Below are 57,671 nucleotides of genomic sequence, written 5' to 3'. Positions count from 1 at the left end.
GACTCGTCGATCTCGACGTGGTCGGACTGCTCGACGACCGGGAGCACCTCGACACCGGCGAAGGAGGTCTGGCGGCGGCCCTGGTTGTCGAACGGGGAGATGCGCACCAGGCGGTGCGTGCCCTGCTCCACGGAGAGGGTGCCGTAGGCGTACGGCGCCTTGACGACGAAGGTGGTCGACTTGATGCCGGCCTCTTCCGCGTACGACGTCTCGTAGACCTCCGTCGAGTACCCGTGGCGCTCGGCCCAGCGCAGGTACATGCGCTGCAGGCGCTCGGCGAAGTCGGAGGCGTCGACGCCGCCGGCCTCGGCGCGGATGTTGACCAGGGCCTCGCGCTCGTCGTACTCGCCGGACAGGAGGGTACGGACCTCCATCTCGTCGAGCGCCTTGCGGACGGAGACCAGCTCCGCCTCGGCCTCGGCGAGGGTGTCCGAGTCGTCCATCTCCTCGGCGAGCTCGAACAGGACGGCGAGGTCGTCGATGCGACCGCGCAGTGCCTCGGCCTTGCGCACCTCGGCCTGGAGGTGCGAAAGCTTGCTCGTGATCTTCTGCGCCGCCTCCGGGTCGTCCCACAGGGACGGGGCCGCGGCCTGCTCCTCGAGCACGGCGATGTCTGCCCTCAGCTTGTCGAGGTCCAGGACGGCCTCGATCGACCCCATGGTCGAGGAGAGGGACTTCAGCTCTTCGGATACATCGACGACTGCCACGACACCAGCGTAACGGCTGGCCGTGACATCCCCGCCCGGCAGGAGGCCCCGCCGTGCACGGGCGGAAGCCCCCACGGCCGCTCTACGGCTCCGAGGGGGCCGACTGCCGGGAGTCGCGGGGCGGCGCGGGATCGTCGTCTCCGCTGGTCACCGCGTATCCGCCGACGCCCGCGGCGGCCACCAGCGCGGCGGCGGCGATACCGAGGGTGAGGCGCCGCTTGCGGATGGCGTCCGCTTTGTGGCGGGCGGAGCCGGGGCGGCGCCCGCCGGCGGGGCGGGGGGCGCGGGCGGTGCCCAGCGGCCCGCCGGAGAGCTCGTCGGGCGCCGGGACGCGCATGGAGGTGTGGGTGTCCCGGTTGGAGTCCGGTGACGAGCCGGGGACCAGCGGGACGGCGGCCCTGCGCGGCGCGTTCGGGACGGTGGGGTACGGGTCGTCGTCGTACGGCTCCGAGGACGGCTCGGTGTCCGGCTCGTCGACGTCCAGGGGCGGCATGCCCGCGATGAGGGGGAGGACGTCGTGGAGGCGGGCGGCCAGCTCCGAGGCGCGCAGCCGGGAGGCGGGGGCCTTGGCCAGGCACTGGACGATCAGCTTCCACAGCTCGTCCGGGATCCCGGGGAGCGGGACGACCGTCTCGGTGACGTGGCGGCGCAGTACGGCGCCGGGGTGGCCGCCGCCGAAGGGCGTGAAACCGGCGAGGAGCTCGTACAGGACGGTGGCGAGGGCGTAGATGTCGACGGCCGCGCGGGGCGGCAGGCCCTCGACGATCTCCGGGGCCACGTAGTCGGGCGTGCCGATGACGCGGGTGGACTTGGTGCGGCCGGGCGTGTCGATGAGCTTGGCGACGCCGAAGTCGGTGAGGAGGGCGGGGTGGGCACCGCCGGGGCCGAGCGGGCCCTCCATGTCGAGCAGGATGTTCTCCGGCTTGACGTCGCGGTGGACGACGCCCGCGGCGTGCGCGGCGGCCAGCCCCTCGGCGACGTCCGCGACGATCGAGACGGCCGCCTCGGGCGCGAGGCGGCGCTCGCGGTCGAGGCGGGTGCGCAGGTCGGTGCCGCGCACGAGGTCCATGACGAGCGCGAGGTCGTTGCCGTCGACCACCAGGTCGCGGACGGCCACCACGCGTGCGTGCTCCAGCCCGAGCAGGGCGGTGCGCTCCTGGACGAAGCGGCCGACGAGCTCCTGGTCGGATGCCAGGTCCTCGCGCAACAGCTTGATCGCGACGGGGCCCTCAGGGCCCTCGCCGAGCCACACCGTGCCGGCGCTTCCCCGCCCCAGGATCTGGTGGGCCGTGTACCGGCTGCCGATTTTCCGTGCCAAGACTGCTCCCTCAGCGGCTGGCGTTCCCGACCAAGTTACGCGGGTGCGGGCACCCTTATTCACCTCCGGGGGGAAATCAGCCCCCGGAGGTCGACAAATCGACAGAGCCGGCTACTGCCCGGGCGGGGTGGGCGTGGTGGAGTCGCCGAGCTGGGAGATCCAGTCGGAGACCGTGGAGACGGCGTCGCCGATGGCCTGCCAGTAGCTCTTGCCCTGGGCGACCCAGTCCTGGAGCGGGGTCAGCTCCCAGATGAGCCAGCCCGCCACGACGAACAGCACGATCGTGAACAGGCACCCCTTCAGGCACCCCAGGCCCGGGATCCGCATCGGGTTGGCGCTGCGCTGCCGGGGCTGACGCGGCTCGCGCGGCGGGCGCGGGGCCGGCTGCGGAGGCTGCTGACGCTGCGGCTGGTGGTGCTGCGGGGGCTGGGGGGCGTACTGCTGCGGCGGGGGCGGCGGCGCGTACCGCTGCGGCTGGGGGCGCTGCGGCGGCCGCTGCTGGGGCTGGTGCTGCGGCGGGTGCTGCGGGGCGTACTGCTGGTGCTGCGGGGGCTGCTGCGGCTGGGGGCGACGCGGCGGGCGGCGGCGCAGGGGGTCCTGGCTCGGGTCCAGGTGCTGGATCTGCGTCTGCTCGTTGCGGTCGCGGGCCGCGCGCAGCTGCGTCTGCCAGGGGTGCGGCTCCTCCGGCTGCGGCGGGCCGTCCGGGCGCGGCGGCACCGGCGGCATGACCGCCGTCGGGTCGGCGTCACCGGCGCCGGGGCCGCTGGTGGGCATGACGCTGGTCGCGGCGTTGGGGTCGTACTGGCCGGCGTCGTACCGTCCGGCGTCGTGCTGCCCCGCGCCGTACTGCCCGGCGGTGCTGGGCAGCACCTGGGTCGGGTCGGCGGCGCCGGGGGTTTCCGGGACGGGAGCGGGCGAGGGGTCGGGCGCGAGCAGCGCGCCGACGCCCTCGGCGGCCTCGATCTGGGCGGGCGCGGCGTGCACGCCGATGCCGGCGGCGACGACGCGCAGGCCGCGGGCGAGGTTCTCCGCGCTCGGGCGGCGGTCCGGGTCCTTGCTGAGGCAGCGCTCGATCACGGTCCACAGGGGGCCGGGGACCGTGGAGGGGCGGCGCGGCTCCTCGCTGAGGTGGCGGTGCAGGACCTCCAGCGCGGTGCCGCCGGAGAACGGCGGGCGGCCGGTGACGAGCTCGTACAGCAGGATTCCGGCGCCGTAGATGTCCACGGCGGAGGTCTGCGGGCGGCCCTCGGCGGACTCGGGCGCGACGTACGCGGGCGTGCCGACGAATTCGTGCGTACGGGTCAGGCCGGGGCTGTCGGCGAGGCGCGCGATGCCGAAGTCGGTCAGCATCGGGTGCATCCGGCCGTCGCGCTCGGCGACCAGGACGTTGGCGGGCTTCAGGTCGCGGTGGACGACGCCGTCGGCGTGGCTGGCGGCGAGCGCGTCGGCGATCTGCGCGGTGAGGAGGGCGGCGGCGACCGGGGTGAGCGGGCCGTTCTCGCGGATGTAGCGGTGCAGGTCCGGGCCCTCGACCAGGTCCATGACCAGGGCGAGCAGGTCGCCCTCGACGACGAGGTCGCGGGTGCGGACGATGTTGGGGTGGGTGAGGCGGAGGAGGACGGAGCGCTCCCGCAGGAAGCGCATCACCACGTCCGCGTCGTTCGCGAGCTCCTCCTTGAGGACCTTGATCGCGACGGTCTCGCCGGGCTGGCCCGGTACGGCCGCCTCGGCGCCCGCGGTCTCCCTCTGACGAGCCCGCCAGACGGTGCCCGTGGCGCCGCGTCCGAGCGGCTGCTCGAGCAGGTACTTACTGCCTACCGGCCGCACGTCATGCGCTCCCTGCGATCGTGGTCCTTGCCCGGCCCGCGCGCCCGCTCGGGGCCGCCCGGGTGTCCGCCCCACTGTAGTGCCGACGGGCACGACACCGGTTGGTCGTCTTCCGGTCTCGTACGGAGCCGAAGACGCAGCCTTCGGGTCCATGGTTGCCACACATGATCCCAAGATGGCCACAACCTGGCATTTCCGCGATCGGGGCCGAGCATCCAAGATCATTTGATGCCGGGTCCCGGGCGTGTTGTCGGTCGCAGGTGCGAGGATGCCCTCAGCACTGAACCGGACGACGCGTCCGCGGTGGTGGGGGGAATCGCAGGGCCTCGCGGGCCCTTCCCCCGGGCCTGCCGGGCGCGCCGCGCAGAAGGGACCGCTGACGGCGATGCAGATCCGGCTGACCGTCCTCGCGCCGACCGCCGGGCAGGGCGGGGGACGCGCCTGTGACGTGCTGGTCACCGCCCCGGCGGGGACCGCGCTGGCCGCCGTGGCCTCCGGCCTCGCCACCGCCGTCGCCGGGCCCGACGTCTCGGGCACGGTCGTGCTGTACGCGGGCGGCGAGCGGCTCGACCCGCAGCGCCGCGTGCTGGGCGAGCCGCCGCTGGTGGACGGCGCGGTGCTCACCCTCCAGGTCCCGGGCGCGGACCACGCGCCCCTCGACGGCGCGGCGGCGCGCCTCCATGTGATCGCCGGGCCCGACGCGGGCGGCGTGCACCTGCTGCACGGCGGCCAGATCCGCATCGGCCGCTCCGCCGACGCCGACGTCCCGCTGGACGACCCCGACGTCTCCCGCCTGCACTGCGCGGTGACGGTCGCCGACGACGGGCGCGTCACGGTCGCGGACCTCGGCTCCACGAACGGCACGACCCTCGACGGCGAGGAGGTCGGCCCCCGTCCGGTGCCACTGCCGCCGGGCGCCCTGCTGCGGCTGGGCGAGTCGACCCTCCGCCTGAGCCGGGGCGTCCCGGAAGCGGCGGCCGGTTTCCCGGCGCAGACGACCCCGGACGGCGAGGGCCACCTGCGCGTGCGGGTGGGCGCGGGGCCCGGGCCCGCCCCGTACGCCACGCCCTCGATCCCGGCCCAGGCCCGGTACGCGCCCGGTATGGGCGTCCCCGGAGCGACATCCGGTCCGGCACCCGGCGCCCCCGGCGGCGAGGCCGCCACCCACGGCCAGGGCATCCGCCCCGCCGACGCCCCCGCCCCCGCTCCCGCTCCCGCCGAAGAGCCCCCCGCCCCCCGGGGCGCCGCCCGGAGGCGCGGCATAGGCGCCTGGGCGCGGCGGCTCGCGGGCGGGCGCGGTGACGAAGGCGCGGGCCCGGCGGCGTACGGAGCGCCCGAGGTGCCGGGCCCGGCCGGCGTCGGCGGCGAGGCGTGGCCGGACCCGGCCGCCGTGCTGCTCACGGCGCTCGGGCCGGGGCCCCGGCTCTGGGAGCGCGGTCCGGCCCACCCCGAGGCCCTCGTCGTACGGCTCGGCACGACCGACCGGGCGAACCTGCCCGCCGTGCCGGTCACGGTCGGGCTGCGCGAGGCGGGGTCCCTCGCGCTCGCGGGGCCGCGCCCGCGCCTGATGGGCCTGGCCCGGTCCGTGGTGGCGCAGCTCGCCGCGCTGCACGCGCCCGCCGGCCCCGTCGGCGGCCTGGAGCTCGTGCTGATCGCCGGAGCCGCCCGCGGCAAGCGCGAGTGGGGCTGGCTCGGCTGGCTGCCGCACGTGCGGCCCGCCCACGGCCAGGACTGCCGCCTGCTCCTCGCGTACGACCGGGACCAGGCGGCCGCCCGCGCCGCCGAGCTCACCCGGCGGCTGGACGACGGGCCGCTGGGCCCGGGCTGGGCCGCCGCCGACCGCAAGGCCGTCGCGGAGGCGGCCGCGCGGTACGACGGGCCGCGCACGGTCGTGGTCGTCGACGGCGACCCCGGCTCGGCGGAGCTGCGGGAGACGATGGCGCGGCTCGCGGGAGCGGGCCCCTCGGCGGGCATCCACCTGATCTGCCTGGCCGAGGCTCCGGCGGCCTCGCCGCTCTCGCCGGTCGCGGCGACGTACGAGACGGCGTGCGCCGCGTCGCTCGCGTTCCGCGAGTGCGGCGCCGTCGCGCTGCTGTCGGGCGACGTGGCGACCGCGCTGCGCCTGATGCGTACGGCGGGCGGACAGCCCGCGGGGCACGGCACGGTCGGCACGGTCGACGCCGTCTCACCCGCGTGGGCGGAGCGCTTCGCCCGCGCCCTGGCGCCGCTGCGCCCCGGCTGCGACGGGACCGCGAGCGCGGACGGCGCGGCCGGGCTCCACGGGGCCGGTGCCGGGCCGGGCGGCCGGGCGGCCGCCCTGGCGCCGCTGCCCCCGTCCTCGCGCCTCCTCGACGAGCTGGGCCTGGCCCGCGCCACGCCCGCGTCCCTGATGGCCCGCTGGGCCTCGGCCCCCGACGGCTCGGCCGTGCTGGGCACCGGCCCGCGCGGCCCGCTCGCCGTCGACCTCACCACCGAGGGGCCGCATCTGCTGATCGAGGGCCCGGCGGGCAGCGGCCGTACGGAGCTGCTGCGCGCGGTCGCGGCGTCGCTGGCCGCCGCGTCCCGCCCCGACCGGCTGGCGCTGCTGCTGGTCGACGGCGCGGGCGGCGGGCGCGGCGAGGGCCTCGCGCCCTGTACGGAGCTGCCGCACGCCACGGAGCACCTGGTCGCCTCGGACCCGGTGCGGATGCGGGCGTTCGCCCAGGCCCTCGGGGCGGAGCTGAAGCGTCGGGCCGAGCTGCTGGGCCGCCAGGAGTACGCGGAGTGGCAGACGCAGCGGGAGGTGTCGGACCGCCTGATCGGCCCGCGCCGCCCGGCGGACGGCGAGCAGCCGCACCGCGGTGACCTCGACACCCCGCCCAGCAGCACCCTCCGCCTGCGCCCGGCGGCCCACCGCGCCGCCGCGGGCGCGGGCACCGGAACCGGCACCGGCACGGGCACCGGCGCCTCGGGGGGCGACGCCCCGCCCGCGCTCCCCCGCCTGGTCGTCCTCGTCGACGACTACGACGCGCTGGTGGCGCCCGCGCTCGGCAGCCCGGGCCGCCCCGCCGCCGGATCGGTCGTGCGCGCGCTGGAGGCCGTGGCCCGCGAAGGCCACCGGCTCGGCGTGCACCTGGTGGCGACGTCCGCGCGCCCGGACCGCACGGCCGACACGGAGCTCGCCCACGCCGCGCGCCTGCGCGTCGTGCTGGACGCGCCGCCCGCCTCGCCGGGCCCGGACGACCCGGCGCCCGGGCGCGGCCGGCTCGGGCATCCGGACGGCCGGGTCACGCCGTTCCAGACCGGCCGGGTCACCGGGCGCATCCCGCGCACGGCGACCCAGCGGCCGACCGTCGTCCAGCTGGAGTGGGAGCGGATGGGCGACCCGCCGACCCGCCGTCCGGTCCGCGAGCTGGGCAACGGCCCGACCGACCTGGCGCTGCTGGCCAGCGCGCTGGAGCGGGCGGCCCGCTCGGTCGACGCGGCCCCGGTCCCGCCGCTGACGACTCCCAGCCATCACTGACGTCACGTCACGAGCCCATCACGATCGCCCACTTGACAGGGAAGGCGGTATTGCGACCCCCGTGCACCCGGCGTAGACCTGAGCGCACGGGAGAACGCGAGAGACGGGGCAGTGATGCGCACAACTCTTCGCACGAGCACACGCACGGCACGCACGGCGGTCCTGGCGCTGGCAGCGGTCGGCGCCCTCACCCTCGCCGGCTGCGGCGGCGGTGACGGCGGCAAGGACGGCGCCGCCGGGCCGACCAAGGAAGCCGACCGGCCAACCGTCCAACTCCCCAAGTTGACCGGCCAGAAGCTCCAGGTCGTGGCCGTCTGGACCGGACCGGAGCAGCAGGCCTTCACCAAGGTCCTCGACGAGTTCGAGAAGCGCACCGGCGCCGAGGTCGCGTACGTCCCGACGCAGGACGCGATGCTCAACTACATCGGTACGAAGATCGCGGGCGGTTCCCCGCCGGACGTGGCGATGCTCCAGCAGGTCGGCGCGCTCCACCAGGCCGTCGAGCGCACATGGGCCAAGCCCCTGGCTCCGGAGGCCAAGGCCCAGCTCACCAAGAACTACTCGCCGGGCTGGCAGGAGCTCGGCGCGGTCGACGGCACCCAGTACGGCGTGTACTTCAAGGCCGCCAACAAGTCGCTGATCTGGTACAACTCCGCCGTCTTCGACAACGCGGGCGTGTCCGAGCCGAAGACGTGGAAGGAGTTCCTGTCCACGGCCGAGACGATCTCCGCGTCCGGCGTCACGCCCGTCTCGATCGGCGGGGCGGACGGCTGGACGCTCACGGACTGGTTCGAGAACATCTACCTCTCCCAGGCGGGGCCGGAGAAGTACGACCAGCTCGCCCGGCACGAGATCAAGTGGACCGACCCGTCCGTCACGCAGGCGCTCACCACCCTCGCCGAGCTCTTCGGCAAGCCGAACCTGATCGCGGGCGGCGCGCAGGGGGCGCTGCAGACCGAGTTCCCGGCCTCCGTCACGCAGACGTTCACCGGGGGCGACCAGCCGAAGGCCGGGATGGTCTTCGAGGGCGACTTCGTATCGATCAACATCGGTCAGACCGAGGCCAAGATCGGTACGGACGCGAAGGTGTTCCCGTTCCCGGCGGTCGGCGCCGAGCCTCCGGTGGTCACCGGCGGCGATGTGGCGGTGGCGCTGACCGAGAAGCCCGCCACCCAGGCCCTGATGACGTTCCTCGCCTCGCCCGACGCGGCGCGGATCTGGGCGGGCGAGGGCGGGTTCATCTCGCCCAACAAGTCCATGGACGTGGCGGCGTACCCGAACGACGTCCAGCGCGACATCGCCAAGGCCCTCATCTCCGCAGGCGACGACTTCCGCTTCGACATGTCGGACCAGATGCCGCAGTCGTTCGGCGGTACGCCCGGCAAGGGCGAGTGGAAGGCGCTCCAGGACTTCCTGAAGAACCCGAAGGACGTCGCCGGCATCCAGGCCCGCCTGGAGGCCGACGCGGCCAAGGCGTTCAAGAGCTGACGCCATGGCCGCCCCCGCCGCCACCCCCGCCCTCTCCCCCGCTCCCCCGTCCCCGAACCGGCGCGTGACCGGCACGCGCAAGCTGATGGCCGCGGCCTTCCTGCTGCCCGCGCTCGTGCTGCTCGGCGCGCTCGTGGTGTATCCGATCGGGTACTCGGTCTACCGGTCCTTCTTCGACCAGTCCGGCGACACCTTCGCCGGGCTGGCCAACTACACCGAGATCTTCACCGACGACACCATCCTCACCGCTGTCCAGAACAACGCCGTGTGGGTGGTGGTGGCACCGACCGTCGCCACCGCCCTCGGCCTGATGTTCGCGGTGCTCACCGAGCGGGTCCGCTGGGGCACGGCGTTCAAGCTGGTCGTCTTCATGCCGATGGCGATCTCGATGCTCGCCGCGGGCATCATCTTCCGGCTGGTGTACGAGCAGGACCCCGACCGCGGTGTCGCCAACGCCGTCTGGGTGGGCGTGCACGACACGTTCGCCGAGTCGGCCGGCTATCCCAAGGCCCGCCCCCTCCCGGTCCACCCGCTCAAGGCGGCGGGCGGCGGCGCGTTCGTCACCAAGGAGCCGGTACGGGCGGGCACGCCGGCGAAGCTGCCGCTGATCGGCGTGGCCCCGGCCGACATGCCCGGCGACGCCGCGCCCGCGAAGGCACCCGCCCCGGCGGGCGACCGGATCACCGGCACCGCCTGGCTGGACTTCACCCGGGGCGGCGGCGGCGCGCCCAACACCGTCGATGCCAAGGAGCTCGGCCTCAAGGGCCTGAAGGTCGAGGCGGTCAAGGACGGCAGGGTCGTCGCCACCGCGACGGCGGCGGCCGACGGCACCTTCAGTCTCCCCGCCGCGGCCGACGGCGCGCACCTGCGCCTGCCCGAGTCGAACTTCCGCGCGCGCTACAACGGCGTCGACTGGCTCGGCCCGTCCTTCGTCACGCCCGCCATCATCGGCAGTTACGTGTGGATGTGGGCGGGTTTCGCGATGGTGCTGATCGCGGCCGGGCTGGCGGGCCTGCCCCGCGAGCTGCTCGAAGCGGCCCGCGTGGACGGCGCCAACGAATGGCAGGTCTTCCGCCGCGTGACGGTCCCGCTCCTCGCGCCGGTCCTGGCGGTCGTCCTCGTCACCCTGATGATCAACGTACTGAAGATCTTCGACCTGGTCTTCATCATCGCGCCCGGCTCGGTCCAGGACGACGCCAACGTCCTGGCGCTCCAGCTCTACCGCTCCTCCTTCGGCACGGACGCCCACCTCGGCGTCGGCAGTGCCATCTCGGTCCTGCTCCTGCTGCTGGTGATCCCGGTGATGCTGTTCAACATCCGGCGCATACGGAAGGAGACGCGGCGATGAGCGGCGCACCCGGTACGACAAAGCTCGGCGCCCGCCTCGCCGCCCGCGCCGGGGGCGGCGCCCTGCGCGTCTTCCTCGTCCTCGTGGCGCTCTTCTGGCTGATGCCCACCATCGGCCTGCTGCTGTCCTCGCTGCGCGACCCCACCGACATCAACGCCTCCGGCTGGTGGACGGTGTTCACCGCCCCCGCCGAGCTCACCACCGCCAACTACGCGAGCATCCTCGACAACGACACCCTCACCCGCTCCCTCCTCTCCACCGTCCTCATCACCGTCCCGGCGACGGTCCTCGTCATCGTCATCGGCTCGCTCGCCGGCTACGCCTTCGCCTGGATGGACTTCCCCGGCCGCGACTGGTGGTTCCTGGTGGTCGTCGGCCTGCTCGTCGTCCCCGTCCAGGTGGCGCTCGTGCCCGTGTCGAAGCTCTTCGGCGCGGTCGGCGTCTTCGAGACGACACTCGGCGTCGTGCTCTTCCACGTCGCCTTCGGCCTGCCCTTCGCGATCTTCCTCCTGCGCAACTTCTTCGCGGAGATCCCGCGCGAGCTGCTGGAGGCGGCCCGTCTCGACGGGGCGGGCGAGATACGGCTGTTCACGCGCGTGGTCATGCCGCTCGGCGGGCCGGCCATCGCCTCGCTCGGCATCTTCCAGTTCCTCTGGGTCTGGAACGACATGCTGGTCGCGCTGATCTTCGCGGACTCCGAGTCCCCGCCGATCACGGTCGCGCTCCAGCAGCAGGTCCGGCAGTTCGGCAACAACATCGACGTGCTCGCGCCCGGCGCGTTCGTCTCGATGGTGATCCCGCTCGCCGTCTTCTTCGCCTTCCAGCGGCAGTTCGTCTCGGGGGTGATGGCCGGGGCGGTCAAATGACGTACAGGTCAGCGGACGTACACCCGCGGGTCCCCCGTATGCCACGGGGCGCGTAACCCGGTCGGTCCATCGGAAGTTCCCGGGCCATGCCCCGGTTCAGCGTCATCGTCCCCGCGTACAACGTCCGGCCCTATCTGCACGCGTGCCTGGAGTCGGTGCTCTCCCAGTCCTGCGACGACCTGGAACTGATCGCCGTGGACGACTGCTCGCCCGACGGCTGCGGTGCGATCGTCGACGAGTTCGCCGCCCGCGACCGCCGGGTCGTCGCCGTGCACCTGCCCGAGAACTCCGGCCTTGGCCGGGCCCGCAACGCCGGGCTCGCCCACGCCACCGGGGACTACCTCGTCTTCCTCGACGGCGACGACACGCTCGTACCGGGCGCCCTCCAGGCCGTCGCCGACCGCCTCAAGGAGACCGGCGACCCGGACGTCCTGGTCTACGACTACGCCCGGACGTACGCCACCGGGGAGACCGTCCGCAACGAGTTCCACGCCCACCTCGGCCAGGAGGGCCCCGCGCCCTTCACCCTCGCCGACCGGCCGGGGCTGCTGAAGGTGCTGATGGTGGTGTGGAACAAGGCGTACAAGCGGGAGTTCGTCCGGCGCGAGGGCTTCGCCTTCCCGCCCGGGTTCTACGAGGACACGCCGTGGACCTATCCGGCGCTGCTGGCCGCCGGGTCGATCGCCACGCTCGACCGGGTGTGCGTGCACTACCGCCAGCGCCGCTCCGGCTCCATCCTGAGCACCACGAGCCTGCGCCACTTCGATCTGTTCGACCAGTACGAGCGGCTGTTCGCGTTCCTCGACGGCCGCCCCGAGCTGGCGCACTGGCGGCCGGTGCTGTGCCGCCGCATGGCGGACCACTTCACCTCCGTGTTCATGGCGCCGGGGCGCCTGCCGCGCGGCACGCGCGCCCGCTTCTTCCGGCGCGCCCGCGCGCACTACCGCCGCTACCGCGCGCCGGGCGCCGCCCCCACGTTCGCCGCTCCGAAGGCCACCACGCGCCTGCGCCACGCCCTGGTGCGGTGCGGCAGCCACCGCACGTACCGCACGCTCATGGCCGCCCGTACGGCGAGGAAGCGCCTCGCCGCGAGCGCCCGCCGGATCCTGGGCTCGGTGCGCGGCGTGCTGCTCCAGCTGCACTACCGACTCCAGCGCTGCCTGCCGGTCCGCGACGACCGCGCGGTCTTCGGCGCGTACTGGGGCCGGGGATACGCGTGCAGCCCGGCCGCCATCGAGGAGCGGGTGCGGGAGCTGGCGCCGCACATCCGCACCGCGTGGATCTGCGCGCCGGCGTACGCCCACACCGTGCCGCCGGGCACGCGCCGGGTGCGTCCGGGCTCGGCGGCGTACTGGACGGCCCTGGCCCGCTCCAAGTACCTCGTCAACAACGTGAACTTCGACCGCCGGCTGGTCAAGCGGCGCGGCCAGGTCGTGGTCCAGACCCAGCACGGCACGCCGCTCAAGCACATGGGCCTGGACCTGATGCACCGGCCGGCCGCCGCCCGGGGCATGGACTTCGCCGGGCTGCTGCGCGCGGTCGACACCTGGGACTACCTCGTCTCCCCCAACCGCCACGCCACCCTCGTGTGGGAGCGGGTCTACCCGGCCGCGTACCGCACGCTCGAGTACGGCAGCCCGCGCAACGACGTCTTCCAACGCGCCGGCGCCGCCGACGTCGCCCGGCTGCGCGAGACGCTCGGCATCCCCGAGGGCCACACGGCGATCCTGTACGCGCCCACCCACCGCGACTACGTCCACCCGCAGCCGCACCTGCTGGACCTGGACCGGCTGGCGGTGGCGCTCGGCCCCCGGTTCGTGATCCTCGCGCGCGCCCACCCGACGTACGGCGACGGCGAACCCCTGACCGCCACCAGCTCCCGCGTGATCGACGTCTCGGCGCACCCGTCCGTCGAGCAGCTGTGCCTCGCGTCGGACGCGCTGCTGACGGACTACTCCTCGCTGATGTTCGACTACGCCAACCTGGACCGGCCGATCGTCGTCCACACCGAGGACTGGGCGGTGTACGACGCGGCCCGGGGCACCTACTTCGACCTGCGCGCCTTCCCGCCCGGGGCGGTGGCCCGCTCCGAGGACGAGCTGATCGACATCTTCGTCACCGGCCACTGGCGGGGCTCGCGCTCGGCGCAGCTGCGGGCCGCGTTCCGGGCGCGGTTCTGCCCGTACGACGACGGGCACGCGGCCGAGCGGGTCGTCCGCCACGTGTTCCTGGGCGAGGACCCGGAGCGGCTGGCGCCCGTCGTCCCGCTGGAGGAGCGCCGCCCGGCGCCGTCGATGGGCCAGGCGGTGTCGATGCTGTTCCCGGCGCCGCGCTAGGGGGTCAGGCCCGTACGAGCAGGGCTTTGGCCAGCCGGCGGACCACGCCCCGCCGGGCCATCGGCACGAGCAGCCGCCCCGCCGCCCCGCCCGGCCGCCACCGCACCTGGAGGCGCCCCGCGTCGCGCCCCTCCGGCTCGACGGTGACGCGGTGCCGCGCGGGCCCGGCCACCTCGAAGGGCGGGAAGTCCAGCGGCGCCAGCAGCACGCCCGCGTTCGCGGTGTGTCCGTCGGTGACCTCCAGCACGGGGTGGCGCACGCCCCAGAAGCCGTGCGGGGGCAGCGCCACGGCCGCCAGGTCGAGGCGTACGGCGCCTTCGAAGACGCCGCGCCCGGCCGGGTCCAGCCGCACCGGCAGGGTGGTGCGCCGCCCGCCGGGCGCCAGGTGCAGCCGGGCCGGCTGGGGGGCGAGCGCCAGCCGCCGCCCGGGGTCGTACGTCCGTACCGCCAGCTCGACGACCGCGCCCGTGTGAGCCAGGTGCGTGATCTCGTGCCGGAAGCGCGCCGCACCGAACGGGCACCCCTCCAGGTCCAGCTCCGTCAGGTCCAGGTCGCGGCGGCCGGCCTCGGTCGCGGGCACCTCCCCGCCCCAGTACGTCCGCCGCCCTGCCGCGCTCGTCTCGCGCGGCCCCACGCCGTGCACGAGGCCTCGCGCGGCGAGCCGCGCCTCGTCGTACCGGCCCTCGCGCAGCAGCCCGAGCACGGCCCGCTCGACCCAGCCCAGCCGTTCGTACGCGGCCGGGGCCAGCCCCTCCAGATACGGCAGCATCTCGGCGGCGAACTCGGCGACCCACTCCACGTCCCGGTACGGCAGGTCGCCCGCGTACAGCCGGACGTCGTGGGAGAGGAACTTGAAGTCCTTCTCCTCCCGGACGGCCGCCGAGACGCCCTGCTCCTCCAGGAACGCGTCGATGAGCCGGGCGATGGCGATCCGGTCCCGCACGTTGGACATCAGGTGCCGCCGGTTGGAGATGGTGGCCGCGTCGGCGGTGGCGTAGGGGGCGATGTACCAGCGGTAGACGGGCTCGGTGAGCACGGTGAAGGCGCGGGCCAGGGTGTACGCCTGGGCCGAGAAGAGCTGGTCCTCGTAGTGCAGGCCCTCGGGGAAGCGCAGCTGGTGCCGGTCGAGGAACTCCCTGCGGTACATCTTGTTGGTCGACAGCGGCTCGAACAGCAGCCGCGGCTCGTCCTCGATGCCCCGCACCGTGCGGCGCCTGCCGAAGAGCGACGCCATCCAGGTGGAGGTGGCGCCGGTGTCGGCGCGCACCCGCTCCACCGCGCCCATGGTGAAGTCGACGTCCGCCTCGCGGTGCGCGGCGAGCAGCAGTTCGACGGCCCTCGGCGGGAGTTCGTCGTCGCTGTCGAGGAACATCAGGAAGGGCGCGCGGGCGATCTCGACGGCCCGGTTGCGGGGCGCGCCGCAGCCGCCGCTGTTCCGCTCCAGCCGCAGCAGCCGGATCCGGTCGTCCTTGGCGGCGAGCGCGGCGGCGACCTTCGGGGTGTCGTCCGTGGAGTGGTCGTCGCTGATGACGATCTCGATCGCGCGGTGGGTCTGGGCGCGTACGGAGGCGACGGCGCGCGGCAGCCGCGCCGCGTCGTTGTGGACGATGACGGTGACGGTCACATCGGGCACGTGCGGAAAGGTGCTCATCGGCGCGCGGCCTCCTCGGGGGTGGGTGCGGGGGTGCGCCGGTCGAGGGGCAGCACGGGCGGCAGACCCTCCTCGCCCTCACCGAGGAAGACGCGGCGCACGACCCGTTCGGCGGCGTGCCCGTCGTCGTACTCGCAGAAGCGCAGCCGGAAGTCGTGGCGCTGCTTGCGGGCGGTCTCGTCGCACCAGGCGGTGGAGGTGAGGACCTCGGTCAGTTCGCCCTGGCCGCGGGTGACCGGCCCGGGGGCCTCGGCCGTCAGGTCGAAGTAGACGCCGCGGACGCGGGTGTACGTCTCCCAGTCGTCGGCGTGGACGACGATCGGCCGGTCGAGGTTGGCGTAGTCGAACATGAGGGACGAGTAGTCCGTGACGAGGACGTCGGCGGCGAGCGCGAGGTCCTCGACGGGGTCCCAGCCGGTGACGTCGAGGACGCGGGGGTGGCGGCGCCCGGGCAGACGGTCGTGGAAGTAGTGGCCGCGGACGAGCAGCACGGTGTCCTCGCCGAGCCGCTCGGCGAGGCGCGGCAGGTCGAGGCGGGGCGTCCAGCGGGCCTCGTGGTCGCGGTGGGTCGGGGCGTACAGGACGGCCCGGCGGCCCGGGGCGATGCCGAGGCGGGCGCGGGCGGCGAGGACGTCCTCGGCGGTGGCCCGGTAGTAGACGTCGTTGCGCGGATAGCCGTAGTCGAGGGAGCGGTAGCCGGAGGGGTAGGCGCGGGCCCAGGTCTCGGTGGAGTGGCTGTTGGCGGAGAGGCTGTAGTCCCAGCGGTCGATGCGCTCCAGCAGGGCGTCGAAGTTGAGGCCCTGGGCGGCGGCCGGGTGGTCGCGCTGGTCGACGCCCATGCGCTTCAGCGGGGTGCCGTGGTGGGTCTGTACGTGGACGGAGCCGGGCCTCTTGACGACGTCGTTGGGGAAGTTGACGTTGTTGACGAGGTACTTGGCGCGGGCGAGGACGTCCCAGTAGCGGGGCGTGCCCGGGACGACGTGGTCGGTGCCGGGCGGCAGCAGCGGGACGCGGTCCTCCTCCACGACCCACACGCGGCGGATGTCGGGCGCGAGTTCGGCGAGCTCGGCGGCGAGGGCGGCGGGGTTGCAGTGGACGCCCCGCCCCCAGTACGCCGAGAAGACGGCGAGGTCCTCGTCGACGCGGCGGCGCAGCGCCGCGCGGTAGCGGCGCCGGGTGCGGACGGCCGCGACCTGCTCGGCGCGCGCCCCCGCGGCGGACTGGAGGGCGCGGCGCTTGTCGTTGGCGCCGCGCAGCGCCCGGTAGCCGAGGTAGGCGCCGTGTACGAGGAGTTGGTGGCGTACGCCGTCGAGGCCGCCGGGCGCGCGGTGGCCCTCGGGCCGGAAGCGGGCCGCGTGGCGGGCGGCGCGGCGGAAGTACTCGGCGACGAGCGCGGGCGGCAGCTCGTCGCGGCGGGCGAGGGTGGCGAGGTAGTCGGCGGTCATCCGGTCGTACAGCCGGGCGCGTACGGCGGGGTTGTCGCAGCCGGCGTACAGCTCGTGCAGCCGCTCGTACGGGCCGAAGGCCGCGAAGTGCCGCTCGGGGTCGGCGGCGCGCCGCTGGACGGGCCGGTCGCGGCGGTGGACGAGGGCGACGGTGTCGCAGCAGGCGATGCGCCGGGCCAGGAGCAGAACGGCGTACGCGGGGTACAGGTCGCCCTCGACGGCGAGGAGCCCGGGGTGTTCGGCGAGGAGCCGGGCGCTGATGAGGCGGGCGCCGAGGACGGGCGCGAGGTCCAGCAGGTCGGGCCGCTCGTCGAGGCTGGTGAGCCGGGGCAGCCGGGTGAGGAGTTCGGTGTCGCCGCTGGGCGCGGCGTCGTCCCACCAGTGGGCCAGCCGGTGGTCGCACAGCAGCACGTCGGCGGCCGCGGCCTCCGGCAGGGCGTCGAGCCGGGCGGCCAGGGCGGCCGCCGCGCCCTCGGGCAGCCGGTCGTCGGGGTGGACGAACTGCACGTACGCCCCTCGCGCGGCGCCCGCGGCGGCGGCCCGCGCGGTGGCCGTCGACGCGTGCGGCGAGACGGGGACGACGGTGACGCGCGGGTCGCGCGTCTCGTGGGTCTCGGCGAGCGCGCGGGCGGCCGGGTCGTCGAGCGGCACGGTCACCACGACGTCGAGGCGCGCGTACGGCTGCGCGGTGACGCTCTCCAGGCACGCGCGCAGCCGGCTGAGGGGGGCGCGGCCCGAGACGACGACGCTGAGCTGGGTCATGCGGTCCCTCCGATGTCCGATGTCCGATGTCAGGAGCGTTGGCCGGCGAAGACGGTGACGAGGCCGATGACCACGAGCAGCGACCCGGCCCAGGTCCACGGCGAGGTCCGCTCGTGCAGGAGGGTCGAGCCGGCCAGCACGATGAGCAGGTAGCCGAGGGCGTTGAAGGGGTACGCGACCGACAGCGGCACCCGCGCCAGGGTGGACATCCAGGCGACGGCGGAGACGGCGAAGACGGCGAGGCCGACCAGCACCCAGGGCGTGGTCGCGGCGCGCACGGCGAGGGAGCCGCCGCTCTTCTCGGCGGCGGTGGCGGCGGCCCGCATGCCGTGCTTGAGCATGATCTGCCCGGCGGCGGAGGAGAACACCGCGAACAGCAGCAGGGAGAAGCTGGCCAGGGTCAACGTCCGCCTCTCAGACGCCCACGCGGTGGGCCGGGACAGCGGCGGGGACGTCGGTCGGCACGTACTGGCGGTTGAGGATGTCCTGGACATCGATGTGCTCCCCAGCGATGATCGTCCGCGCCGCGTGCGGGGTGAGCACGGCGACGTACTGGTAGCCGAAGAGGGTCGGCCGGATCCGGGTCAGCAGCTTCGACAGCGCGCCGAGCGCCCTGGCCGCCGGTCCGCCGCCGAGGACGGACCAGAACGGCGCTCCGGTGGCGCGGAGGGACAGCACGTCGTAGCCGGCGGAGCGTACAGTGCGGCGCAGACTGGCGCGGCTGAAGAAGCGCAGGTGCGTCTCGTCGAGGATGCCGCGCCGGTCGTAGTCGAAGATGCCGAGCGCGACGCGCAGCCGCGAGTACCAGTGGCCGAAGTTCGGCACGGACAGCAGGACGTGTCCGTCGGGGCGGAGCACGTCGCGCAGTTCGGCGAGGAGGCGTTCGGGGCGCGAGAGGTGTTCGACGACGTCGCCGGCGACGACGTAGTCGAACCCGCCGGCCTCGTGGACGGCGTCGGGCAGCCCCTCCTCCAGGTCGGCCCGGTGGAACCCGCCGGAGCAGCGCTCGCGCACGCCGTCGACCTCCACGCAGTCGATGCCGGTGACCGTGTGCCCGAGGGCTTCGAGGCGCTCGGCGAACAGGCCGCCGGAGCAGCCGACGTCGAGGACGCGCCCGGGCGGCAGGTCGCGCATCCGGTCCAGGATGACGGCGTGCGAGGAGCCGTCGCCCTCCTTGAAGGCGTACGTGACGGGCTTGGGAATCCAGTCGCAGGTGCCGAAGCCCTTCTTGGCGAGGCGGTAGGCGAGGACGTCCTTGACGACGTCCTTGGCGTACCGCAGGCCGTTGACGTAGCAGATCTCGTCCCCGTAGTAGGTGGGGATGGGGATCTCCTTGATGCGCATGCCGGCGTCGACGAGCTGGACGATGATCTGGGTGTCGAAGTCGAAGGCGTCGGTGTTGCGGTCGATGGGCAGCCGCCGTAGGGCGTCGACCTTGTAGGCGCGGTAGCCGGAGTGGAACTCGGTGAGGGCCGAGCCCAGGAGCGCGTTCTCCAGCCGGGTCAGGATGCGGTTGCCGAGCCACTTGTAGGCGGGCATGCCGCCGCGCAGGGCGTCGCGGGGCCGCATCATGCGGGAGCCGAAGACGGCTTCGCACTCGCCGCGTTCGAGGGGCTCGACCATCTGCGGGAGCAGCTCGGGGGCGTACTGGCCGTCGCCGTGGAGGAGGACGACGATGTCGAGGCCGCGCTCGGCGGCGAGGGCGTAACCGGCCTTCTGGTTGCCGCCGTAGCCGAGGTTCTTGGTGTGGCGCATGACCACGGTGGGGGGCATGCCGTCGAGCTGGGACCAGCGGCAGCCGGCGGTGAAGGTGGCGTCGTGGCTGGCGTCGTCGAGGATGAGGATCTCGGCGATGCGCGGCCGGAAGTCGGCGGGGATGCGGTCGAGGGTCTTCTCGAGGGTCGATTCGGCGTTGTACGCGACGACGAGGACCCCGATACGCGGGGGGCTTTCGGGGCTGGCGGGGGTGTCGGGAGTCATGGGACTTCTCCACTCGTGGGGTCACGGGTACCGGGGGGTTCTGCGGGACTGGGTCAGTTGGCCGACCGGGCCGATCGCGCTTCCGTGCGCGGCCTGGCGATCTCCACGGCGGGCGCCCCCGGATCGCGGCCCCTCGCCGCCGCGCCCAGCGCGCGGTGGATGCCGGTCGCCACGCACACCGCCAGCACCGCCCACCCCAGCGCGCCGAACGCCATCTCCGTGTCCGTCCAGTGGACGGGCCGCTGCCCCGCGTAGACGGACACGGCCACGCCGCCGACGACGGCGCCGTACGCGATCCCCTGCCACAGGCCGATGACGAAGAGCCCGGCCGCCGGCCAGGCGAGGTACTGCACCCCCGAGGCGGTGCTCAGCAGGAGCAGCAGCCCCAGGGTGGTGGCGACGGCCACGGGTGCGTCGCCGGGCCGGCGCCAGGCGAGCCACACCCCGGCCGCCATGATCGCCGCGACGATGAGGAAGTGCCCGTCGCCGCGCACGAGCGCCACGTACGGCTCCGGCACCCCGGCCCAGCGGGCGAAGCGGATGATGCCCCAGAAGCTGAAGTTGCCGCCCGCGTACTCGAGCACGTTCGCCTTGAGCGCGCCCGGCACGGTGGCGATGACCGGGCCCCACACGGTGAGGAACAGCACCGCGAAGCCCCCGCCGAACCGGAGGAGGGTGGGGCGCCCGGCGCGCCAGGCGGCGACGAACAGCAGCGGAACCGCCACCACCGGGACGATCTTCACACTGACGCAGAGCGCCGCCGCGACGCCCGCCGCCCTCGGCATCTTGCGGTCGACGAGCAGGTACGCGGCCGCGAAGGCGAACATCACCGCCACCGAGTCGGTGTTGCCGTGGTACCCGGAGGTGGCGACGAGGACCGGGCACAGGGCCGCGCCCAGCGCGCAGGCGACGGCCGTCCGCAGCCGGCCCCGCCTCCGTACGATCTCGAACACCAGCAGCACGGTGATGAAGTCGGCCAGGCACGCCGGGAACCGGATCAACGGCCGCCACGGCACCCCGTGCTGGGCGAGCCACTCCATGACGAGCAGCATCCAGCTCGCCAGCGGCGGGTGGTTGTAGACGGGCAGCCAGGGCAGCGGCTCGGCGTAGACGCGAATGGGGTCCGTCCGGGCGATGGCCCGCGCGAAGCCCCAGAAGAAGCGCACATCGGCGGGCCCCCGGGTGGAGGCCGCGAGCGCGACTTTCGAGAGGAACGCGACCGCCGCGACGACGAGGACGACGATCCGGGCTTTCCGCACGTCCCAAGAGGACGACATTCGGACGTTCATGTTGACGAACGTAGCAATACCAACGGTACGACGCGAAGCACCGATTAACACACTTAAACGGGCGTAAACGCAATACAGTTCGCTGTACGTGCATTATCGCCACAAAACCGACTTTGCGAATCACACGTATGGCTCACGGCCGTACGCAAGGCGCGGCGTCAACTCTCGTTGAAGGTAGGCCCAGTGAAAGCACTCGTACTCTCCGGAGGGGCCGGCACCCGGCTGCGCCCCATCACACACACGTCCGCCAAGCAGCTCGTGCCCGTCGCCAACAAGCCGGTGCTCTTCTACGGACTCGAGTCCATCGCCGCCGCCGGAATCCGCGACACGGGCATCATCGTGGCCCCCGACACCGCCGACGAGATCCGTGCCGCCGTCGGCGACGGCTCGCGTTTCGGCCTCGACGTCACGTACATCCCGCAGCACGCGCCGCTCGGCCTCGCGCACGCCGTGCTGATCGCCCGTGAATTCCTCGGCGACGACGACTTCGTGATGTACCTCGGCGACAATTTCATCGTCGGCGGCATCACGGACCTGGTCGAGGAGTTCCGTACGAGCCGCCCCGACGCGCAGATCCTGCTGACCAAGGTGCCCGACCCACGCGCCTTCGGCGTCGCCGAACTCGACATCGACGGGCGGGTGGCGCGCCTGGAGGAGAAACCGGCGCATCCGCGCAGCGACCTCGCCCTGGTCGGGGTGTACCTCTTCTCGCCCGCCGTCCACGAGGCCGTCCGCGCCATCACGCCGTCGGCGCGCGGCGAGCTGGAGATCACGCACGCGCTCCAGTGGCTCATCGACGAGCGCCGCACGGTCACCTCCACGATCATCTCCGGCTACTGGAAGGACACCGGGAACGTCGCCGACATGCTGGAGGTGAACCGTTCCGTCCTGGAGATCCTCACCCCGGCGAACGAAGGCACCGTCGACGCCGCCACCGAGATCATCGGCCGCGTCCGCATCGGCGGCGGCGCGACCGTGCGCGGCTCGCGGATCGTCGGCCCGGCGGTCATCGGCGCGGGCACGGTCGTCGAGAACTCCTACATCGGCCCGTCCACCTCCATCGCCGAGAACTGCCGGGTGACGGACAGCGAGATCGAGTACTCCATCGTGCTCAGCGGCTCCTCCCTCCACGGCGTGGGTCGCGTGGAAGCGTCCCTTATCGGCCGTAACGTCGAGATCACCCCCGCCCCGCCCATCCCGGCCGCCCACCGCCTGGTGCTCGGCGATCACAGCAAGGTGCAGATCTCGTCATGACGACCGCCATCACGCGCATTCTGGTGACCGGCGGCGCCGGTTTCATCGGCTCGCACTACGTCCGCACGCTGCTGGGCCCCGACGGGCCCGCCCGGACCGAGGTCACGGTCCTGGACCGCCTCACCTACGCCGGAAACCTCGCCAACCTCGCCCCCGTGCGCGACCACCCCGGCTTCGCCTTCCTCCACGGTGACATCCGGGACGCCGACCTCGTCGACAAGCTGGTCTCCGAGCACGACCAGGTCGTGCACTTCGCCGCCGAGTCGCACGTCGACCGCTCGATCCTCGGCGCCGCCGAGTTCGTCCGCACGAACGTGCTCGGCACGCAGACCCTGCTGGACGCCTGCCTGCGTCACCGCACCGCGCCCTTCGTCCACATCTCGACGGACGAGGTGTACGGCTCGATCGAGACGGGCTCCTGGACGGAGGGCGAGCCGGTACGACCCAACTCGCCGTACGCCGCCTCCAAGGCGTCGGCCGACCTCATCGCGCTCTCCTACCACCGCACCCACGGCCTGGACGTCCGGGTCACGCGCTGCTCGAACAACTACGGCCCCCACCACTTCCCCGAGAAGGTCGTCCCCCTCTTCATCACCCGGCTGCTGGACGGCGGAAAGGTGCCCCTGTACGGGGACGGCTCGCACGTGCGGGACTGGCTGCACGTCGACGACCACGTGCGCGCGATCGAGCTCGTACGGACGCGGGGCCGGGCGGGCGAGATCTACAACATCGGCGGCGGGACGGAGCTGTCCAACCGCAAGCTGACGTCCCTCCTGCTGGACGCCTGCGGGGCGGACTGGTCCCACGTGCAGCAGGTCGAGGACCGCAAGGGCCACGACCGCAGGTACGCGGTCGACTGGACCAAGATCCGCGACGAGCTCGGTTACCGCCCGGCCAAGGACTTCGCGACGGGCCTCGCCGAGACGGTCGCCTGGTACCGCGACAACCGCTCCTGGTGGCAGCCGCTGCTGAGCCGGGCGGCGCTGTGACGGGCCGCCCCTGGCTGGTGACCGGCGCGGCCGGGATACTGGCCCGCGATGTGCTGACCTGCTTGGGCGACGAGGCTGTCGGCCTCACGCGCCGCGACCTGAACGTGTGCGACGCTCACGCGATCCGCGAGGCGGTGGCGGCGCTGCGCCCCTCGGTGGTCGTCAACTGCGCGGCCTGGACGGCCGTGGACGACGCCGAGACGCGCGAGGCCGAGGCCCTGGCCGTCAACGCCACGGCGGTCCGCTCGCTGGCGGAGGCGTGCGCCGCGCAGGGCTGCCGACTGCTGCACGTCTCGACGGACTACGTCTTCGACGGCCGCGCTTCGGCTCCGTACGCCGAGGACGCGCTCCCCGCCCCCCGCACCGCGTACGGCCGCACCAAGCTCGCGGGCGAACGCGCCGTCCTGGAGCTGCTCCCCGAGGACGGCTACGTGATCCGGACGGCCTGGCTGTACGGAGCGGGCGGCGCCAACTTCGTACGCACCATGGCCCGTCTGGAGGCGGAACGCCCCTTCGTGGACGTCGTCGCGGACCAGCGCGGCCAGCCCACGTGGAGCGCCGACGTCGCCCGCCTCCTCGTCGCCCTGGGCCGCGCTGACGCGCCGCCGGGCGTCTACCACGCCACGAACGCGGGCGACGGCACCTGGCACGACCTCGCCCGCGAGACCTTCCACCTCCTGGGCGCGGACCCCGACCGCGTCCGCCCCACGACGAGCGAGGCCTTCCCCCGCCCGGCACCGCGCCCGGCATACAGCGTCCTGGGCCACGCGCGCTGGCGGCAGGCGGGACTGCCGCCGCTGCGCGACTGGCGGGAAGCGCTCCGGGCGGCGCTCCCCGCGCTGTTCACCCCTGCGCGCTGAACTCCGCCCGGGCACGCGGCGAGCACTCCAGCGTGACGTCCAAGCCTGCTTCGATTTGCAGGTTCTCTTCAGCTGGAAACGTTGGGTTAACCCGGCACACGACTTTGCCAGGTTAAAGTGTTCTTGACCGGTCCTTGACCGTACCTTGGTAAGCGCAAAAGGTAGTGAACTGCCTGGAGGGGGGCGCATGTTCGGAGGCATGACGGTCTTTCGGGCCGTGCTTGGCTCCTCGGTGCCGCCCTCCTCGTCCTTCCGTTCCTCACACGCTCGGCGTCCTTCGCATCTGCGCACACGGCCTGTCACTCCATGGCCAAGACCCGAGCGGGCCATGCCTGGTGTCGCGTACCACCGCACGTCGAGATGAGTGTCAGGCCACTCGCCGGCCGTACCAACAGGTGTTCCGCTGCGGAGCAGACCCCCCACATCTCTGTCCTGTAGTCCTGTAAGCCCGACGCGCCCCCACGGCGCGCCAGGAGGAGTCACATCATGCAACCCCTCATCGACAACGCCCGCACGTTCGGACAGCGCCCTGAGGAGTTCGCCGGGCTGGCCGAGGGCCAGTCGCCCGAGGTCCTGTTCGTCACCTGCTCCGACTCCCGGGTCGTTCCGGCCCTGATCACGGGCGCCCGCCCCGGCGAACTGTTCGAGCTGCGCACCGCGGGCAACATCGTCCCCCCGTACGCCTCCGCCACCCCCACTGGTGAGGCGGCCACGATCGAGTACGCCGTGCAGGTGCTCGGCGTCAAGCACGTCGTGGTGTGCGGCCACTCCCACTGCGGCGCCGTCGGTGCGGTGGTCCGCCACGACGACCTGACCGCCGTTCCCGCCGTGCGCGACTGGCTCGCGCACGCCGCGGACGAGCCCAAGTGCTCCGACCCCGCCGACCCGGCGGTCGCCGAGGCCGTGCAGAACCACGTGCTGACTCAGCTGGAGCGACTGCGCTCCTACCCGTGCATCGAGGAGCGCCTCCAGGCGCGCCAACTCCAGTTGCACGGCTGGTACTACGAGGTCCACACCGGGACCGTCCGGGAACACCGCGCGCAATCGGACACGTTCGAGACGCTCTGAGGGGACGAGTGACCATGTTGTCGAAGTTTCCTCACCTGAGGCAGGACTTCGCTGCCTCCATCGTCGTCTTCCTGGTCGCCGTGCCGCTGTGCGTCGGCGTGGCGGTCGCCTCCGGGGTCCCCGCGGAGCTCGGGCTCGTCACCGGCATCGTGGGCGGCCTCGTCACCGGGCTCATGCGCGGCAGCAGCCTCCAGGTGTCCGGGCCCGCCGCGGGCATGACCGTGCTGGTCTTCGAGGCTGTCAGCGAGTTCGGGGTGCCCACGCTCGGCGTGATCGTGCTGGTCGCCGGGCTGCTCCAGCTCGCCATGGGATTCCTCAAGGCGGGCCGCTGGTTCCGGGCGATATCCGTCTCCGTCGTCGAGGGCATGCTCTGCGGCATCGGTCTGGTGATCATCGCCGGGCAGATATACGCGGCGGCGGGCCTGAAGGCCCCGGAGACCGGTATCGGCAAGCTCGTGGGGCTCCCGGGGGCCTTCGCCGCCGCGCTCGGCAGCACGGAGGCTCTGGCCTCGCTCGCGATCGGCGCGGGCACCATCGCCTTCCTCGTGCTGTGGAAGAAGATGCCCAAGAAGGCGCAGGCCGTGCCCGGCGCCCTCGCAGCGGTCATGCTGGCCACCATCGCCACGTTCGCCCTCAGCCTGCCGGTCGCCACCGTCCAGGTGGAGGGCCTGCTCGGCGTCATCCAGCCGCCGGGGCCGGAGGCATTCGGTGAGCTGGCCGGCCCTGCCATCTGGGGCACCATCATCGCGTTCACGCTGATCGCGTCGGCGGAGAGCCTGTTCAGCGCGGCGGCCGTGGACCGGCTGCACGACGGTCCGCGCACCCAGTACGACAAGGAAATGATCGCCCAGGGCACGGGCAACACGGTCTGTGGTCTGCTCGGCGCGCTGCCCATGACCGCGGTGATCGTGCGCAGCTCCGCCAACGTCAACGCGGGCGCGAAGACCAAGGCGTCGCGTGTGCTGCACGGCGTGTGGCTGCTGCTGTTCGCCGCCGCGCTGCCGTCCGCCCTGGCGCTGATCCCGATCCCCGCTCTCGCCGGCATCCTCGTGCACGCGGGCTGGAAGCTGATCCCGTTCCGCCAGATCGCGGCGCTGTGGCGGGGCCACAAGGGCGAGGCTCTGATCCTCGTGATCACGGCCGTGTCGATCGTCGCGGTGAACATGTTCGAGGGCGTGCTCATCGGTCTGGCCCTGTCGGTCGTCAAGACCGCCTGGGATGCGTCGCACGTCAAGCTGGAGGTCATCGACAAGGGCGCCGGCCCGATCCAGGCGTACCTGTCGGGCAACGCGACCTTCCTGCGGCTGCCGAAGATCCTCGACAGCCTGGAGGCGCTGCCCCAGGACCGGCCGGTCGAGCTGGATCTCTCCGGGCTGCACCACTTGGACCACGCCTGCCGCACGGCCCTGGAGAACTGGGCCGAACGGCACAGCGCGGTCGGTACGGAACCGGTGAAGGTCACCGAACGTGTGGTGGCCGCGTCGGGCGGGAGGGCCCCGGTGGCCTAGGTCGTGTCGTCAAAGTCCCGCCTGCCCGCCGGGCGGACGACGCTACTTCGACGACACTCCCCAGGACCGCCGGGAATGGATCTCGGCGTCTCGCGGCTGTCCTCAGAGATCAGGTCGAGTGGCCACTCGTGGCCACTTGACCTTCTCCGTAGCGACCTTGAGGGAGCGTCAGCAGTATGTCCGTCACACAGCCCGCCGCCGAACGTGTGCGCGTCTCCGCGGAACCCGACTGGTACGAGTCGGCCGGTATCTCACTCGGGGTCCGGGTCGGAAACCTCGTCTTCACCTCGGGACAGGCTCCCATCAACGCCCAGGGGGCCACGGTCGGCGCCGGGGACTTCGAGGCGCAGGCCCGTCAGGCGCTCGCGAATCTGTCGACGGTGCTGACGAATGCGGGCTCCAGCCTCGCCGACGTGGTCAAGGCGACCGTGTTCGTCACCGACATCACACAGCAGGACGTCTACGCCAAGCTGCGCGCGGAGCACTTCCCGGACAAGCCGCACCTGGCGGAGTCGTTCGTGGAGGTCTCCTCGCTCGCCGCGCCCGAGTGGATGATCGAGATCGAGGCCATCGGACTCGTCCGGTGAGGTGCCAGGCCCCCTAGGCTCACGCGCCCTCGCGCCGTGCGCCAACGACGTGGGCCGTCACCGCCCGGCCGGGATGCGCGGCGTCCCGTCAGCGGCCCGCGTCGCCGCCCGCAGCGTCGCGTACCACTCCGTACACGCCTCGTACAACGGCAGCAGTCCGCCGCGCTCGGCCTCGGCGAGGGTGGGCGCGGCGGCGTCCTTGTCGGACAGGACGGGGGTGAGGTCGGCGGGCCAGGCGATGGCGAGGTCCGGGTCGAGCGGGTGGACGCCGTGCTCGCGGGCGGGGGCGTACCCGCGCGAGCAGAGGTAGACGACCGTGGCGTCGTCGGTGAGGGCCATGAAGCCGTGGCCGAGTCCCTCGGCGAGGTGGACGGCGCGGTGGTCCCGGTCGTCGAGCCGGACCGCCTCCCAGGCGCGGTAGGTGGGCGAGCCGGTGCGCAGGTCCACGATGACGTCGAGGACCGCGCCGCGCACGCACGTCACGTACTTCGCCTGGCCGGGCGGGACGTCCGCGAAGTGGATGCCCCGCAGGGTGCCGCGGCTGGACACCGAGCAGTTGGCCTGGGCGAGGCCCAGCCCGTACCCGGCGGCCGCGGCCAGGTCCGGGGCCCGGAACCACTCGTGGAAGCTGCCCCTGCTGTCGTGGAACACGCGCGGTTCCATGACCCACGCACCGTCGATACCCAGCGCACGCACTGTCGGCCCACCGTCCTCACCGTTGCACGGAACACGAACGGCAGGCTCAACCCCCGGGCGCCCGCGGGGTCACCGGGCCCGCGTCCAACCAGGTGACGGCGGGTGACGCGGCTCAGACGCGCAGCGCCGCCACCGCCGAGCGCGCCAGGTCGTCGAGGTACCCCTTCGGCAGGGGCGAGCGGACGACGACGAGCCGCCAGTACAGCGGGCCGATGATGAGGTCCAGCGCCCGCTCCGGGTCCGCGCCCTCGGGGAGTTCGCCGCGCTCGACGGCCTCGCGGACGACGACCGCCGCCACGCCCTGCTGGCTGTCGAGCAGCTGGGCCCTGACGGCGTCGGCGATCTCGGGGTGGCGGGCCGCCTCCACCAGGAGGTCCGGGATGACCTGGGAGGCGACGGGGTGGCGCAGGGCGTGGGCGGCGACCTCCAGCAGCGCGCGGACGTCGCCGTACAGCGAGCCGGTGGCCGGGGCCGGGAGGCCCTGGGTGGCGAAGGCGGTCAGCAGGTCGAGGACGAGCGACAGCTTGGACTTCCAGCGCCGGTAGACCGCCGTCTTGCCGACGCCCGCGCGGCGTGCGATGCCCTCGATGGACATGCGGGCGAATCCGACGGCCGCGAGCTCCTCGAAGACGGCGGCCCTGATCGCATCGGTCACGTCCTCCCGCAGCACGGCGGCTCCGGCGGGGGCGCGGCGGCGCGTGCTCCCGGGGGGCGGGGTCGGCGGTGCAGTCATGCCCCGGATCATAGCGCGACGCCCGCGTCACGACGGGACGGTTGCGTTCCGACGTCAGATCGTCCTACTCTCGCCGTGACGACGATACGGTCCCGTTCCGACCATGGGGCACGACGCGAAGGGCTGAAGGCAGGAGCAGTGAGTACGAGTACGAGTACGTGTGCGTACGCCGCCGGGGAAGACCTCCGGCAGCTCGCCCAGCGCCACGGGCTGACAGTCAGCGGCGCCCGCCCGCCCCTGACCGAGTACGCCCGGCGGCTCTGGTCGCGGCGCCACTTCATCACCGCCTTCGCCACGGCCCGCCTCACCGCCCAGTACAGCCAGGCGAAGCTCGGGCAGCTCTGGCAGCTGATGAACCCGCTGCTCAACGCGGCCGTCTACTTCTTCATCTTCGGCGTGCTGATGAACACCCGGAGCCACGTCGAGGACTTCGTCCCCTTCCTCGTCACCGGCGTCTTCATCTGGACCTTCACGTCCTCCTCCATCGCCGTCGGCACCCGCGCCATCAGCGGCAACATCGGCCTGGTCCGCGCGCTGCACTTCCCGCGCGCCAGCCTGCCCGTCTCGCTGGCGCTGCAGCAGCTCCAGCAGCTCGCCTTCTCGCTGGGCGCGCTCATCGTCATCCTGTTCTGCTTCGGCGTCCGGCCCGGCTGGTCCTGGCTGCTGGCCGCGCCCGCCCTGTTCCTCCAGTCCCTTTTCAACGCGGGCGTCTCGCTGGTGATGGCCCGCCTGGCGGCCCGTACGCCGGACATCGCCCAGGTGATGCCCTTCGTGCTGCGCACCTGGATGTACGTGTCCGGCGTGATGTGGAGCATCGACAAGGTGCTGGCGGACAACCGCGTCCCGCACGTCGTCGGCCTGGCCCTGGAGTACAACCCGGCGGCCCTCTACATCGACCTCGTGCGCTTCGCGTTCATCGACAGCTTCACCGCCGACCGGCTGCCGCCCCACGTGTGGGCCGCGGCGTCCGGCTGGGCACTGCTCGCCTTCGTGGGCGGCTTCATCTACTTCTGGAAGGCAGAGGAGACCTACGGCCGTGGCTGACACACTCACCGCATCCACCGAATCGACCCCCGTCCCCGCCCCGGCCCCCGCGGTCGAGCGCGTCCCGACCGTCATCGTGGACGGCGCCCACGTGACGTACACCGTCCAGGGCGCGGGCACCAAGCCGCAGGGCCCGCCCCTCGCCCGCATCCTGAACCGCCGCAAGGCGCGGGCCGCCACCCGCAAGGTCCACGCCGTCAAGGGCGTGAGCTTCGTCGCGTACAAGGGCGAGGCCATCGGGCTCATCGGCACCAACGGCTCGGGCAAGTCCACCCTGCTCAAGGCCATCGCGGGGCTGCTGCCCACCAGCCAGGGGCGCATCTACACCCAGGGCCAGCCGTCCCTGCTCGGTGTGAACGCGGCGCTGATGGGCGACCTGACCGGCGAGCGCAACGTCATCCTCGGCGGCCTGGCGATGGGCATGACGCGCGAGGAGATCCACGCCCGCTACCAGGAGATCGTCGACTTCTCCGGGATCAACGAGAAGGGCGACTTCATCTCGCTCCCGATGCGGACGTACTCCTCCGGCATGGGCGCCCGCCTGCGGTTCGCCATCGCCGCCGCCAAGAGCCATGAGGTGCTGCTCATCGACGAGGCGCTGGCGACCGGCGACGCGAAGTTCCGCAGGCGCAGCCAGGAGCGGATCAACGAGCTGCGCGCCGAGGCGGGCACGGTGTTCCTGGTCAGCCACAGCAACGGCACGATCCGGGAGACGTGCGACCGGGCGATCTGGCTGGAGGCGGGGACGATCCTGATGGACGGGCCGGCGAACGAGGTCGTCGACGCGTACGAGGCGCACACGAACAAGAAGTAGCAAGGGACGGCGAGAAACGGTCAGATGGTGGGCCGTAAATAGTCGGTATCGGCGCATAGGGAACATAAAGTGCGCTGAGATGACGACGACCTCCCGCCACCCCCGCGCCTCCCGGCACTACGGTTCCTCCCGGCACTACGGTTCCTCCCGGCACTCCGGTTCCTCCCGGCACTCCGGTTCCTCCCGGCACCGGCTCGGCGGCGGCCGCGCCCGCCTGCCGCTCTCCGCCGTACTCGCCCTCACCACCGCCTGGGTTTTCACCCGCGCCGGCATGCTCCTGCTCCTGTGGGACGACACCCTCGGCATCGGCGGCGTCGGGCGCGAGGTGTACGTGCTCTACCGGCACTGGTACGAGCTGCTCGCCCTCGGGGCCTTCCCGGTGGGCGACGTCACCTGGCAGTACCCGCCGGGCGCCGGGCTGGTGCTCCTCGCCCCGGGGGCCGTGCCGTGGCTGACGTACTACCAGGCGTTCGTGGCGCTGACGCTCCTCGCCGACGCGGTGGTGGCGGTCGCGCTCGCCCGCGCGGCGCGCGCCGGCAGCGGCAACGGCAACGGCCCCGGGCGCAGCACCTCCGGCGCGTGGTTCTGGATCGGCGGGCTGCCGCTCCTGCTGCACCTCCCGCTCGCCCGGTACGACGTGCAGGTCACGGCCCTCGCGGTGCTCGCGCTGCTGGCGCTGGGCGCCCGGCGGCCCCGGGCCCGGCTCGGCGGGGCGCTCGCCGGGCTCGGCGCCATGGTCAAGGTGTGGCCGCTGCTGGTCCTGCTGGGCGCGCCCCGGGGGCGGGCGACCCGCCGGGCCTGGGCCTCCGCCGCCGTCGCGGCCGCCGCGCTCCTCGGGATCCTGGTGCTCACCTTCGCCCACCCGCTCGACTTCCTGCGCCAGCAGGGCAGCCGGGGCGTGCAGATCGAGTCGCTCGGCGGCAGCGCGCTGTCGCTGGCCCGGCTGCTCGCCGGCTGGCCGGGCGCCGTCCAGTACCGCTACGGCGCCTTCGAGCTGACCGGCCCCTACGTGTCGAGCGTCGCCCGCCTCGCCCTGGCGCTCACCGCCGCCGCGCTGTGCTGGCTGCTGGTGTGGCGGCTGCGGTCACGCCGCTGGAACGCCGCCACCCCCCTGGACGCGGCCCTCGCCGCCGTACTCCTCTTCACCGTCACCAGCCGGGTGATCAGCCCCCAGTACATGGTGTGGCTGCTGGGCCTGGCGGCGGTCTGCCTCACCTCCCGGCACACCACCCAGCGGCCCGTCGCGCTCCTGCTGCTGCCCGCGGCGGCGCTCAGCTCGCTCGCGTACCCGCTGCTGTACGACGACGTCATCAACGTCGCGCCGGCGGGCGTCGCCGTCGTGGCCGTACGGAACGCGCTGCTGATCGCGGCGGCCGTGCTGTCCTGCCGGCGGCTGTGGCGCGCGACCGTATGACCGCATGACCGTATGCCGAAGGCGCCCCCCGCATCGCGGGAGGCGCCTTCACCGCACGTCGGACGGCTCAGCTGTGCGTACGCAGCAGCGTCCGCATCGTCCGCATCGCCACCGACAGGTTGGCCAGGTCGAAGTCGTCCGAGTTGTGGATCTCGTCGAGCGTCGAGCGCGCCCGACCCAGGATCGCGGCGTTCTTCTGCTCCCAGGCCTGGAACCGCTCCTCGGGCGTCGAGGTGCCGTTCCCCGCCGAGAGCACGTCGGCCGTGAGCGCGGCGTGCGCGGCGTACAGGTCCTCGCGGATGGAGGCGCGGGCCATGGACTGCCAGCGGTCGGCGCGCGGCAGCTCGATGATCCGGTCCATCAGCTGGGTGATGGCCAGCCGGTCGGCCAGGTCGTAGTAGACCTCGGCGACCGCCATCGGGTCCTTGCCCGTCCGGTCCGCGATCGCGACGATGTCGAGCGTCGGGAAGGCGGAGGAGAAGCCGGCCACCCGCAGCGCCAGCTCGTCCGGAACGCCCGCCGCGGTGAGCTCCTCGACCAGCGACTCGTACCACTCCAGGTCCGCGCCGCGCAGCATCTTCGGCAGCTGCGCCCAGACCAGCTCGACGCGCTCGGCGAAGAACTCGATGGTCTCGGCGAGCTTGAGCGGCTGCGGTCGGTTGTTCAGCAGCCAGCGCGTGCCGCGCTCGACCAGGCGGCGCGAGTGGAGCCGGATGCGGGTCTGGACGTCGGCCGGGACCTTGTTGTCGAGGGCCTCGACGGCGTCCCACACCTCGCTCAGGCCGAAGATCGCGCGGGCGGCGAGCTGCGCGCGCACGATCTCCTCGGTCGAGGCGCCGGTCTCCTCGCGCAGGCGGTGCAGGAAGGTCGAGCCACCGGTGTTGACGGTGTCGTTGACCAGCACCGTGGTGATGATCTCGCGGCGCAGCGCGTGGGCGTCGATCTGCGCCGGGAACTCCTCGCGCAGCTTGGACGGGAAGTACGCGTGCAGCAGCTCGCGCAGGTACGGGTCGTCGGGCAGATCCGTGTGGATCAGCTCCTCCGCGACCGTGATCTTGGTGTAGGCGAGCAGCACGGCCAGCTCGGGCTGGCTCAGCCCCTGCCGGTTGCCCAGCAGCTCGCGGATCTGGCGGTCGGTCGGCAGGAACTCCAGCGACCGGTCCAGGTGGCCCTCGCGGCTGAGGCGGCGCATGAAGCGCTGGTGGGCGTGGAGGAGCGACGGGGACTGCGCGACGGCGTTGGCCAGGGCGACGTTCTGCGCGTAGTTGTTGCGCAGCACGAGCGCGCCGACCTCGTCCGTCATCTCGGCGAGGATCTTGTTGCGCTGCTTGACGGTCATGTCGCCGTCGGTCACCAGGGCGTTGAGCAGGATCTTGATGTTCACCTCGTGGTCGGAGGTGTCCACACCGGCGCTGTTGTCGATGGCGTCGGTGTTGATCTTGCCGCCGGTGCCCTCGGGGCCGCCCTTGCGGGCGAACTCGATGCGGCCGAGCTGGGTCAGGCCGAGGTTGCCGCCCTCGCCGACGACCTTGACGCGCAGGTCCTCGCCGTTGACGCGGATGGCGTCGTTGGCCTTGTCGCCGACGTCGGCGTGCGACTCGGTGGAGGCCTTGGCGTACGTACCGATGCCGCCGTTCCACAGCAGGTCGACCGGCGCCTGGAGGATCGCCTTCATCAGCTCGGCCGGGGTCAGCTTGGTGACGCCCGCCTCGATGCCGAGGGCGGCCCGCATGTGCGCGTTGACCGAAATCGACTTGGCCGTACGGGGGTGGATGCCGCCGCCCGGGGACAGCAGCTCCTTGTCGTAGTCGGCCCAGGAGCTGCGCGGCAGCTCGAACAGGCGGCGCCGCTCGGCGTACGAGACGGCCGCGTCCGGGTTCGGGTCGATGAAGATGTGGCGGTGGTCGAAGGCGGCCACGAGACGGATGTGCTCGGAGAGCAGCATGCCGTTGCCGAACACGTCACCGGACATGTCGCCGACGCCGACGACCGTGAAGTCCTGCGTCTGGGTGTCGTGGCCCAGCTCGCGGAAGTGCCGCTTGACGGACTCCCAGGCGCCGCGGGCCGTGATGCCCATGCCCTTGTGGTCGTAACCGGCGGAGCCGCCGGAGGCGAAGGCGTCGCCCAGCCAGAAGCCGTACGCGACGGCGACCTCGTTGGCGATGTCGGAGAAGGTCGCGGTGCCCTTGTCGGCGGCGACGACGAGGTACGTGTCGTCCTCGTCGTGCCGGACGACGTCGGCCGGCGGCACGACCTCGCCGGCCACCAGGTTGTCGGTGATGTCGAGCAGCGCCGAGATGAAGGTGCGGTAGCAGGCGATGCCCTCCGCCAGCCAGGCGTCACGGTCGACGGCCGGGTCCGGCAGCTGCTTGGCGACGAAGCCGCCCTTGGCGCCGACGGGCACGATGACGGTGTTCTTCACCATCTGCGCCTTGACCAGGCCGAGGATCTCGGTACGGAAGTCCTCGCGCCGGTCGGACCAGCGCAGACCGCCGCGGGCGACCTTGCCGAAGCGCAGGTGGACGCCCTCGACGCGCGGCGAGTACACCCAGATCTCGAACGCCGGGCGCGGCGCGGGCAGGTCCGGGATCGCCTGCGGGTCGAACTTCATCGACACGTACGCGTGCGGCTCGCCGCTCTCCGTCTTCTGGAAGAAGTTGGTGCGCAGGGTCGCCTTGATGACGGTGAGGAAGGAGCGCAGGATGCGGTCCTCGTCCAGGCTCGCGACCTGGTCGAGCGCGCCGTCCAGCTCCTCCATCAGGCCGTCGATCAGCTCGGTGCCGGCGCGCTGCCGCTCGGGCGCCATGCGCGCCTCGAAGAGGGAGACCAGCAGCCGGGTGGTGTGGACGTTGTTGCGGAGGGTGTCCTCCATGTAGTCCTGGCTGAAGGTCGAACCGGCCTGGCGCAGGTACTTCGCGTACGCGCGCAGCACCATCGCCTCGCGCCAGTTCAGCCCGGCGCTCAGCACGAGGGCGTTGAAGCCGTCGTTCTCGGCACGGCCGGTCCAGGTCGCGGCGAACGCCTCCTGGAAGCGCTCGCGCGCGTCGTCGGCGAGGTAGTCGGCGCCGTTGGCACCGGCGGCGCCGCCGGCCGTGTGCGGCATGCGCAGGCCGAAGTCGTAGACCCACGCGCTCGTCCGGTCCGCGCAGCGCAGCTCGTACGGGCGCTCGTCGACGACCTCGACGCCGAGGCGGTTGAGGACCGGCAGGACGGCGGAGAGGGAGACCTGGGCACCGGTCTTGTAGATCTTGAAGCGGCGCTCGCCGGGGCCCGCGCCGACCGGCTCGTAGAGGGAGAGCGCGAACTCCTTCTCGCCCTTAATCAGCTGCTCCAGGTGGACCAGGTCCGCGACGGCGGCGCGCGGCGTGTGGTCGGCCTTGTAGCCCTCGGGGAAGGCTCCCGCGTACCGGCGCAGCAGCTCGGCGGCGCGCTCCTCGCCGGTCTCGGCGTTGAGCGCCTCGGCGAAGCCGTCGTCCCAGGAGCGGGCGGCCTCGACGAGCCGGCCCTCGATGCGCTCGACGTCGGCGTCGGTGAGCGGGGTCAGCTCGCTGCCCTGCGGGACGCGGATGACGAAGTGCAGCCGGGTCAGCACCGACTCGGTGCTCATCAGGGTGAAGTCGGCGCTGGTGCCGCCGAGCTCCTCCTTGAGGATGTCGGTCAGGCGCTCGCGGACGGTGGTGTTGAAGCGGTCGCGCGGGAGGTAGACGAGCGCGGAGTAGTAGCGCCCGTACTCGTCCTGGCGCAGGTAGAGGCGCAGCCGGCGCCGCTCCTGGAGGTACAGCACGCTCGTGGCGATCGCCTCGAGCTGGTCGACGGGCGTCTGGAAGAGCTCGTCGCGCGGGTACGTCTCCAGGATCTGGAGCAGGTCGCGGCCGTCGTGGCTGCTCGGCGAGAAGCCCGCCGTCTCCAGGACCTCGGCGACCTTGCGGCGGATGACCGGCACGCGGCGCACGGACTCGGTGTACGCGGCGGACGAGAACAGCCCCAGGAAGCGCCGCTCACCGATCACGTTGCCGTTGGCGTCGAACTTCTTGACGCCGACGTAGTCGAGGTACGAGGGCCGGTGCACGGTGGCGCGGCTGTTCGCCTTCGTCAGGATCAGCAGCTTGTGCTCGCGGGCCTTGGCGCGGGCGTCGCGCGGCAGGCGGTTGAAGGACGGCGAGACGGGGTGGGCCTCGTCGCCGCTGTGGTGCGGGTCCGAACGCAGTATGCCGAGACCGGTGCCGGGGACGGCGGCGAGGGCGTCGTCCTCGGTGAGCTGGTACTCGCGGTAGCCGAGGAAGGTGAAGTGGTCGTCGGCCAGCCAGCGCAGCAGCTCGCGGGCCTCGTCGACCTCCGTGGAGCGCAGGTCCTCGGCGATCGGCTCCCGCGGCAGGTCCTCGGCGATGCGCAGCGCGGCGTCGCGCATCTTCTCCCAGTCCTCGACGGCCTCGCGGACGTCGGACAGGACGCGCAGCAGGTCGGAGGTGATCTGCTTGAGGTCGCCGCGGTCGGTCTCGCGGTCGATCTCGACGTGGATCCACGACTCGGTGAGGGCGTCGTGCGGCAGGCCGCCGTGGACCTGCGTCTCGGCGGGGAGGATCTCGATCAGCTGGCCGGTCACGTCACGGCGGACGACGACCTGCGGGTGGATGACGACGTGGATGCCGCGCCCCTGGCGGGACAGCTCATTGGTCACCGAGTCGACGAGGAACGGCATGTCGTCGGTCACGACCTCGACGACGGAGTGGCTGCACGTCCACCCGTTCTCTTCCACGGTGGGCGTGTGCACGCGGACGTTCGCGGTGCCCTGGGGGCGGTTCTCGGCCAGCCGGTAGTGGGACAGCGCGGCGCCGAAGACGTCGACGGGGTCGCGGTCCGCGAGGTCCTCCGGAGCGGTGTGCAGGTAGTAGCGCTGGAGGTAGTCGAGAACGGTGTCCCGGTCCGGTCGCTCCCCGTCCTCGGTCCCGATCGCGAGTCGCCCCCCGACCGGGCTGTTCTCAGCTACCCGGGCAGCCCGTTCGAGCAGCTCGGCCTTGGCTTCGTCCAGCTTGGTCTGCATGTCCTCTGGCTCCTGTCGCGCGCCGTTGCGTGACGTAGGTGAAAGAAAAAGTGACACAACGCCACGACGCGGGGTTTCCGGTCTGAGGCGACGTTATGCCGCGATGAGAGATGTCCGGGCCGTTATCGGCCAATTTTGCCGAACGCCCCGCAAACGAAAAATCAGCGCTCGCCCGGGCACGATGGCATCCCGGGCGCAGGCCGGGGGCTTCGCTGCCCCCTCGGCGTATAGCGCTGATCACGGGTCCAGGCTATCGCTCTTCCCCCCGACCCCGTCATGAGCCGTATGTGTACAAATCCCGGTGGGGAAGTTTGACACTCTGGACAGCGACAGACGCCCTCTCGGACCCGCAGGGCAAGCGGCCCTACGCCACCAGCTCCTCCGCCACCGCCACCGCTTCCTCCAGCGAGTCCACCACCGGCACCCCCACCGCCTCCAGGCTCGCCCGGCTGTGCGACCCCCCGGTGTACAGCACCGCCTTCGCGCCCACGTGCGCCGCCGCCAGCGCGTCGTCCGCCGCGTCGCCGATGACGCACACGCGCTCCGGCGACGACGCCACGGTCCCGTCCAGCGCCAGCAGATGCCGCACCATGTGCGCGGCCTTGCCGGCCGTGGACGTGTCCATGCGCCCGTCCACGCGGACGAACCGCGACTCGATGCCGTGCCGCCGCACGAACGGCACCAGCTGGTCGTGCGGCGCCAGCGACAGCAGCGACTGCGTGTACCCGGCCTCCTGCCGGGCCGCCAGCAGCTCCGCCGCCCCGGCCGTCAGCCCGCACGCCTCCGCCCGCACCCAGTAGTGCCGGTGGAACGCGCCGTCCATGACGGCCCACTCCGCCTCCGTGGGCATCCGGCCCATCAGCCGCTCGTAGAACACGGGCACCGGCACGCAGTACAGCTCGCGGTACCGCTCGAGGGTGATCGGCTCCAGGCCTATCTCCTCGAACGCCGCGTTCGTCGCCCCTATGACCGCGTCGATGTCGTCGAGCAGTGTGCCGTTCCAGTCCCACACCAGGTGGGTGCCGCGCTTCCCCATGCCGAAACGGTACCGGCCCCCACCGACAATCGACCCCGACGCCCCTCAGCCCAGCAGCGCGGGGATCTCCTGCACCCCGAACCACAGCAGCTCGTGGTCCTCGGCCCCGTCCACCGTGAACTGCGCGTCCTCGTCCCCCTGGTCCGCCGCGCCCAGCGCGTCCGCCGCCGCGGAGACGTCCGCCGTCGCGTCGTCCGCGTCCGCGTGCACCGCGGCCGCCTTGGCCAGCGGCACCGGCCCGGCGACGCGTACCTCGCCGACCGACGCGGGGTCGAGGCTCGCGTCGGGGTCGGCGCTCACGGCCCGGTCCGGTACGTCGAGGGCGACGACCACCCGCCGCCGCGCGGCGAGGGGGTCACCGGCGACGAGCCGCAGCGACGCCGCGGCGGCCCGGCTGAGCGCGGCGTACTCGAGCTCCTCGATGTCGTCGGAGATGTACCACTCGCGCAGTCCGGGCGTCACGGCGTAGGCGGTGAGCGGACCGGGCCCGAGCTCGCCCGCCTTGTGCGCCTCTGCGAGGCCGGGGAGCGTCAGGGGGACGTACACGCGCATGGCAGGCCGCTTTCGTAGTCGGGAGACGTCCTCAGGATACGTGCGCGGTCCCCTTTTGGGGCCCTGAGGCCACCCGCCCCGCACGTCCACAAACGGACACCGGACCGCCGCCCGATCCAGGTCGCACAAGGCCCCCATCACCCGAATAGGTGAACCCTCTCCCCGCCCGACCGGGCCGCCGATGGCGATTGCGGCCGCCCACCCCGCCCCCGTACAAGATCCCCAACCGAAGTTACCGCCCGGTAGAACGCCGGGTCCGACGGAACGGGGCCGCCATGACCACCGCCGCCACGCGCACGCAGACGAGCCGCACGACGACGCGCCCGCAGACGCCCCGACCGGCCGGCCGCCGCGACCAGCGGGCCCCTGGAGGGGCCGGCACGGTCCGGCAGACCCGGCCCCGGCGGCCGCAGCCGCCCCACGCCGTGTTCGCCGAGCGCCTGCTCGCCGTCCTCAGCGGCGAGCGCCCGGTCCACTGGATGCTCGGCCAGACCGTCGGGGAGGCGTACGACCAGCTGATCCGCCTCGCACCGCACACGCCCCTGCGCGCCCGCGGCGCGCACGCCGCCCGCCCCGTGATCAGCCGCTGCGGCGTGTTCCCGCTGCGGCCCGGCGTGGTGGAGGCGTTCGCGACGATCGCGACCGGCGACCGGTTCCGGGCGATGGCGTTCCGCCTGGAGAAGGGCGAGGACCGCAGGTGGCGCTGCGCGGCCGTGGAGCTCGGCGGAAACCACCCGTAAACGCGGCAGGGGCCGGGACACGCGCCACGCGCGCGTACCCCGGCCCCGACGTCAACGCCTTGGAGCGGCCGCGTTACTTCTTGCGGCGACGCCCGCCCTTCTGGGCCTTGCGCCGCTCCGCACGGGTCATGCCGTCACCGTCGCCCCGAGCGCCGCCGTCGGCGGTCTCGAAGTCGCCCTCGATGATGTCGCCCTCGCCGTCGACCTTCGGCGCCGTGAAGTGCAGCCGGTCCGGCCGCCTCGGCGCCTCCAGGCCCTTGGCGCGGATCTCCGGACGCGCGGCACCCGCCTGCGCCGGCACCGCGTCCTCCTTGGAGAGCGAGGTCCTCTCGGCGGCCGCGTCCTGCACCGGGACCTCCTCGACCTGCTGCTCGACCTGGACCTCCAGGTTGAACAGGTAGCCGACGGACTCCTCCTTGATGCCCTCCATCATGGCGGTGAACATGTCGAAGCCCTCGCGCTGATACTCGACCAGCGGGTCCTTCTGCGCCATGGCGCGCAGGCCGATGCCCTCCTGGAGGTAGTCCATCTCGTAGAGGTGCTCGCGCCACTTGCGGTCCAGCACGGACAGCACCACGCGCCGCTCCAGCTCGCGCATGATCTCCGAGCCGAGCTGCTTCTCACGCTCGTCGTACTGCCGGTGGATGTCTTCCTTGACCATCTCGGCGATGAACTCGGCGGTGATCCCGGCACGGTCGCCGGCCGCGTCCTCCAGTTCCTCGATGGTGACCTTGCACGGGTATAGCTGCTTGAACGCGCCCCACAGCCGGTCCAGGTCCCACTCCTCGGCGAAGCCCTCGACGGTCTCCGCCTGGATGTACGCGTCGATCGTGTCGTCCATGAAGTGCCGGATCTGCTCGTGCAGGTCCTCGCCCTCCAGGACGCGGCGGCGCTCGCCGTAGATGACCTCGCGCTGGCGGTTGAGCACCTCGTCGTACTTCAGGACGTTCTTACGCGTCTCGAAGTTCTGCTGCTCGACCTGCGACTGCGCGGACGCGATCGCGCGCGTGACCATCTTGTTCTCGATCGGCACGTCGTCGGGGACGTTGGCCATCGCCATCACGCGCTCGACCATCTGCGCCTTGAACAGCCGCATCAGGTCGTCGCCCAGCGACAGGTAGAACCGGGACTCGCCGGGGTCGCCCTGACGGCCGGAACGGCCGCGCAGCTGGTTGTCGATACGCCGCGACTCGTGCCGCTCGGTGCCCAGCACGTAGAGCCCGCCGAGCTTCTTGACCTCTTCGTTCTCGGCCTTGACCGCGAGCTCGGCCTTCTCCAGGGCGGTCGGCAGCGCGGCGGCCCACTCCTCCGGGTGCTCGACCGGGTCCAGGCCGCGCTGGCGCAGCTCCGCCTCGGCGAGGTCGTCGGGGTTTCCGCCGAGCTTGATGTCCGTACCGCGGCCGGCCATGTTGGTGGCGACGGTGACGGCGCCCTTGCGGCCGGCCTGGGCGACGATCGTCGCCTCCCGGTCGTGCTGCTTGGCGTTGAGCACCTCGTGCGGGATGCCCCGCTTGGCCAGCTGCTGCGACAGGTACTCGGACTTCTCGACCGACGTCGTACCGACGAGGATCGGCTGGCCCTTCTTGTGCTTCTCCTCGATGTCGTCGACGACCGCGGCGAACTTGGCGACCTCGGTGCGGTAGATCAGGTCCGACTGGTCCTTGCGGACCATCGGCCTGTTCGTCGGGATCGGGACGACGCCCAGCTTGTAGATCTGGTGGAACTCGGCGGCCTCGGTCATGGCCGTGCCGGTCATGCCGGAGAGCTTGTCGTAGAGGCGGAAGAAGTTCTGCAGGGTGATCGTGGCGAGCGTCTGGTTCTCGTCCTTGATGTCCACCCCTTCCTTCGCCTCGATCGCCTGGTGCATGCCCTCGTTGTAGCGGCGGCCGGCGAGGATACGGCCGGTGTGCTCGTCGACGATCATGACTTCGCCGTCGATGACGACGTAGTCCTTGTCCTTCTTGAACAGTTCCTTGGCCTTGATGGCGTTGTTCAGGTACCCGACGAGCGGGGTGTTCACCGACTCGTAGAGGTTGTCGATGCCCAGCCAGTCCTCGACCTTGGCGACGCCGGACTCGTGGATGCCGACGGTGCGCTTCTTCTCGTCGACCTCGTAGTCGCCGGTCTCCTCGATGCCCTTGAGGGGGTTGCCGGGCTCGCCCCGCTTGAGGCGGGTGACCAGCTTGGCGAAGTCGCCGTACCACTTGGTGGCCTGGTCCGCCGGGCCGGAGATGATCAGCGGCGTACGGGCCTCGTCGACCAGGATGGAGTCGACCTCGTCGACGATGGCGTAGTTGTGGCCGCGCTGGACGAGCTCGTCCTTGGACCACGCCATGTTGTCGCGGAGGTAGTCGAAGCCGAACTCGTTGTTCGTGCCGTACGTGATGTCGCAGTTGTACTTCTCGCGGCGCTGGGCGGGCGACATGTTGGCGAGGATGCAGCCGACCGTCAGGCCCAGGAACTTGTGGACGCGGCCCATCATCTCCGAGTCGCGCTCGGCCAGGTAGTCGTTGACCGTGATGAGGTGCACGCCCTTGCCGGAGAGCGCGTTGAGGTACGCCGGGAGCGTGCCGACGAGGGTCTTGCCCTCACCGGTCTTCATCTCGGCGACGTAACCGAGGTGCAGCGCGGCGCCGCCCATCAGCTGGACGTCGTAGTGGCGCTGTCCGAGGACGCGCTTGGCCGCCTCGCGCACGGTGGCGAACGCCTCCGGGAGCAGGTCGTCGAGGCTCTCGCCGTCGGCGTACCGCTGCTTGTACTCCTCGGTGAGCGCCCTCAACTCGGCGTCGGAGAGGTTGACGAAGTCCTCTTCGATGGAGTTGACCTGGTCCGCGATGCGGTGCAGTTTGCGCAGGATCTTGCCTTCGCCTGCACGCATGAGCTTGTTGAAGACGGACACTGAGGTTGGTCTCCTTGCCGGTCGGGCCTGGCACTAGGTCTTGTCATGGACACTGGCACGGGCACGGCAGGTGGGCCCCACCGCAACGGCCATCGTAAGCGAGGACGCCGCCGCGCTGGGAGGTCCGCGCCCACCTGAGCCGACCGCCGCGCCGACATGCCGCCCGCAAGGAGAACGCGCGGGGCGCGCCGAAGGTGCCGCCGAACCCGAAAAGTGCTCGGACCCGGGCCCGCCGGGTGCCCTTCCCGGGCCCACCGGTCCAGGTCCGACCGCCGGGTCCGACTGTCAGTGCCGCCCTCTATCGTGCCGAGCATGACCACGATGCCGAGCCCGACCGCCGAACTCTCCGCCGACGAGGCCCGTCGTATCGCGCTGCGCGCCCAGGGCTTCCTGGGGGCGCCGGACCGCCGTGCCGGGGTGCGCGGCGTCCTGCGCCGGCTCGGCGCCGTCCAGCTGGACACGATCTCGGTGCTGGCCCGGTCCCACGAGCTGGTTCCGTACGCACGGCTCGGCGCCGTCGGCCGCAAGACCGTCGACGCGGCGTACTGGACGGAGACGCACGCCTTCGAGTACTGGTCGCACGCGGCGTGCATCCTGCCCATCGAGGAGTGGCCGCACTTCGCCTTCCGCCGCCGCGCCTACCGGGCCCGCCCGCAGTGGCACCACGACCTGCCGGACGGCGCGTACGACACGGTGATCAAGCAGTTGCGCGCCGAGGGGCCGCTGACCGCCACGGAGCTCGGCGGCGCGAAGAACGGCGGCGAATGGTGGGACTGGTCCGCCTCGAAGGTCGCCGTCGAGCGGGCCCTGATGTACGGGGAGGTGGTGTGCACCGAGCGGCGCGGCTGGAAGCGGGTGTACGACCTGGCCGAGCGCGCCGTCCCCGGCCACCTGCTGCACGACGAGCTGGACGACAGGGAGTGTCTGCGGCGGCTGGTGCGGCTGGCCGGGCAGGCGCTGGGCGTGGGCACGCGCGCGGACATCGCCGACTACCACCGGCTCAAGGGCGAGCAGTTCGACGCGGTGGTCGCCGACTCGGGGCTGGTGCCGGTGCGGGTGCAGGGCTGGGACAAGCCCGCCTGGGCCGACCCGGAGGCCCTGGCGGCCACGCCGCGCGGCCGCCACCGCACGACCCTGCTGTCGCCCTTCGACTCGCTGATCTGGGAGCGGGCGCGCACGGAGCGGATATTCGGCTTCACCCACCGCCTGGAGGCGTACGTCCCGAAACCGAAGCGGATACACGGCTACTTCGCGATGCCGCTGCTCGCGGGCGGGCAGCTGGTGGGCCGGGTGGACCCGGCCCGCGAGGGGACGACGCTGGTGGCCAAGCAGGTGTCGCTGGTCTCCCCCAAGGCCGTGGTCCCGATGGCCGAGGCGCTGCGGGAGGCCGCCGAGTGGGTGGGCTGCGACGCGGTGCGGATCGAGCGCGTCGACCGTCCGGAGCTCGCCACCGAGCTGGCCGCCGCCCTGGCCCGGCTCACCTGAGATCACCTGATCTCGAGGATCTTCTCCCGCATCGCGTACACCACCGCTTCCATCCTGGAGTGCAGCTGGAGCTTCTCCAGGATGTTGCGGACGTGGTTCTTGACGGTGTTCTCGGAGATGAACAACTCCTTGGCGATGTCCCGGTTGTTCATGCCGGTGGCGACCAGCTTGAGGACCTCCAGCTCCCGGTCGGTCAGCCGGGGCGCGGGCACCAGCCTGCGCTCGTCGGTGCGCTGGATCATCGACTTGAACTCGGTGAGCAGCTTGGACGCCATGGAGGGGCTGATCTGCGACTGCCCGTCGGCGACCGCGCGGATGGCGGTCGCGACCTCGTCGGTGGAGATCTCCTTGAGGAGGTAGCCGGTCGCGCCCGCCTTGATCGCGTCGTAGAGGTCGGCCTCCTCGTCGCTGATCGTCAGCATGATGATCTTGGCGCTGGGGGCCACCTCCTTGATGGAGGTGCAGGCCTCGATGCCGCCACGCTTGGGCATCCGCACATCCATCAGGATGATGTCGGGCAGCAGGTCGGCGGCCTTGTCGACGGCCTCCGCGCCGTCGCCCGCCTCACCCACCACCTGGATGTCCTCCTCCTGCGCGAGGACGATCTCCAGTCCGCGCCGGAAGAGCGCGTGGTCGTCCACCACCAGGACCCGGATGGGCTCCTTGCGGTACGGGGACGCGCCGCCCTCCGTGCCCTCGGCGCCGCCGTCCCGCCCGTCACCGGCGTCCGCCCCGCCCACCGGGGCGTCGGAGCCGCCCGGGTGGTGCACCGGGCCGAAGCTGTCCGCCATCGTTCCTCCCCCTGAAGGCCTGGCCTGAGGTCCCTGTTCCGTGCGCCAACCGCAGGTCGCAAAGCACCGGTTGGCGTGAGACGCCATGATTTCATGCCCGGGCGGCGAAGCGGTGCTCCTCCGGTCGCACGGTGGTGCCCCTGGGGGCGCACGGGGCGCTCCAGGGGCACCGTCTCGGGACGGGGTCGGCTGCGGTCAGCCGCCGAGCGCACCACCGGCGCCGCCCGCTTCGGAACCGGCCAAGGGGTCGGTCTCCAGGTGAATGACGCCATAGTCGTAGGCGTGGCGGCGGTAGACCACGGCGGGCAGTTTGTTCTCGGAGTCGACGAACAGATAGAAGTCGTGACCGACCAGTTCCATTTCGTACAGCGCCTGGTCGAGCGACATCGGGGCGGCCTTGTGCGTCTTCTCGCGCACCACCAGCGGTCCTTCGCCGCGTACCTCGAGCGGGCCGACCTTGGTGGTCGGGATGTCGTCCTGCCGCTCCTCGGTGGCGATGGCGCCGTTTCCGTTCATCCTGGCCACGCCCGGAATCGCCGCGGGGACCTCGGCTGCCGACAGCCGGGCGTTGCCCCGCCGGGTGAAGCGCTTGTCGTGCTGCTTGCGCAGCCGCGCCTCCAGCTTGCTCGTCGCTAGATCAAGCGCTGCGTACGGGTCGCCTGCCGCTGCTTCCGCCCGGATCACCGGGCCGCGGGAGTGGAGGGTGATCTCCACGCGGTCGGACCGGTCGGCCTGCCGCGGGTTGTGCTCCTTGGACACCTCGACGTCGAGGCTGATCACCTTGCTGTCGAGCTTCTGGATCTTCTCCGGATTCAGCTTTTCGGCCACGTGCTTGCGGAACCGCTCGGGCACCTCGGTCTTGCGGCCCTTGACGACGATGTCCACGCAGAACTCCGTTCCCGGATCGCTCCGCCGGCTCACCGGCCGGCGAGCATCTCCCTTTTGCACCAGACCCCGGTGAGCACCGGAGCCTCGGACTTGGCGACTTTCACCTCCTCCTCCCCAGTGGACAAGATCCCCACCCCACTCGACTTCATGTCCTGACCGGATTCCGCTAAACACCCGGAAGCGCGGCAGTGCATTCGGTGAAGCGCGGGCTTCGCCATTCCTCACAACCGAACATAGCTCGCTCGGACGGATGTCGGCACCCGATACCAGCACGTACGTCCGATCGAGCGTTTTTCCTCCGTCACTGACTGCAACGAAGCAGGCCACGGCTCAGTTCCGAGTTATTCCGAATACTTCGCACGCCTGCCGAGGGGCGACGGCGGCCGGGTGAACGACGACGGTGGCGCGGCGACCACCGCGGCTCCCACGTGTCCGGGCAGGGCCCTGGCCGCCTCGACGAGCGAGGCCCCGGTCGTCATGAGATCGTCGACGAGTACGGCCCTGCCGGCCGCCAGGGCCCGGCCGCCGCCCGCCACCACCTCCAGCGCTCCGGCCATGTTCTCCAGCCGCTGCCGGGCGTCCAGCCGCGACTGGTCCGACACCGGCCGCCGCTGCCGCAGCACGGGCAGGACCCGCGCCGCCGTCCCCGTACGCCGCAACTCGGCCGCCGCGGCCATCGCGATCCGCCGCGCCGCGTCGTGCCCGCGCGCCCGCACCGCGCGCCGCGACGACGGCACCGGTACCAGCAGCAGCGGCCCTGCCCCGAGCCCCGCCGACGGCGCCGAAGACGCAGCAGCCGCTCTGACGGCCCCCGCCAGGGCGAGGCCGAGCGGCCGGGCCAGTCCCAGCACACCGCGCTCCTTGTGCCCCAGCAGCACCGCCCGTACCGCATCGCCGTACGGTGCGGCGGCATGCACCACGGGCAGGCCCGGGGGCTCGGGCATGGGCCTCACCCGGCCGGGCGGACGCCCGTACAGGGCGCGCCCGCACTCCTCGCACAGCTGCGTACGGGCGCGGCCGCAGCCACCGCAGGCGACGGGCAGCACGAGCCCGGCGATCTCCCGCCACCATCCCCGCATGAGCCCACTGTGCCGAGCGGCACGACCCCGCCGCCACCCCTGTGGACAACCGCGAGCGCGGGCGGGCCGGCCGCCGGCGTCAGCCGGGGTAGACCGGTGACGTGCCCTTCTCGGCCATCGGCTGCCAGTTGCCGCCGGCCTGCAGCCGCACGATGCCGTCGTCGGCGGAGGCCGCCACCAGCGGCGCCCGCTCGTCGTTGGCCGCCGCGACCGCCTTGACCTGGTTGAGCCCCGGAACCCCGGCGGCCGAGGTGGAGCCGTCCGTCTGGATGTAGCGCACCTGCTGCACACCGCCGGCCAGCTTGCCGAGCACCACCAGCCGGCTCGGCCCGGCCCAGGACACCGAGCTCACCGACTCCATGCGCGGCGCGGCCGACTGCAGGTCCACCACGGCGGCCGTCTGCTGCGCGCCCGTGCCGTGCCGCTGCACCCGGCCGATGTGCAGCGTGGTCTTGCCGTCCTTCTCCAGCAGCAGCGCCACGCGCACGCCGTCCTCGGAGACCCGCAGCGCCTTGACCCGCACGCCGCCGGTGAGCCACGGCGCCGCCACGGGCAGCGGCGCGCCGGAACCGCCCGGGATCAGGAGCAGCCGCGGCTTGGCCGGGTCGCGGTCGGCGACCCACAGATCGCCGCGCCCGTCCCAGCTGGGGGCCGACAGCCGGTCCTCGGGGGTGCCGCCCCCACTCTGCAGGATCGGCTGCGGCAGCTCCCCCTCCGAGGCGATCGACGCCACCCTCAGGTACTTGCCGTCCTGCGACACGCCCGCCGCGTACCGCTCGTCCCGCGCCACCGCGACGGAACCCACCTTCGCCGTGCCGTCGCCGAAGGGCCCCGGCACATGCCGCGGCCCGCCGACGTCCTTCGACGTGGCGTCGACCTCGGCCAGCTGCCCGTTCGCATCGATGAAGTACGGATTCTTCGGGGCGACGGCGGTCGGGTCGGCCATGAAATCCTCCTTCTGGTCCTCCCCCAGCACGCACAGCCGCGAACCGTCCGACCGCTGCAACTCCACCTGCTCGACCCTGGTGGACGCCAAATCCCCCACGGTGAAGAGCAATTGGGCCGCCATCTTCCGGCACTGCTCCTGGCCGACATTGTCGGCCTTCTCATTCAGCGGCACCTTCAGCAGGTTCTGGTCGTCGGGCGTCAGCGACTTCACGTCCTCCTTCAGCGTCGTGCCGGTGGGAAAACGCGAATCGACCACCGGCATCAGCCAGTTCGTCGGGCCTTCCAGCAGCGCCTTCACGGTCTGCGCCACCGGGTCCATCCGGGTCACCGGATCCTGCCGCTGCCGGATGTACACGGGGTCCGCCACGACCCATTTCCGCCCGGCGGCGAAGTAGTACTTGTTGACGGAGCGGTAATTGCGCAGGAAGTCCGACTCACCGAGCACGAGGCCCGGCGGCAGGCTGTCGATGCGCCACTCCTTGCCCTTCCCCTCCGGGTCGGCGACCTGCACCAGATGGATCGTGCCGTTGTACTGGGACGGGGCCACCGGCTGATACGCCTGATGGCCGTCCACGGCCGCGACCTGCTGCCCGTACAGCCGGTAGAGCAGGCCGGAGCCCTCCTCCCCGGCGGTGCGCTCGAACGCTTGTGGTTCGGGCGCGGCGGCGAGCACCGTGGTGCGCTCCTCGGGCTTCCAGGTCTGCGCCGCCTGCTTGGTCAGGTACTTCCGGGCCGTGGCGAAGCCGGGGTCGTCACCGGTCATCGCCTCCAGGAAACCGTCGACGATCTCGTCCGGCGCGGCGTTGTCCCGGGGCGTCACCGGATAGACCCGCACCTGGGAGTCGCCCGGCTTGGAGGCCTTCACCGCGGATACGTCTCCGCTGTCCGGCATCGAGGCGCAGCCGGCGACCAGCGTGGCGCAGCCGAGCAGCGCGGCCCTCCGCGCCGTACGTCCCCGCCCGTACCGATGACGCTCAGCGCCCACGAGCCATGCCCTCCCGCTCCGTGTCCCTGCCCCTGTCCCCGCCTGTGCCCCCGCCTGTGCCCGGTGCGCGATCCGCTTCGCGCGCCGGTCCGGCGCCTTCGCCGGTCCGCTCCCCGGTCTGCCGTGCCACCACCCGGGCTCCGCTGCCAGGCAGGGCGGTCGGGTCCGCGGTCGCCTGTGCCGGTGCCTGCCGCGGCGATATCGGCGCCCCCGGCGGCAGCGGCGAGCGGCCCGTGCCCGGCTGTCCCGGCACGGCCGCCGACCGGGGGCCTTCCGGCCCCTCGGCGGCGGCCCGCTCGCGGTTGCGCCGCGAGTCCTCCGGCTCCAGGGGTATGGGGGAACCGCGCAGCGGCTCGTCCGCCGTGCGCGGCAGCGTCAGCCGGAACTGCGAGCCGCCGCCGGGCTCGCCCCAGGCCTGCAGCCAGCCGCCGTGCAGCCGGGCGTCCTCCAGCGCGATCGACAGGCCGAGGCCGGTACCACCGGTCGTCCTGGCCCGCGCCGGGTCGGCGCGCCAGAACCGGTTGAACACGCGCGTCGCCTCGCCGGGCTTGAGGCCGACCCCGTAGTCGCGTACGGCGATGGCCACGGCACCGCCCGCGGCGGCCATCCGGACCACCACGTCGCGGCCCTCGCCGTGCTCCACGGCGTTGACGACCAGGTTGCGCAGGATGCGCTCGACACGCCGCGCGTCGGCCTCGGCGACCACCGGCTGCTCGTCGCCGACGACCAGGATCCGGCCGCCCTTGCGCTCCGCGAGCGGCTCGGCCCCGCCGATGACGCGGCGCACGACGTCCCGCAGGTCTATCGGCTCCGCCTCCAGCGCCGCCGCGCCCGCGTCGAACCGGCTGATCTCCAGCAGGTCCGCGAGCAGCGACTCGAACCGGTCCAGCTGGTCGCCCAGCAGCTCCGCCGAGCGCGCCGTCACCGGGTCGAAGTCCCCACGCGCCTCGTAGATCACATCGGCGGCCATCCGCACGGTCGTCAGCGGGGTGCGCAGCTCGTGCGAGACGTCCGACACGAACCGGCGCTGCATCCGCGACAGGTCCTCCAGCTGCTGGATCTTCAGCTGGAGGTTCTGCGCCATCTTGTTGAAGGCCTCGCCGAGCCGGGCGATGTCGTCCTCGCCGGTGACCTTCATCCGCTCCTGCAGCCGGCCCGCCGACAACCGCTCGGCGATGCCCGCCGCCATCCGTACCGGCGTGACGACCTGCCGCACCACCAGCCACGCGATGGCGCCCAGCAGGACGACGACGAACAGCCCGGCCGTCGCCAGCGTCGTCTTGACCAGGGAGAGCGAGTCCTCCTCCTGTGTCAGCGGGAAGAGGTAGTACAGCTCGTAGGAGTTGCCCTCGATGTCGTTGAGCCGCTTGCCGATCACCAGCCCGGCCTCGGACGCCTTGCCGTCGGTGTAGTGGATGCGGGTGTACGTCTGGAAGGTCCCGGTCCCCTGCGCGACCGACTCGCGCAGCGCCGCCGGAATGCTCGTCACCGGCTCCACGCCGCCCGACGCCCGGGCGCCACGGCTCGGGGCCGTGCCCGCCGAGTCGGAGCTCAGCGCCACCACGTTGAACGCGCTCTGCCCGCCGCTGGCGAGCTGCACGACCAGGTCGGAGCGCCAGTTCAGCGACGAGGGCGTCGTCGGGCCGCCGGCGCCACCGCCGACCTGCCCGGGCCGCGGCGCACTGGCCTGGTCCTGCGCCGCGGAGAAACCGCCGGAGGCCTGGCTCTGCGCCGCCCTCTCCTTGGCGTCCAGCAGACCGTTGCGCATCTGCCCGATGACGACGATGCCGAGCAGCAGCACCACGCCGAGCGACATCAGCAGCGTGCCGGCGACCACCCGCAGCTGGATGTTGCGCCGCCACAGCCGCAGGGCGGGCAGCAGCGGGCGGCGCACCCAGCGCGCCAGGAGCCGGAGCACCCGACCGCCGGGCGCCCCGTCCTGGAGCAGCCGACCGCCGTGGAACAGGCGGCCGATGCGCGAGGGGGCACGCCCCGGACCGGCAGCCCGCCCCGCACGGACTCCCGGCTTCCCGGGCTTCGGAGCAGCACTGCCGCGGGACATGTCAGCTCGGTCCGGCCTTGTAACCGACACCACGGACGGTCACCACGATCTCCGGCCGCTCCGGGTCCTTCTCGACCTTGGAGCGCAGCCGCTGCACATGCACGTTCACCAGCCGCGTGTCGGCGGCGTGGCGGTAACCCCAGACCTGCTCCAGCAGCACCTCGCGGGTGAAGACCTGCCACGGCTTGCGGGCCAGCGCGACCAGCAGGTCGAACTCGAGCGGCGTCAGCGCGATCGACTGCCCGTCCCGCTTCACCGAGTGACCGGCCACGTCGATGACCAGGTCACCGATGGTGAGCTGCTCCGGCGCGGGCTCCTCCGACCTCCGCAGCCGCGCCCGGATCCGGGCCACCAGCTCCTTCGGCTTGAACGGCTTGACGATGTAGTCGTCGGCACCGGACTCCAGCCCGACCACCACATCGACGGTGTCGCTCTTGGCAGTGAGCATCACGATCGGCACCCCGGACTCGGCCCTGATCAGCCGGCACACCTCGATGCCGTCCCGCCCGGGCAGCATGAGGTCCAGCAGCACCAGGTCCGGCTTGACCTCGCGGAATGCGGCCAGGGCCTTGTCGCCGTCCGCTACGAACGACGGCTCGAAACCCTCACCACGCAGCACAATCCCGAGCATCTCGGCCAGTGCGGAGTCGTCGTCGACGACAAGGACGCGTCCCTTCATAATCGACATCATCCCATTAGCTAATCGTTACCTGGCGTGACCTGGCACACAGCTCGGCGATTCCTGTTGCGGTGACGGGCGACACTACGCCCTCCTCGGTGACGATCGCCGTCACCAGCTCCGGCGGCGTGACGTCGAAGGCGGGGTTGTACGCCTGCGTTCCGAGCGGGGCCACCGGCAGCCCGCCACCCGATCCACCATGCGCCAGCATCACCTGCGGCGGCGCCGTGAGCTCCGTCACCTCCTGCCCGGAACGCTGCTCCACCTCGATGGACGCCCCGTCCGGCGTGCCGAGGTCGATCGTCGTGACGGGTGCGACCACGATGAACGGCACATGGTGGTATTTGGCGAGCACCGCGAGCGGATAGCTCCCGACCTTGTTGGCCACCGACCCGTCGGCGGCGATCCTGTCCGCCCCGATCAGCACGGCGTCGACCTCCCCGGCCGCGAACAGCGAGCCCGCGGCGCTGTCGGTGAGCAGCGTGTACGCCAGCCCGTGCCGGGCCGCCTCGTACGCGGTGAGCCTGGCCCCCTGCAGCAGCGGCCGCGTCTCGTCCACCCACAGCCGCCGCAGCCGGCCCGCCCGGTGCGCCGCCAGCGCCACGGCGAAGGCGGTGCCCTCGCCCCCGGACACGAGGGCCCCGGTGTTGCAGTGCGTCAGGACGCGATGACCGCCGCCCGGCAGCAGCTCGTCGAGGAACGCCAGTCCGTGCCGCGCCATGCTCGCGCTCGCCTCGGCGTCCTCGCGGTGCAGCGCCCGCGCCTCCGCGAGCGCGACCCCGGCCGCCTCCTCCCGGTCCGCGCCCTTCTCCAGCGCCGCCCGGTAGACGGCTTCCGCTCGCCGCACCCCGTAGCCGAGGTTCACCGCGGTGGGCCGCGCCCCCGCCAGCAGGGCGGCCGCCTCCTGCACGTCGTAGCCGCGGGCGGCAGCCAGCGCGACCCCATAGGCGCCCGCGATGCCCAGCAGCGGCGCGCCCCGTACGGCGAGCGTCTGTATCGCCCGCACCAGCGCCGGTACATCCGTGCAGACCAGCTCGACCTCCTCGGCGGGCAACCGCGTCTGGTCGAGGAGTACGACCACCGGTCCTTCCGGGGGCTCTTCCCACCGCAGTGCGGGCAACGCGGACGGCTCGGTACCGGACGGCGTGTGTGCGTACTGATCAGCCATCCGCCCAGTCTGCCCGCTGAACCACCGACAATGAAGGTGCCGATGAGATACAGGCCCTGGCCCGGCCGCGGGCGACGCGTGGCACGATGGCTGCCAACCTGCCGCCAAGCCGAGCGGCCCGGCACCCCGACCGAGCCGGCTCGACGAGCCGGCCCAGCGACAGATTCACGAGGTGGACGACCGTGAACGACACTCCGGGCTGGGCCTCGCCCGGGTCCGCACCCTCCGACGACCAGGGCGCCGGCGTCCCGCGCCCCGCCCAGCCCGCCGACGGCGACGGCGCCGCCTCCAAGTGGTCCAAGGAGCAGCCGCCCGCCGGCCAGTGGTCCTCGCCGGGCTCCCCCGGCCCCACCGGGCCTGTCCCGCCTCCCGCACCGCGCTGGGGCGGCGGACAGCACCAGGGCGGATGGGGCCGGCCTCCGGCCGCCAAGCCCGGCGTCATCCCGCTGCGTCCCCTCGGCGTCGGTGAGATCCTCGACGGCGCGGTCTCCACCCTGCGGGCCCACTGGCGCACCGTCCTCGGCATCACGATCACCGTTGCCGTGGTGACCCAGATCGCCGACATCCTCATCCAGCGCTACCTGGTGCCCAACCCGCCGGCGGCCGACCCCAACGCGACGCCGTCGGAGGCGCTGAGCCAGTCCGTCGAGTCGGCCCAGGCGAGCATGGTGTCCCTGGCCCCGACCACGCTCATCAGCCTCATCGGCACGCTCTTCACCACCGCGCTGCTCACCGTCGTGATCAGCCGCTCGGTGCTGGGCCGCCAGGTGAACATCTCCGACGCCTGGCACGAGGCCCGCCCCCGGCTGCCCCAGCTCCTGGGCCTGACCCTGCTGCTGCCGCTGATAAGCACGGCGATCATGCTGGTCGGCGTGCTTCCCGGGCTGCTCCTCGGCTCCGTCGCCGGGGCCGCCCTGGCCGTCTTCGGCGGCCTCGGCGCCCTCCTGGTCGTCATCTGGCTGATGGTGCGCTTCAGCCTCGCCTCGCCGGCGCTGATGTTGGAGCGGCAGGGGATCATCGCCTCGCTGCGCCGCTCCGCCAAGCTCGTCCGGGGCTCGTGGTGGCGGATCTTCGGCATCCTGCTGCTGACCCTCCTGCTGCTGTTCCTGGTCGCGATGATCATCGCCATCCCGTTCGGCATCATCGCCCTGGCCGTCGACGGCGACGGAATCAGCGGCCTGCTCACCGGAACTCCACCGGAGTACGGATGGCCGTTCCTGATCGTCTCCGGCATCGGCGCGGTGATCGGCTCGTCGATCACGTACCCCATCTCCTCCGGCGTCACCGTCCTGCTGTACGTGGACCAGCGCATCCGCCGCGAGGCCCTCGACCTGGAACTCGCCCGCGCTGCCGGCGTCCCCGGCTACGGCTCCACGCCCGGCGACAACACGCCCAGGAGCTGATGCGGTGCTGGTCACGGGGGGACCGACGACGGCGTGGTCACTGAGCCGCGCCACCGACGACGTGCCAGTGGACATTCCGCGCGTGCCGGCCCGTGAGGCGGCGGAGCGGGAACTGTCGAAGCCGATGTACCACGAGGACGACCCGAATCTTCTGGAGCGGGCTCTCGACCGGTTCTGGGACTGGGTGGGCGACATCTTCGCCTCCGCCTCAGCGGCCACGCCGGGCGGGCTGCTCGGCGTCGTGGTCATCGCTCTGGTCGTCGTGGCGCTCGTCGGTGCCCTGTGGTGGCGCCTGGGCACTCCCCGGCGCGCCGCCGTCCGGTCGGACGCCCTCTTCGACGACCGCCCCCGCAGCGCCGCCGAACACCGCGCCGCCGCCGAGGCCCACGCCACCGCCGGCCGCTGGAGCGAAGCCACCCAGGAGCGGATGCGCGCCATCGTGCGCTCCTTGGAGGAACGCGCCCTCCTTGAGCCGCGCCCCGGTCGCACCGCGGACGAAGCCGCAGCCGAGGCGGCGCGCCCGATGCCGACGCACGCGGATGAACTACGCGCGGCGGCCCGCACCTTCGACGACGTGACGTACGGCGGCCGCACCGCCGACCAGCCCGCGTACCAGCGCCTCAAGGAACTGGACGACGCCCTGGAACGGACCAAGCCCCAGCTGAATGAAGGAGCCGCGGCAGCGGCGGGAGCAGCGGGCGGAGGAACCGCCCCATGACCGGCACGCCCACCTCGCTCGCGCTGACACCCCGCCAGGTCTGGAAGAGGGCACGCGGGCTGCTGATCGCGCTCACGATCCTCATCGTGGCCGGAATCCTCATGGCCGTCCTCCGCTCCGGCGATCAGCACGGCCGCCTCGACCCGCGCTCCGCCGACCGCTACGGCAGCCGCGCCGTGGCCGAGCTCCTCAAGGGCCACGGCGTCACCACCCGTGTGGTGACCACCCTCGACGAAGCCACCACCGCAGCGGGCCCCGACACCACCCTCCTCGTCGCAGCCCCGGATCTCCTGACCGACCATCAGCAAGCGGTGCTGCGGGACTCCATGGACACGTCCGGCGGCCGAACTGTCCTGGTCGCCGCGGGTCACGCATCCCTCGAGACCCTGACCCCCGGCGTGAGCGCGGACACGCCCGCCGCGACCGAGGCCCTCGCCCCTCAGTGCTCCCTGCCCGCCGCCGAGCGCGCGGGCGACGCCGACATGGGCGGCGAGCGCTATGTCACCGAACTCCCCGACACGGACGCCTGCTACCGCAGCGACGGCCTGCCCACGCTTCTGCGCGTTCAAGGCCCCCCGGGCGGCGACACCGTCCTCCTCGGTGCCCCCGACATCCTCTACAACAACCGTCTCGACCAGCGGGGCAATGCCTCGCTCGCTCTCCAACTCCTCGGTTCCCGGACCCATCTCGTCTGGTACCTCCCCTCGCTGAGTGACCCCTCCGCCACCGAAGGCGGTGGCGACCGCGAGGACGGCCAGGGCGCCGGCGAGACATCGTTCCTCACCCTGATCCCCTCCGGCTGGCTCTGGGGCACCCTCCAACTCGCCCTCGCCGCCGTCCTCGCCGCCATCTGGCGTGCCCGCCGCCTCGGCCCGCTCGTGACCGAACGCCTCCCTGTGGCCATCCGCGCCTCCGAATCCACCGAAGGCCGCGCCCGCCTCTACCGGAAGGCCAACGCCCGTGACCGCGCGGCCACCGTCCTGCGCACGGCGACCCGAACTCGCCTCGCTCCCCTCCTGGGTGTCCCTCCGGCGCAAGCCCACGCGCCCGACGCCCTGCTGCCTGCCGTCTCCACCCGCCTCACCGGGACCAACCCGGACGCCGCCAGGGAGACGGACCTCCGCACCCTTCTCTTCGGCCCGGCCCCCACCGACGACACCGCGCTGATCCTGCTGGCAGACCAACTCGACGCCCTCGAAAGAGAGGTACGCACCTCATGAGTGCCCCGACCCCCGAGACCCCTGAGAACTCGGACAGCGCCCGCGCTTCCCTGGAAGCCCTGCGCACCGAGATCGCGAAGGCCGTGGTCGGGCAGGACCCCGCTGTCACCGGTCTCGTCGTCGCGCTGCTCTGCCGGGGCCATGTCCTGCTGGAAGGCGTCCCCGGCGTCGCAAAGACACTGCTCGTCCGCGCCCTCGCCGCATCTCTCGAACTCGACACCAAGCGTGTCCAGTTCACCCCCGACCTGATGCCGAGCGACGTCACCGGATCCCTGATCTACGACGCCCGCACCGCCGAGTTCTCCTTCCAGCCCGGCCCGGTCTTCACCAACCTCCTCCTCGCCGACGAAATCAACCGCACGCCCCCCAAGACTCAGTCCTCGCTCCTGGAGGCGATGGAGGAGCGCCAGGTCACGGTCGACGGCATCCCGCGACCCCTGCCGGAGCCCTTCCTCGTCGCAGCCACCCAGAACCCGGTCGAGTACGAGGGCACCTATCCGCTCCCCGAAGCCCAACTGGACCGTTTCCTGCTGAAGCTGACGGTTCCACTGCCCTCACGCGAGGACGAGATCAACGTCCTGACCCGCCATGCGGAAGGCTTCAACCCGCGTGACCTCCAGGCCGCCGGAGTACGTCCCGTCGCCGGCCCCGCCGACCTCGAAGCCGCCCGCGCAGCCGTCGCCAAGACGTCGGTATCCCCCGAAATCGCGGGCTACGTCGTCGATATCTGCCGTGCCACCCGTGAATCCCCCTCACTCACCCTTGGCGTCTCACCCCGAGGCGCCACCGCCCTGCTCTCCACCGCTCGCGCCTGGGCCTGGCTCACCGGCCGCGACTACGTCATCCCGGACGATGTGAAGGCCCTCGCACTCCCCACCCTCCGCCACCGCGTCCAGCTGCGGCCCGAGGCCGAGATGGAGGGCGTCACCGCCGACTCCGTGATCACCTCGATCCTCGCCCACGTCCCCGTCCCCCGATGAGGCAGTGACCCGTGGCCCTCACCGGACGAACCGCGCTGCTCGCCGCCCTCGGCTCTCTCCCCGTCGGCATCCTCGCCCCCAGCTGGACGGGGATGCTCGCTGTCAACGCGCCTCTCTCACTCGCAATTCTGTGCGACTACGCTCTTGCCGTGCCAGTGCGAACGCTCCGATTCACCCGAAGCGGTGACACAAGCGTTCGGCTCGGTGACAGCGCGGAAGTTCAGCTGACCGTCACCAACCCTTCTCGGCGCCCCCTGCGTGCCCAGCTCCGCGACGCCTGGCCGCCCAGCAGCTGGCTCCCCGGCTCCGAGCAGCCCGCATCCCGGCACAAGCTGACGATCCCGGCCGGTGAACGCCGACGCCTCACCACGGTCCTGCGCCCGACCCGCCGCGGCGATCGCCACGCGGAGCGCATCACCGTGCGGTCCTACGGCCCCCTGGGCCTTGCTGCCCGGCAAGGCAGTCACCAGGTCCCCTGGACGGTCCGCGTCCTGCCGCCCTTCACCAGCCGCAAGCACCTGCCGTCCAGGCTCGCCCGCCTGCGTGAGCTCGACGGCCGCACGAGCGTGCTCACCCGCGGCCAGGGCACCGAATTCGACAGCCTGCGCGAGTACGTCCCCGGCGACGACACCCGCTCCATCGACTGGCGGGCGACCGCCCGCCACAGCAGCGTCGCCGTGCGCACCTGGCGCCCCGAGCGAGACCGCCACATCCTGATCGTCCTCGACACCGGCCGCACCTCGGCCGGCCGCGTCGGCGACGTGCCCCGCCTCGACGCCGCCATGGACGCCGCACTCCTCCTCACCGCACTCGCCACGCGAGCCGGCGACCGTGTGGATCTGCTGGCCTACGACCGGGCCATCCGCGCCCGCGTCCAGGGTCGCTCCGCGAATGACATCCTCCCGGCCGTGGTGAACGCCCTGACCCCCCTGGAGCCCGCACTCGTCGAGACCGACGCCCGCGGCCTCACCTCGACGGCCTTGGCCTCCGCGCCTCGCCGTTCCCTCGTCGTTCTCCTGACGGGTCTGGAGGCAGCGGCCATCGAAGAGGGCCTGCTGCCGGTGTTGCCCCAGCTCACCCAGCGCCACACCGTTCTGGTCGCCTCCGTCTCCGACCCGCACACCGAGAAAATGGCCCGCGCCCGAGGTTCCGTCGACGCCGTCTACGAGGCCGCAGCCGGCACCCAGGCCCAGGCACAGCGCCACCGCACTTCCGAACAGCTCCAGCACCACGGCGTCACCGTCGTGGACGCGACACCGGACAACCTCGCGCCCGCTCTCGCCGATGCCTACCTTGCACTGAAGGCTGCGGGCCGCCTCTAAAACCGTCGGGTGACCGGCCGGGAACCACCGGCCGGTCACCCAGGCTCAACGCAAAAAAGCCCCGGTCCCCGCACATTGTGCGGGGACCGGGGCCCAATATTTGTTCGGCGGCGTCCTACTCTCCCACAGGGTCCCCCCTGCAGTACCATCGGCGCTGAAAGGCTTAGCTTCCGGGTTCGGAATGTAACC

42 protein-coding genes and 1 rRNA gene (1 of these 43 running past the window's edge) are annotated in these 57,671 nt (G+C 72.5%); 21 read left to right on the top strand and 22 right to left on the bottom strand.

All coding sequences use genetic code 11. The features are described from left to right. The 3 genes from prfB to ACIRNI_RS30905 form a co-directional block, all read right to left on the bottom strand. Positions 1 to 707, bottom strand: partial view of a peptide chain release factor 2 gene (gene prfB / locus ACIRNI_RS30915; protein ID WP_355363498.1) — the 5' portion only. It extends 400 nt beyond the left edge of the window; only the first 707 of its 1,107 coding nucleotides appear in the window; it begins with the start codon at positions 705 to 707; the stop codon falls past the left edge of the window. Between the two features lie 82 nt (positions 708 to 789). Continuing rightward, on the bottom strand, positions 790 to 2,025 hold the full coding sequence (locus ACIRNI_RS30910) for a serine/threonine-protein kinase (RefSeq protein ID WP_403556543.1): 1,236 nt from the start codon (positions 2,023 to 2,025) through the stop codon (positions 790 to 792). Between the two features lie 111 nt (positions 2,026 to 2,136). Continuing rightward, positions 2,137 to 3,852 carry a serine/threonine-protein kinase gene (locus ACIRNI_RS30905; protein ID WP_403556541.1) on the bottom strand — a complete coding sequence of 572 codons (1,716 nt, stop codon included), beginning with the start codon at positions 3,850 to 3,852 and terminating at the stop codon, positions 2,137 to 2,139. A gap of 385 nt (positions 3,853 to 4,237) precedes the next feature. On the opposite strand from ACIRNI_RS30905, the gene ACIRNI_RS30900 reads away from it, so the two are divergent. The 5 genes from ACIRNI_RS30900 (at position 4,238) to ACIRNI_RS30880 (ending at position 13,392) form a co-directional block, all read left to right on the top strand. Continuing rightward, positions 4,238 to 7,354, top strand: a complete 3,117-nt coding sequence (locus ACIRNI_RS30900; protein WP_403556585.1) for an FHA domain-containing protein — start codon at positions 4,238 to 4,240, stop codon at positions 7,352 to 7,354. A 114-nt stretch (positions 7,355 to 7,468) separates the two neighbouring features. After that, the gene (locus ACIRNI_RS30895) at positions 7,469 to 8,842 is read left to right on the top strand and encodes an ABC transporter substrate-binding protein (protein WP_403556539.1); all 1,374 of its coding nucleotides are present in this window, start codon (positions 7,469 to 7,471) and stop codon (positions 8,840 to 8,842) included. A gap of 64 nt (positions 8,843 to 8,906) precedes the next feature. Further along, positions 8,907 to 10,190, top strand: a complete 1,284-nt coding sequence (locus tag ACIRNI_RS30890; RefSeq protein WP_403556583.1) for a carbohydrate ABC transporter permease — start codon at positions 8,907 to 8,909, stop codon at positions 10,188 to 10,190. Continuing rightward, positions 10,187 to 11,056, top strand: coding sequence for a carbohydrate ABC transporter permease (locus ACIRNI_RS30885; RefSeq protein ID WP_403556537.1), 870 nt, complete (start codon positions 10,187 to 10,189; stop codon positions 11,054 to 11,056). Before ACIRNI_RS30890 ends, ACIRNI_RS30885 begins: the two co-directional genes overlap by 4 nt. Before the next feature lie 86 nt (positions 11,057 to 11,142). Then, the gene (locus tag ACIRNI_RS30880) at positions 11,143 to 13,392 is read left to right on the top strand and encodes a CDP-glycerol glycerophosphotransferase family protein (protein WP_403556536.1); all 2,250 of its coding nucleotides are present in this window, start codon (positions 11,143 to 11,145) and stop codon (positions 13,390 to 13,392) included. Between the two features lie 4 nt (positions 13,393 to 13,396). Here ACIRNI_RS30880 and ACIRNI_RS30875 read toward each other — a convergent pair whose 3' ends face one another. Genes ACIRNI_RS30875 through ACIRNI_RS30855 form a run of 5 tightly spaced genes read right to left on the bottom strand, consistent with a single transcriptional unit; the run spans position 13,397 to position 20,519 of the window. After that, positions 13,397 to 15,043 carry a glycosyltransferase family 2 protein gene (locus ACIRNI_RS30875; protein ID WP_403556534.1) on the bottom strand — a complete coding sequence of 549 codons (1,647 nt, stop codon included), beginning with the start codon at positions 15,041 to 15,043 and terminating at the stop codon, positions 13,397 to 13,399. Then, on the bottom strand, positions 15,040 to 17,250 hold the full coding sequence (locus ACIRNI_RS30870) for a CDP-glycerol glycerophosphotransferase family protein (RefSeq protein ID WP_403556532.1): 2,211 nt from the start codon (positions 17,248 to 17,250) through the stop codon (positions 15,040 to 15,042). Before ACIRNI_RS30870 ends, ACIRNI_RS30875 begins: the two co-directional genes overlap by 4 nt. Positions 17,251 to 17,279: 29 nt before the next feature. Continuing rightward, positions 17,280 to 17,654 carry a hypothetical protein gene (locus ACIRNI_RS30865; protein ID WP_403556530.1) on the bottom strand — a complete coding sequence of 125 codons (375 nt, stop codon included), beginning with the start codon at positions 17,652 to 17,654 and terminating at the stop codon, positions 17,280 to 17,282. A gap of 10 nt (positions 17,655 to 17,664) precedes the next feature. Then, positions 17,665 to 19,230, bottom strand: coding sequence for a methyltransferase domain-containing protein (locus ACIRNI_RS30860; RefSeq protein ID WP_403556528.1), 1,566 nt, complete (start codon positions 19,228 to 19,230; stop codon positions 17,665 to 17,667). A gap of 53 nt (positions 19,231 to 19,283) precedes the next feature. Beyond that, positions 19,284 to 20,519, bottom strand: coding sequence for a glycosyltransferase family 39 protein (locus ACIRNI_RS30855; RefSeq protein WP_403556526.1), 1,236 nt, complete (start codon positions 20,517 to 20,519; stop codon positions 19,284 to 19,286). Positions 20,520 to 20,702: 183 nt separating this feature from the next. On the opposite strand from ACIRNI_RS30855, the gene ACIRNI_RS30850 reads away from it, so the two are divergent. The 6 genes from ACIRNI_RS30850 to ACIRNI_RS30825 all read left to right on the top strand — a co-directional run bounded on the left by ACIRNI_RS30850 (position 20,703) and on the right by ACIRNI_RS30825 (position 26,785). Further along, a complete protein-coding gene (locus tag ACIRNI_RS30850) occupies positions 20,703 to 21,773 on the top strand; it encodes a glucose-1-phosphate thymidylyltransferase (RefSeq protein WP_403556524.1) in 1,071 nt (356 codons plus the stop codon). After that, positions 21,770 to 22,762: a dTDP-glucose 4,6-dehydratase gene (gene rfbB, locus ACIRNI_RS30845; protein ID WP_403556522.1), complete on the top strand. Its 993-nt coding sequence runs from the start codon at positions 21,770 to 21,772 to the stop codon at positions 22,760 to 22,762. Before ACIRNI_RS30850 ends, rfbB begins: the two co-directional genes overlap by 4 nt. Next, complete coding sequence (rfbD, locus tag ACIRNI_RS30840; protein ID WP_403556520.1) at positions 22,729 to 23,622, top strand: dTDP-4-dehydrorhamnose reductase; 894 nt, start codon at positions 22,729 to 22,731, stop codon at positions 23,620 to 23,622. The genes rfbB and rfbD overlap by 34 nt, the downstream gene beginning before the upstream one ends. Before the next feature lie 486 nt (positions 23,623 to 24,108). Then, complete coding sequence (locus tag ACIRNI_RS30835) at positions 24,109 to 24,690, top strand: carbonic anhydrase (RefSeq protein ID WP_355363532.1); 582 nt, start codon at positions 24,109 to 24,111, stop codon at positions 24,688 to 24,690. Between the two features lie 14 nt (positions 24,691 to 24,704). Beyond that, on the top strand, positions 24,705 to 26,198 hold the full coding sequence (locus tag ACIRNI_RS30830; protein WP_355363534.1) for a SulP family inorganic anion transporter: 1,494 nt from the start codon (positions 24,705 to 24,707) through the stop codon (positions 26,196 to 26,198). A gap of 176 nt (positions 26,199 to 26,374) precedes the next feature. Continuing rightward, on the top strand, positions 26,375 to 26,785 hold the full coding sequence (locus tag ACIRNI_RS30825) for a RidA family protein (protein ID WP_355363536.1): 411 nt from the start codon (positions 26,375 to 26,377) through the stop codon (positions 26,783 to 26,785). A gap of 57 nt (positions 26,786 to 26,842) precedes the next feature. Here ACIRNI_RS30825 and ACIRNI_RS30820 read toward each other — a convergent pair whose 3' ends face one another. Together ACIRNI_RS30820 and ACIRNI_RS30815 are read right to left on the bottom strand one after the other, a co-directional pair. Next, positions 26,843 to 27,481, bottom strand: a complete 639-nt coding sequence (locus ACIRNI_RS30820) for a dTDP-4-dehydrorhamnose 3,5-epimerase family protein (RefSeq protein ID WP_403556517.1) — start codon at positions 27,479 to 27,481, stop codon at positions 26,843 to 26,845. 112 nt (positions 27,482 to 27,593) lie between these two features. Next, positions 27,594 to 28,226 (bottom strand): TetR/AcrR family transcriptional regulator, encoded by a 633-nt coding sequence (locus tag ACIRNI_RS30815; RefSeq protein WP_403556516.1) that lies wholly within the window; start codon positions 28,224 to 28,226, stop codon positions 27,594 to 27,596. 126 nt (positions 28,227 to 28,352) lie between these two features. On the opposite strand from ACIRNI_RS30815, the gene ACIRNI_RS30810 reads away from it, so the two are divergent. From ACIRNI_RS30810 to ACIRNI_RS30800, 3 genes are all read left to right on the top strand, one after another. Further along, positions 28,353 to 29,258 carry an ABC transporter permease gene (locus tag ACIRNI_RS30810; RefSeq protein WP_403556514.1) on the top strand — a complete coding sequence of 302 codons (906 nt, stop codon included), beginning with the start codon at positions 28,353 to 28,355 and terminating at the stop codon, positions 29,256 to 29,258. 73 nt (positions 29,259 to 29,331) lie between these two features. Continuing rightward, complete coding sequence (locus tag ACIRNI_RS30805; RefSeq protein WP_403556581.1) at positions 29,332 to 30,072, top strand: ABC transporter ATP-binding protein; 741 nt, start codon at positions 29,332 to 29,334, stop codon at positions 30,070 to 30,072. A 79-nt stretch (positions 30,073 to 30,151) separates the two neighbouring features. Next, entirely contained in the window at positions 30,152 to 31,486 is a 1,335-nt protein-coding gene (locus ACIRNI_RS30800; protein ID WP_403556512.1) for a glycosyltransferase 87 family protein, read from the top strand. Positions 31,487 to 31,553: 67 nt separating this feature from the next. On the opposite strand, the gene ACIRNI_RS30795 is transcribed toward ACIRNI_RS30800, so the two are convergent. The 3 genes from ACIRNI_RS30795 to ACIRNI_RS30785 all read right to left on the bottom strand — a co-directional run bounded on the left by ACIRNI_RS30795 (position 31,554) and on the right by ACIRNI_RS30785 (position 38,115). Further along, entirely contained in the window at positions 31,554 to 36,527 is a 4,974-nt protein-coding gene (locus ACIRNI_RS30795) for an NAD-glutamate dehydrogenase (protein ID WP_403556510.1), read from the bottom strand. 364 nt (positions 36,528 to 36,891) lie between these two features. Continuing rightward, positions 36,892 to 37,563: an HAD family hydrolase gene (locus tag ACIRNI_RS30790; protein ID WP_355363548.1), complete on the bottom strand. Its 672-nt coding sequence runs from the start codon at positions 37,561 to 37,563 to the stop codon at positions 36,892 to 36,894. A 45-nt stretch (positions 37,564 to 37,608) separates the two neighbouring features. After that, the gene (locus ACIRNI_RS30785; protein ID WP_403556508.1) at positions 37,609 to 38,115 is read right to left on the bottom strand and encodes a DUF6912 family protein; all 507 of its coding nucleotides are present in this window, start codon (positions 38,113 to 38,115) and stop codon (positions 37,609 to 37,611) included. A gap of 275 nt (positions 38,116 to 38,390) precedes the next feature. On the opposite strand from ACIRNI_RS30785, the gene ACIRNI_RS30780 reads away from it, so the two are divergent. Further along, entirely contained in the window at positions 38,391 to 38,855 is a 465-nt protein-coding gene (locus tag ACIRNI_RS30780) for an Rv3235 family protein (protein ID WP_403556506.1), read from the top strand. 73 nt (positions 38,856 to 38,928) lie between these two features. Here ACIRNI_RS30780 and secA read toward each other — a convergent pair whose 3' ends face one another. Further along, complete coding sequence (gene secA, locus ACIRNI_RS30775) at positions 38,929 to 41,754, bottom strand: preprotein translocase subunit SecA (protein WP_403556504.1); 2,826 nt, start codon at positions 41,752 to 41,754, stop codon at positions 38,929 to 38,931. 312 nt (positions 41,755 to 42,066) lie between these two features. On the opposite strand from secA, the gene ACIRNI_RS30770 reads away from it, so the two are divergent. After that, positions 42,067 to 43,239 carry a winged helix-turn-helix domain-containing protein gene (locus ACIRNI_RS30770; RefSeq protein ID WP_403556502.1) on the top strand — a complete coding sequence of 391 codons (1,173 nt, stop codon included), beginning with the start codon at positions 42,067 to 42,069 and terminating at the stop codon, positions 43,237 to 43,239. Positions 43,240 to 43,241: 2 nt separating this feature from the next. Here ACIRNI_RS30770 and ACIRNI_RS30765 read toward each other — a convergent pair whose 3' ends face one another. The 7 genes from ACIRNI_RS30765 to mtnA form a co-directional block, all read right to left on the bottom strand. Continuing rightward, the gene (locus ACIRNI_RS30765; RefSeq protein WP_403556500.1) at positions 43,242 to 44,030 is read right to left on the bottom strand and encodes a response regulator; all 789 of its coding nucleotides are present in this window, start codon (positions 44,028 to 44,030) and stop codon (positions 43,242 to 43,244) included. 195 nt (positions 44,031 to 44,225) lie between these two features. Continuing rightward, positions 44,226 to 44,915: a ribosome hibernation-promoting factor, HPF/YfiA family gene (gene hpf / locus ACIRNI_RS30760; RefSeq protein WP_403556498.1), complete on the bottom strand. Its 690-nt coding sequence runs from the start codon at positions 44,913 to 44,915 to the stop codon at positions 44,226 to 44,228. Positions 44,916 to 45,259: 344 nt separating this feature from the next. After that, on the bottom strand, positions 45,260 to 45,997 hold the full coding sequence (locus ACIRNI_RS30755; protein ID WP_403556496.1) for a ComF family protein: 738 nt from the start codon (positions 45,995 to 45,997) through the stop codon (positions 45,260 to 45,262). Between the two features lie 79 nt (positions 45,998 to 46,076). Further along, a complete protein-coding gene (locus tag ACIRNI_RS30750) occupies positions 46,077 to 47,930 on the bottom strand; it encodes an LpqB family beta-propeller domain-containing protein (RefSeq protein ID WP_403556494.1) in 1,854 nt (617 codons plus the stop codon). Next, complete coding sequence (mtrB, locus tag ACIRNI_RS30745) at positions 47,920 to 49,992, bottom strand: MtrAB system histidine kinase MtrB (protein WP_403556492.1); 2,073 nt, start codon at positions 49,990 to 49,992, stop codon at positions 47,920 to 47,922. The genes ACIRNI_RS30750 and mtrB overlap by 11 nt, the downstream gene beginning before the upstream one ends. A gap of 1 nt (position 49,993) precedes the next feature. Next, entirely contained in the window at positions 49,994 to 50,683 is a 690-nt protein-coding gene (mtrA, locus tag ACIRNI_RS30740; RefSeq protein WP_355363568.1) for a two-component system response regulator MtrA, read from the bottom strand. A gap of 4 nt (positions 50,684 to 50,687) precedes the next feature. Then, positions 50,688 to 51,839: an S-methyl-5-thioribose-1-phosphate isomerase gene (mtnA, locus tag ACIRNI_RS30735; RefSeq protein ID WP_403556490.1), complete on the bottom strand. Its 1,152-nt coding sequence runs from the start codon at positions 51,837 to 51,839 to the stop codon at positions 50,688 to 50,690. A gap of 182 nt (positions 51,840 to 52,021) precedes the next feature. On the opposite strand from mtnA, the gene ACIRNI_RS30730 reads away from it, so the two are divergent. From ACIRNI_RS30730 to ACIRNI_RS30710, 5 genes are read left to right on the top strand one after another with little or no spacing between them, the layout of a single operon-like run. After that, positions 52,022 to 53,242: a hypothetical protein gene (locus tag ACIRNI_RS30730; protein WP_403556488.1), complete on the top strand. Its 1,221-nt coding sequence runs from the start codon at positions 52,022 to 52,024 to the stop codon at positions 53,240 to 53,242. 4 nt (positions 53,243 to 53,246) lie between these two features. Continuing rightward, complete coding sequence (locus ACIRNI_RS30725; RefSeq protein ID WP_403556486.1) at positions 53,247 to 53,960, top strand: DUF4129 domain-containing protein; 714 nt, start codon at positions 53,247 to 53,249, stop codon at positions 53,958 to 53,960. Beyond that, entirely contained in the window at positions 53,957 to 55,180 is a 1,224-nt protein-coding gene (locus tag ACIRNI_RS30720) for a DUF4350 domain-containing protein (protein WP_403556484.1), read from the top strand. Before ACIRNI_RS30725 ends, ACIRNI_RS30720 begins: the two co-directional genes overlap by 4 nt. After that, positions 55,177 to 56,160: an AAA family ATPase gene (locus ACIRNI_RS30715; protein ID WP_403556482.1), complete on the top strand. Its 984-nt coding sequence runs from the start codon at positions 55,177 to 55,179 to the stop codon at positions 56,158 to 56,160. Before ACIRNI_RS30720 ends, ACIRNI_RS30715 begins: the two co-directional genes overlap by 4 nt. An 11-nt stretch (positions 56,161 to 56,171) precedes the next feature. Beyond that, on the top strand, positions 56,172 to 57,482 hold the full coding sequence (locus ACIRNI_RS30710; RefSeq protein WP_403556480.1) for a DUF58 domain-containing protein: 1,311 nt from the start codon (positions 56,172 to 56,174) through the stop codon (positions 57,480 to 57,482). Between the two features lie 102 nt (positions 57,483 to 57,584). On the opposite strand, the gene rrf is transcribed toward ACIRNI_RS30710, so the two are convergent. Then, positions 57,585 to 57,671 (bottom strand): 5S ribosomal RNA (gene rrf, locus ACIRNI_RS30705); the annotation flags it as partial.

Origin of the sequence: Streptomyces sp. NPDC093546 (genome assembly GCF_044765045.1) — a bacterium.
GTDB lineage: Bacteria > Actinomycetota > Actinomycetes > Streptomycetales > Streptomycetaceae > Streptomyces.
This window is presented reverse-complemented; position numbering and strand designations above follow the sequence as displayed.

Coding starts and splice junctions, on each gene's coding strand:
- ACIRNI_RS30780 (WP_403556506.1), top strand. CDS start 38,391: ATGACCACCGCCGCCACGCGCACGCAGACGAGCCGCACGACGACGCGC.
- ACIRNI_RS30815 (WP_403556516.1), bottom strand. CDS start 28,226: ATGATCCGGGGCATGACTGCACCGCCGACCCCGCCCCCCGGGAGCACG.
- mtrA (WP_355363568.1), bottom strand. CDS start 50,683: ATGATGTCGATTATGAAGGGACGCGTCCTTGTCGTCGACGACGACTCC.
- ACIRNI_RS30895 (WP_403556539.1), top strand. CDS start 7,469: ATGCGCACAACTCTTCGCACGAGCACACGCACGGCACGCACGGCGGTC.
- ACIRNI_RS30885 (WP_403556537.1), top strand. CDS start 10,187: ATGAGCGGCGCACCCGGTACGACAAAGCTCGGCGCCCGCCTCGCCGCC.
- ACIRNI_RS30720 (WP_403556484.1), top strand. CDS start 53,957: ATGACCGGCACGCCCACCTCGCTCGCGCTGACACCCCGCCAGGTCTGG.
- ACIRNI_RS30860 (WP_403556528.1), bottom strand. CDS start 19,230: ATGACTCCCGACACCCCCGCCAGCCCCGAAAGCCCCCCGCGTATCGGG.
- mtnA (WP_403556490.1), bottom strand. CDS start 51,839: ATGGCTGATCAGTACGCACACACGCCGTCCGGTACCGAGCCGTCCGCG.
- ACIRNI_RS30785 (WP_403556508.1), bottom strand. CDS start 38,115: ATGCGCGTGTACGTCCCCCTGACGCTCCCCGGCCTCGCAGAGGCGCAC.
- mtrB (WP_403556492.1), bottom strand. CDS start 49,992: ATGTCCCGCGGCAGTGCTGCTCCGAAGCCCGGGAAGCCGGGAGTCCGT.
- ACIRNI_RS30830 (WP_355363534.1), top strand. CDS start 24,705: ATGTTGTCGAAGTTTCCTCACCTGAGGCAGGACTTCGCTGCCTCCATC.
- ACIRNI_RS30795 (WP_403556510.1), bottom strand. CDS start 36,527: ATGCAGACCAAGCTGGACGAAGCCAAGGCCGAGCTGCTCGAACGGGCT.
- ACIRNI_RS30835 (WP_355363532.1), top strand. CDS start 24,109: ATGCAACCCCTCATCGACAACGCCCGCACGTTCGGACAGCGCCCTGAG.
- ACIRNI_RS30870 (WP_403556532.1), bottom strand. CDS start 17,250: ATGACCCAGCTCAGCGTCGTCGTCTCGGGCCGCGCCCCCCTCAGCCGG.
- ACIRNI_RS30875 (WP_403556534.1), bottom strand. CDS start 15,043: ATGAGCACCTTTCCGCACGTGCCCGATGTGACCGTCACCGTCATCGTC.
- ACIRNI_RS30825 (WP_355363536.1), top strand. CDS start 26,375: ATGTCCGTCACACAGCCCGCCGCCGAACGTGTGCGCGTCTCCGCGGAA.
- ACIRNI_RS30770 (WP_403556502.1), top strand. CDS start 42,067: ATGACCACGATGCCGAGCCCGACCGCCGAACTCTCCGCCGACGAGGCC.
- ACIRNI_RS30755 (WP_403556496.1), bottom strand. CDS start 45,997: ATGCGGGGATGGTGGCGGGAGATCGCCGGGCTCGTGCTGCCCGTCGCC.
- ACIRNI_RS30800 (WP_403556512.1), top strand. CDS start 30,152: ATGACGACGACCTCCCGCCACCCCCGCGCCTCCCGGCACTACGGTTCC.
- ACIRNI_RS30715 (WP_403556482.1), top strand. CDS start 55,177: ATGAGTGCCCCGACCCCCGAGACCCCTGAGAACTCGGACAGCGCCCGC.
- ACIRNI_RS30765 (WP_403556500.1), bottom strand. CDS start 44,030: ATGGCGGACAGCTTCGGCCCGGTGCACCACCCGGGCGGCTCCGACGCC.
- ACIRNI_RS30790 (WP_355363548.1), bottom strand. CDS start 37,563: ATGGGGAAGCGCGGCACCCACCTGGTGTGGGACTGGAACGGCACACTG.
- ACIRNI_RS30855 (WP_403556526.1), bottom strand. CDS start 20,519: ATGAACGTCCGAATGTCGTCCTCTTGGGACGTGCGGAAAGCCCGGATC.
- ACIRNI_RS30900 (WP_403556585.1), top strand. CDS start 4,238: ATGCAGATCCGGCTGACCGTCCTCGCGCCGACCGCCGGGCAGGGCGGG.
- ACIRNI_RS30880 (WP_403556536.1), top strand. CDS start 11,143: ATGCCCCGGTTCAGCGTCATCGTCCCCGCGTACAACGTCCGGCCCTAT.
- rfbB (WP_403556522.1), top strand. CDS start 21,770: ATGACGACCGCCATCACGCGCATTCTGGTGACCGGCGGCGCCGGTTTC.